Below are 57,671 nucleotides of genomic sequence, written 5' to 3'. Positions count from 1 at the left end.
ATCTAAAATCCCTGAGCACAACTTAATACAGTAATCACAAATATAGACAGAGGGACCTGCTATCAATTTTTCCACATCTTTTTCAGAACGCCCACAAAAAGAGCAGATGGTGAGATTTTTTTTGTTCATAATGACTCTCTAGGAGATGGTGTCCTTATCTTTTGTGTCTTTTGCTGAAGAGACCACTTTATCAATTAAACCATAGGAGATTGCGTCTTCAGCTCCCATAAAGAAATCTCTTTCAGAATCTTCTATGATTTTTTCTACAGGTTGTCCTGTGCACTCAGAAAGAATATTTGCAAGGTGTTTTTTTAATGTTAAGATTTCTGCAGCTTGTAGCTGAATATCAGCAGAAGTCCCTATAATTCCTCCTGAAGGCTGGTGGATCATCATCCGACTGTGAGGTAGAGCATAACGCTTACCTTTAGTCCCCGCAGAAAGTAGTAAAGCTCCCATAGAAGCCGCTTGACCTATGCAATAAGTATTTACATCACAACCTAAGAAACGAATAGTATCATAGATAGCCAATCCAGCTGTGATATACCCTCCTGGGGAGTTAATGAAAACTTTAATATCCTTTTTAGGATCTTCGGACATGAGGAAAAGTAGTTGTGCTATGACAGTATTAGCGAGGGGCTCTGTAATTTCTTGGCCAATCATTACAATGCGATCTTTTAAAAGACGCGAGTAAATATCCATGGCTCGCTCGCCACGACCTGTATCCTCGACCACATAAGGCACCAATGTCATTTGCATTTCCTCTCAAAATAGTTTCTTTCCCGCATATATACTCAGACGCGGAAAAGCAATTCCAACAATACACATATTCATTTTTTATGCTGTTTTGCTTGAAAACAAGCCCACACATTAAAATGTTGAATTCTATGTTTAAGACTTTCTTGGGTCAAGTGTTTTCCTCTAGCTCGATTATGCAGAGGGCGCTGTCGCTGATTCTTTTGCTTTGGATAGAACTTTTTCCATAGCTTTATGGTAAGTTAAGCGATCACGAGCTGCCATCACTAATTCTTGTAAAGCTTCTTTAGAGATATCTCGAGGAGGCTGCATTCCATAACGTTCCTTAGAACATACATCCATCATGTATTGAAGCTCTTCACGACTGATCACAAGCTTTTCATCATTGAAAATCTTATTGGCTAGGAAAAACAGTTTTAAAGTTTTTTTAGCTTCTAATTCTGCTTCTTTTAATAAATCTGATTTTTTATTTTCTAGTTCTTCGTCGGAACAATATTGAATCAATCGAGCGTTGAGTAGTTTTTCTCTGGTTAGCATAGCTAAACGATCTTCTAACATAGATGTTGGAAGGTCGAAATCGATAATACTTGCCAAGGCATTTTCTGCCTCAGTAAAGCGCTGTTGGCGTTGTCTATCTTTTGCTTGATTTTCTAATTGAATGCGTAGCTTTTTCTTTAAATCTTCTAGAGATTCAGCTTGTAACTGACGAGCTTTGACATCATCAAGCTCAGGAGCAACAACTTCAATAACTGCGTTAACAGTAAAGGTTAAAACATCTCCGTTGAGGAATGATTGGATTTCGGGAGATGCTATAATTTCAGTCACACGGTGACCTGCAGAAATGCCTAGAAACTTAGTTTTGAAAGCGTCGGTCATTTCTTCTTCACAAAGTTTGAAGTATTTATTTTCAAAAATTGGTGTAGGGACGCCTTCTCCATTTTGTTTGGATACATGAAGGGATAACGAGATGAAGTCGCCTTCTTGAGAAGTACGAGTTACAGGAGTTTTAGTGGCGAAGAAATAAGAAATATTAAGTAATCCTTTTTCCATTTCTTCATCAGTAATATCTTTTACATCTGGTTCTTCTGATAAGGATAGTTTATCCCAAGGAATGTCAGAAATCGTTGGGAAAGCCTCGTAGGTAAAATTTACTTGACCACCTTCATTTATATCAGCTTTTGTTACCGAAGTAGATTTGATAGCTTGCGGGGAAAGAGGCCTTCGGTCTCCCACAGAGGCTAAAGCCTGATAGGCTGATTGAATGAGTAGTTGATTTAATTCTCTAGTGACCTGGCTGGGGTAGCGAGAAACGATAATTCCGTCTGGAGCTTTGCCTTTGCGGAACCCTGGCAAAATGACGTCTTTCTTTATCTTTTTTATGGCCTGTTTATGAAGCTTATCTAAGAGTTGAGGTGTAGTTTTTACTTCAGCAGAAACAACGCACCCAGGCTGTTCTTCTAAATTAACAGAAAATTGTTCGTTAGAAAAATTTCGCGACACAAGACTACCCTTTGAAGCTTTTCTGGAAGGAAAAGCGGGTGATGAGGCTTGAACTCACGACCTTCACGTTGGCAACGTGGCGCTCTACCACTGAGCTACACCCGCAAGAAAAGCAACATTCTAGATATTTGATGAGTTTTTATCAATGACTAGTCAATTACAAGAGTAATAGTTAGTGCAAAAAAGCAGGTGAAAATACAAGAGAAAAGGACTGATAAAATTTTTCATTGATTTAGCATGGGTAAACAGGTACAAGTAAGCTGATTCAATCAGAACTCTATAATTTAGAGGAGAAATGCTCAATTTTCGCAAATTACGAAGGGATTTTACAGCTAACATTTTGCAAGATGGCAAGGAACTTTTTGACCAAGGAGCTGTGATTAATGCGAAAATCCTGTCTATGAATGGAGAATCAGTCTGCATAGGAGCGCAGGTTCGAGGGCTATATGACAACGTATATGAATGTGAAATAGAAGTTGATCGATCGAAATCTGATACCATAGATTCTAACTGTGACTGCTCTTATAACTATGATTGTCAGCATATAGTAGCGCTGCTGTTTTATTTAGAAAGGTATTTCAATGAAATGGTAGTGGCTTATTCTCAAGAAGCTAACTTAGAGACGAATCAAGAGATAAACGAAGATGTTAAAAAAGAACTTCAGGAAACTTTTGTCGCTGCTGCAAATAGAGAAGAAGAACGAAAAGACCGTGCTCATCAAAAAGAAATCTTAAGTGAGTACATTCATGCGGCTAATGTATTAAGCGCAAATCCATTTTTCCTTCCTCAGGAATATATCGAGAAGAATTCTGCAGAGCTTGCCGTTTTATTTGTTGCTTCCAATGATGAAGTATTCCGTCCGAATCAGCATGTAGAATTTCAATTAGTTTTACGTCTTCCTGGTCGTTCTAAACCATTTTACATTTCAAATATTAAAACATTTCTTGAAGGAGTGTTGTATCAAGAGCCTATTATCCTGAATGGACGTCACTTCTTTTTCACAATGCAATCTTTTAATGCTTCCGATCGCAAGCTTATAGATTTGCTGATTCGTTATGTTCGTTATGCTAACCAACCGCCTGAAGAGAAATTGTTGAAATCAGCGTACCTTACGTTAACCTCTTTAGGTGTCATTTTAGCAAAGATGTATGAACATCAAATGGCGGATCGTGGAGGATGTCAATCTGGAGAGAAAGAAAGTTTCTCAGGAATATTCTGTGGGAATCTTGAGGAGCCTTTATATTGGTCTGTTACTCCAGCTAAGATGAAGTTTGATTTAGACTTTTTCGATACTCCATACAAAGCATTACTAATGACTCCATTGATCCTTGTGGATGATGAAACGCTTCAGCCAGAGCAAGCGATTCTTTTAGAATCTAATGTTCCTGGTATTATTCATAACAATGTATATCACCATTTTGCTCCTCAAATTCGACGTGCGCACTTACGTTCTTTCTCAAAGTTGCGTGATGTTACTATACCAGAAGCTTTATTTGGTTCTTTCCGAGAAAATGCTCTTCCTGTGTTTAAGGAATATGCAGAGGTTTCTAATGTCGAAGTTCTGAATTCATTTGTCACTCTTCCTTATGTTGAGGATGTTCGAGGTGAATGCAATATTAGTTACTTGGATGGAGAGCTAGAGGCAAAGTTGTATTTCATTTACGATGATCTAAGGGTTCCTGCTGTTCCTTTTTCTTTGCAATTTGACGAGATCCGCGCGTTTATTCGTGAAGATGGTATCCTAGCAAGGAATCTTGTTGAAGAGCGTAAGATAATAGATGAGGTCTTTTCTGGTTTTATCTATGACGAGCGAGACGGGGCTTTTCATGTAAAAAGTGAAAAGAAAATTGTTGAGTTTATGACAGAAACTATTCCTAATAACCAACACAGGATAACATTTAATTGTCCTGAGACCCTTTCTGATCAGTTTATTTATGATGAAACTGTCTTTGATCTTGCTTTCAGAGAAGGTTCCGAAGTCAATACTTATGAAGCAGAGCTGAAAGTAAACGGCTACTTGAAAGGAATCAGCTTAGACCTACTTTGGGATTGCATAAGCGCTAAAAAACGTTTCTTAGAGCTGCCAAAGAAAGGGCGTCATGTCAAGACGCGAAGAGGTAGAGCTTCAGGTTCTACAACACTTCCTTGTATTTTGGTTTTAGACCTAGAGAAGATCTCTCCAGTTATTCAGATCTTTAATGAAATCGGTTTTAAAGTTCTGGATGATTTTGTAGAAAAGTGCCCTTTATGGAGTTTAACAGGGATTTCTCCAGGGCTTTTCAAAGGTCTTCCGGTTAACTTCAAAATGACGAAAAAGTTAGCAGAAATACAAAAACAAATTCGTGGAGAAGTTGATTTTAAATTCCAAGAGATTCCTGCGCAGATACAGGCAACATTGCGTAGTTATCAAACTGAAGGGATTCATTGGTTAGAACGTCTTAGAAAGATGCATCTCAATGGTATTCTTGCCGATGACATGGGACTTGGGAAGACTTTGCAAGCAATTATTGCGATTACGCAAAGTAAGTTAGAGAAGGGCAAGGGGTGTTCGTTAATTGTCTGCCCAACATCTTTGGTATACAATTGGAAAGAAGAGTTCCGAAAATTCAATCCGGAATTTAAGACTGTGATTATTGATGGTGTCCCTTCATATAGACGTAGACAACTTGCTGCTTTGTCAGATTATGACGTTGCCATTACCTCGTATAACCTATTACAAAAGGATATCGATGTATACAAGGATTTTGTCTTTGATTATGTAGTTTTAGATGAAGCCCATCATATTAAGAACCGTACAACGCGTAATGCGAAATCTGTAAAAATGATTCGTTCGGGGCATAGATTAATTCTAACAGGTACCCCGATTGAAAATTCTTTGGAAGAGTTATGGAGTTTATTCGATTTCTTAATGCCCGGTTTATTAAGCAGTTACGATCGCTTTGTTGGTAAGTACATCCGTACCGGCAACTATATGGGGAATAAGACCGACAATATGGTGGCTTTGAAGAAAAAGGTAGCGCCATTTATTCTTCGTCGTATGAAAGAAGATGTATTGGAAGATTTGCCTCCTGTTTCGGAAATTCTGTATCACTGTCATCTTACAGATTCGCAGAAAGAACTGTATCATTCTTACGCAGCTTCAGCTAAGAAAGAGCTTTCTCGTTTGGTGAAACAAGAAGGTTTTGATCGTATTCATATTCACGTTCTTGCTACACTTACTCGTTTAAAACAGATCTGTTGTCACCCTGCGATTTTTGCAAAAGACGTTCCTGAGCCAGGAGATTCTGCAAAGTATGACTTGCTGATGGATCTTCTTTCTTCTCTTGTGGAGACAGGACATAAAACGGTCCTCTTTAGTCAGTATACCAAGATGTTGAGTATCATCAAAAAGGACTTAGAGGCTCGTGGAGTTCGTTTTGTTTATTTGGATGGTTCCACCAAGAACAGATTGGAAATAGTTAATCAGTTTAACGAGGATCCTGGATTATTAGTCTTCTTGATTTCGTTAAAAGCAGGGGGAACAGGGTTGAACCTGGTTGGTGCAGATACAGTAATTCACTATGATATGTGGTGGAATCCTGCTGTAGAAAATCAAGCGACAGATCGTGTACATCGTATAGGGCAGAATCGTTCGGTGTCTTCGTATAAGTTAGTTACGTTAAATACAATCGAAGAAAAAATTCTAACGCTGCAAAATAGGAAAAAGAGCCTTGTAAAGAAAGTGATCAACTCTGATGATGAAGTCGTTTCCAAGTTGACTTGGGAAGAAGTACTGGAATTGCTACAGATATAATGCTATGAGCCCACATCGAAGCTTATTTAAAATTAAAAATCTGTCTAATCGCTTGTACAACAAGACTCTAGGTCGTTTTGATAAAGTTTTCAACTTTTTTTCTGGTAATGTTGGCATCGATTTAGGAACAGCGAACACTTTAGTTTATGTTCGTGGCCGCGGTATTGTGCTCAGTGAGCCTTCTGTAGTCGCTGTAGATGCTCAAACTCACACGGTTCTTGCTGTTGGTCATAAAGCTAAGGCTATGTTGGGGAAAACCCCACGTAAGATAATGGCTGTTCGTCCGATGAAGGACGGTGTGATTGCAGATTTTGAAATAGCGGAAGGAATGTTAAAAGCGTTAATCAAGCGTGTTACTCCTTCTCGTAGCATGTTTCGTCCAAGAATTTTAATCGCTGTTCCTTCTGGGATTACCGGAGTGGAAAAACGAGCTGTTGAAGACTCGGCTTTACATGCTGGAGCTCAGGAAGTGATTTTGATAGAAGAGCCGATGGCTGCAGCTATTGGTGTCGATCTTCCTGTTCATGAGCCTGCTGCGAGTATGATTATTGATATCGGTGGTGGGACTACCGAGATAGCTATTATCTCTTTAGGAGGGATAGTAGAATCACGTTCTTTACGTATTGCTGGGGATGAGTTTGATGAGTGTATTATCAATTACATGCGTCGTACTTATAATCTTATGATAGGCCCCCGTACAGCTGAAGAAATTAAGATTACTATTGGTTCTGCGTATCCTTTAGGAGATCATGAGCTTGAAATGGAAGTTCGTGGTCGTGATCAGGTTGCGGGGTTGCCTATTACAAAAAGGATTAATTCTGTAGAAATTCGTGAATGTTTAGCAGAGCCTATCCAACAAATTATTGAATGCGTCCGTTTAACTTTAGAGAAATGTCCTCCAGAGCTGTCTGCTGATTTAGTTGAACGTGGAATGGTATTAGCGGGTGGCGGGGCTTTAATCAAAGGTCTCGACAAGGCTTTAAGTAAAAACACAGGACTTTCGGTAATTACAGCACCTCATCCTTTACTTGCTGTTTGTTTAGGCACAGGGAAGGCTTTAGAACACCTAGATCAATTCAAGAAACGCAAAGGGAATATGGTATGACCAGTCTATGGAGCAATGAAATTCAGCATGAAGGTTTAAAACAGTGGATCCAAGAAGTTGCTGAATTAGTAACTCCTAAGGATATACGTATATGCAATGGCTCTGATTCTGAATATGCCGAAATCTATGGCATAATGCAAAAATCGGGAGTGGCTATTCCTTTAAATCCAGATCTACATCCCAACTGTTTTTTAGTACGTTCTTCTCCTGAAGACGTTGCTCGTGTTGAACAGTTTACTTTTATTTGCACTAAAGAACAAAAAGATGCTGGCCCAACGAATAACTGGCGTGATCCTGATAAGATGCGTGAGGAGTTACAAGGTCTTTTTAGAGGCTGTATGCGTGGAAGAACTTTGTATGTAGTTCCTTTTTGCATGGGGCCGTTAAATTCTCCCTTTTCTCTTATCGGTGTAGAAATTACAGATTCTCCCTATGTTGTGTGTTCTATGAAGATCATGACGCGTATGGGAGAGGAAGTATTAAAATCTTTAGGAACATCTGGGGTTTTTCATAAGTGTTTGCATAGTGTGGGGGTTCCTTTAGCTCCCGGGGAAAAAGACTTAGCCTGGCCTTGTAATCCTGAGCATATGCGTATAGTCCACTTCCAAGATGATAGTAGTGTAATGTCATTTGGTAGTGGTTATGGGGGAAATGCTTTACTTGGGAAGAAATGCGTTGCTTTGCGTTTAGCTTCATATATAGCTCGTTCGCAAGGTTGGCTTGCTGAGCATATGTTAATTATAGGTGTCACTAACCCTGAAGGGCAGAAGAAGTATTTTGCAGCTTCTTTCCCAAGTGCGTGTGGTAAGACCAATTTGGCAATGCTAAAGCCTAAGATACCTGGGTGGAAGGTCGAGTGTGTTGGTGATGACATTGCTTGGATACGTCCCGGCCCTGATGGAAGGCTATATGCTGTAAATCCTGAATTTGGTTTTTTTGGTGTTGCTCCGGGAACATCGGCAACCACAAATCCTAATGCATTAGCCACGTGCGGTTCGAATTCAATATTTACTAATGTTGCTTTGACTCCTAATGGAGATATTTGGTGGGAGGGACTTACGAGTCAGCCTCCTGAAGGCCTTATAGATTGGCGTGGGAATCCTTGGAAACCTGGAGGAGCACCTGCTGCGCATCCGAATTCTAGATTTACCACTCCGTTGAAACAGTGCCCTGTTTTAGATCCTCAATGGAACAGCCCAGAAGGTGTACCGATAGAGGCGATTATTTTCGGCGGTCGTCGTTCTGAAACTATACCTTTGGTTTATGAGGCTTTGAGTTGGCAACATGGGGTCACCATTGGTGCGAGTATGTCTTCAGCAACTACTGCGGCTGTTGTTGGTGAGCAGGGGAAGTTGCGTCATGATCCTTTTGCTATGCTACCTTTCTGTGGTTACAACATGGCATATTATTTTGATCATTGGTTATCTTTTGCTTCTAATGCAAGTTTAAAATTACCAAGGATCTATGGTGTGAACTGGTTTCGTAAAGATAGGAATGGTAATTTTATCTGGCCTGGGTTCAGTGACAATCTTCGTGTTTTGGAATGGATTTTCCGCAGAACAAATGGAGAGGAGGCGATCGCCAAGAAAACACCTATTGGTTACTTACCAGAAGAGTCTTCATTAAACTTAGAAGGGTTGCACTTGTCTACGCAAGCTCTACAGGATCTATTGTCAGTGGATATTCCTGGATGGCTTAAAGAGGTGGCCAACGTGCGTGAGTATTGTAAGATTTTTGGCTCTGACCTTCCTCAAACAATCACAGATGAGTTATTCAGAATAGAAAGTGAATTAAAATAATTAAATAATCAAAGTTACTTGTTATTTATGTTTTAGTTCACAAGATAATTATTTTTTATTTTTGAAATAATTTTTTTATTTTAAAATTTAGAAAATAATTAATCTCTTCTGGATAAATAATAGTGACGGTACAACCTTCTTATATTACTTTTAATCGTAATGTGACTGCGGCACTACTTGGGGATCAGGTAGATGTGACAACGCCGTTTTCTAGTGCCGTATTTCTTTTTCAGCAATTAGATCAAAAAGCTAAGGGATTGAAACACGCGCTTGGTTTGCTCCAAGAGACAGAATCTAAATTCCTTGTGCCACAAATGTCTTCGGAGTTTGTAGAGGACATTGCTTTTGATAACTTCTCTGATGGGAAAATCTCTCTTGCTAAAGTTGCTTATGATTCCACTAAAGTGGATAGCATTCTTGAAAATCCAAATCTTGCTGCTGCAAAAGTTTATATAGAAGGGCTTGAAAAGAATTTTGAAGATTGGGTTCGACCTATAGATGAAGGGGGCTTGTTTGATTCTACAGAAGCTGAGAAAACTATAGTTAGAGAATATCAAGTAAAGCTCAGTACTTTAAAACAGGCATTTACTGGGGGGACTCCCTCAGATGAGCAGTATAATTCATTATATGCTCTGTCTAAAGAGTTTGTGGCCGCGATAGAGAAATTAGAGGGTAAAGAAGCTCCGCCAAAAAGTAAGGTAATTCATTTTTGGCAGAATATGATGGTGATTTATAACGCCATGGTTTCTTTAGCCTATCCTGTTTCTGAAGAACTGAACGTAAAGCTTGCTATGTGTTCGTTAAATATCGATGAAGCAAACCAAGTCATCGAGCTTATGCGTCAGTTTTCAAGTTCTCTCAAAGACTTACTCAATCCTGTTTGGGATGTTCCCTCAACAGCATCGAATTTAAGTGGTTCAGGTTATAACGCTATGCAAGGCGGTATGACGCGTACCTACATAATCCTTGGTGGGGTGTATCGTATGCTTATGGATAAGTATGCGAGTACTGCTACAAATCCCATGCCTCAGGAGGTTAAAAGTGGGCTAACTACTTTTATAAAGTCCATGACGAATCTGAAAATCAATGATCAAGTTAAATTAGTGAACTTCTTAAGTTTACAATATTCTTATTTAGCTTGTGCGGCCCAGTACGGGGTGAAGTCTTCTTCCCAAACACCGGATTATCAAAGTGCTCTGACACAAGAAAAAAATTATTGGCAAGAGCGTAATGTCAATGGTTTTGATATAGGAGGAGCGCCTATGTCTACCTTTGTTTCTAATCCACAGAATGCTTACGAAGGGGTAAAATTGTTTAGTAATGGTAGTACTAATCTTAACCCGGAGTTTTTCCAGAATAGTATTGAGCTGATGACTAAATCTACATCAGTGATGACGCGTTCAGATTATCAGAATGTTATTAATGCTATGAATAACGGAATTCTAGAAATTCAAGCGCAGATTAATAAATGGACGAAGGAATCTGCGGAGCTAATGACCCAGAAAGCTTCCATGGACCCTACGAAGTTGAATTACTTTAAAAGTATGTCTGAGGGGAAAGACATTTTCGTCAAAACTTCTCCCATACAAATGGTGTATTCTTCTTTACTTTTGGATAAGTATTTACCGAATCAGCAGCAAGTACTGGAGACTTTAGGGGTGCAGATGACATTCTCTAATAAAGCTGCTAAGTATATGAATCAAATAATTCATCATGTTACGAATTTCCAAACTGCGGATGTCTATTATTCTCTTGCGATATATTTACGTCAGATGAACCTTCAAGCGCTTACTGATGCCAAAGGTAAAGCAGAGAGTGTCTTGAGTAAGGAAAAGATTCGTTGTCAAAGTGATATTGCCCGTTGTCAGAGAGCAAAAAGTGAACTCACACAGATTTTAGAAAGTATTAATGGGGATAGAGAGTTAACAGCTTCTCAAGCACAAGAGCTCCGTCAGACTATTTCTGGATATCAATTTCAATTCGATGCCTTGATTCGTAATCTAGGAAATTTGTCTATTTTCCTAAATAATATGCAATTTCAATCTGTAGATAAGCCCAACGATATAGATAAAGCTTTTAAGATCCTGGTAAATAGCAAGGAGTCTGAGGATTGGCCTCGTTTTCTGGCATCCTTTGAAAGTTTTGTTATTGAAGGTGGTGAAAATGGCGTTGTCCCTGGTGGGGAACAGCAGATTTTGCAGAGTTTAGAAGCTGCCCAGTTGAATTTTACAACTTTTAACCAAAACCAACAGTTAGCTCTGCAGTTAGAATCTTCCGCAATTCAACAAGAGTGGACTATGGTTAGTGCTGCTCTAGCATTAATGAATCAGATATTTGCGAAGTTAACACGTAGATTGAAATAGGAGCAGTTATGAGAAACTCCCCGATACAAAGTTATCAACAGCCCCATCAGATTTTTGAAGGCCCAAAATTTGCAGAGCGTCGTGTATCACCTGCAGAAGTTGCTGCTGATTATACAAAAATGAATGAGGTAGCTTCGCATCTAAAAATCATGCAAGATTTACTCAAGGAAGCGAGTGAATTGGGATTGCGTAGGGAATTTGTCTCATCTTTAAATCGTGATTTTTTAGATACGGGTTTTGAGATTGCGGTGATGCAGACAGTATTGACAGAAAAAGAGAATAAGGAGCTACGTAAGCAAGCAAATAAGATTTTCCAAGAGCATTTAGAAAGGACATCGCCACAGGCTTTGACGACAGCTCCTGAGCTTGCTCCTGTTGATGGTTCTATAGTCAATAAGATGCCTTTTCAATCTGCATTTGCTTATATTCTTTTAGATAAATATATTCCTGCTCAAGAGACAGCTTTATATGCTTTAGGAAGGGAGCTGAACCTTTCAGGATATGCTCAGAACCTGTTTAGTCCGCTTTTAGAAGTTATTAAGACTTTCAACTCTGCTCCTATTATTTATAATTTAGGATCGTACATCTCTCAGACATCAGGAACCGCAAATTTTAAATTTGGCTATCAGATGATAGTAGATCGCTATGAAGAGGAGCGTCTGCAGTTAAGAAATGATATTAAAAGCGCTGAGAAAGCTCAGGCTCTATTGAAGCAAATTTCTAAAAACATTCAGGGGAATGACACGCTTACTGATGATCAGAAAAAACAACTTCAGAATATTGTTAGCGGGTATGACAGTGAGTTAGTGATTATGTTAACACAGATGAAAAATCTGATGTTGAATCTGAACTCGCTTATTTTCATGCCTGGGAATAATGAGTATGAAGCTTCTTACAAGATTATGGGGTCAGATTTTTCTATAATTACATTGCAAGATTTAGAACATAAGGTTGTTGATGGTGAGATAGACGTCGCTACAGGAACAGCCAAAGGAGGCTTACTTACTTTCTTTAATACTTGCCTTGCTGACGTACAAAATTATGGAGACCTTGCGCAAACACACCAACTGATGTTGGAACTTCAGATGCGGGCTATGCAGCAAGAGTGGAGTTTAGTTGCAGCATCATTGAAACTGATGCATAACGTGTATCGTACGTTAATTAGTTCTTATTAGAATTGGAGACCTGCGGTTATATTTATGGCGCGTTGGCAACCCCAACGACCTTCAACATTATAGAAAAAGTTGTCAGATGCGCAGCAGGTAGCCCCGCAGCAAAAGTTTACTCGGTGGAAGTTATTGATTTTGCGAACTTTAAATTTCAAGTTGGTGAATTGGCTTTCCAAACGTTTGAAACTATCAGCAGGGGCTTGCCTTGAAGCATTCCCTACAGAAGCGGAAATATAAGGAAGAATGTAATCGTTTATATAGGTGGCAATGCCGATGTTTGCCGACCATTCTTTATAGCTTATTTTCCCTGTAGAATCTTCGAAGTACACTTCAGGGTTTGCTTGACTATTCACAACAATGTAGTTGACTGGACATGCTGCATGACGATAATCCGCACCAATACCTATGAAAGAAATCCCATCTTTCCAAAGGATCTTTTTCAAACTTAGATCCCAAACGAAACCATAATTACTTTGAACTTCTACTAAACCGTCGGTAACTTGTGATTCGGAGGCTAGAGGAGAAGAGGTATAGTCTCGGTAAGCGTTAAGGGGAAGACGGTAGTATTGTTTTAAGCCGCCGATTTTTACATCAAAACTAATATCTAAAAGCGGGATAGCCGCTGGTGAGGTATCTTGGAAAGCTACCGAGGCAAAGACACAGCTAGAGCTAACTTTAGAATCATTTAAATCAAAATCGAAGTCTTTTGTTGTTGAGGTAACTGTAGGCGAGGGACCTGTATTCATTGTGCTAACTGAGGTCACGACAGGAACATTGCTTATTCGCGCACTTTCTGAAAAAACATAATCACCAGCAAATCCTATTTTTAAGCTTCCGGTCAGTGCTGCAAAGAGGTTGTAGCTATTGCAGATTTCAAAAGCACACATTCCCTTTTGTTCAGGATTAATATTAGGAATTACAGGACTTGCAGGATTCCCCGATGGCATAGCATTAAGGGTAGAGGAGGAGAACATTCCTGATAAAGCTAGGAGAGAGAGGGATGCTAAACATAGGTGCTTTTTCAGCTTGCTATTCATTTAGTAGATGGCCTTATTTACTATGCGTTATAAATTCATCTTTAACAAATGGTAAAAAAATGTACAAATGAAAACTCAGTAGGATGAGGCTTCTATCTAAGGGGATGAGAAGATAGAGCATGTCTCCCTGTTTAAAGATATTCTTCCTTAGTATTTCTTTGTAATAGTGCAGCAATACCTTCTTTGATATCAAGATTTTCGTATAAAACGCGGTAGATGCCTGTAGTTATCGGCATATCGATTTTATGATGTTTAGCAATTTGATACGCTGAAAGGGCTGTATAAGCACCTTCCACAACCATGCCGATTTCTGCTTTTGCTTGTTTAAGGGTTAATCCCTGAGCTATTAGCTTCCCAAACCTGGTATTTCTACTTAGTGAAGAAAAACAGGTTGTACAAAGATCTCCAAGGCCTGCTAAGCCATTGAGAGTATCGGGGCGGCAGTCCATGATAGTGGCAAATTTGCGTATTTCATGAAGACCTCGAGTTACTAATCCCGATTTAGCATTATCTCCAAATTGGAACCCATCAGAAATTCCACAGGCAATAGCTATGATATTTTTTAGAGCACCACCGAGAGCTACGCCTTTAAGATCACTATTGGGATACACACGAAACTTCGGGGTGAGAAAAGCATTATGTATTTTTTTCAAAGTGTCAGGGTCATATGCACTGATCACAACTGAACAAGGACAGCCTTTAAGGACTTCTCTTGCTATAGAAGGCCCACTGAGATAGCCGAGATATCGGGAAGCCTTGCTACCGAAAATCTCGACAACGATTTCACTGAGGAGGAGTCCGGTATGCTGCTCAATACCTTTAGAGGTAATGACAAAAGGAACATTGAGGTCGATAATTGTTTTTAGCTGTTCAGATACTGGGCGTATTCCTGCTGAAGAGACCGCCTCCACAATCATAGAAGCGCCGTCTACCGCCTCCACCATATCTGTAGTGAATGACAAATTCGGATGAATTGGAATGTCAGGAGCTTGGGGATGCCGATGCTCAGTTTGTAGTTGCGCAACTAATTCAGGATTGCGAGCCCATCCTACTACACGATAACCCTTATTCGCTAATAAGGAAGCAAGGCAAAATCCCCAAATGCCCATACCTAAGCAGGCAATTTTCTCTTTCATGAGGCCTCAAAAAATGGTTCCTCGAAAAACGCTTTATTTTCCCAGTGTAGGGAAGTAGAGGTTAAAGGATAATAGAAATCGGCTTCTAATTCAAATGTTGTGTTTGGGGAAAGTTTTTTTCCAGTAACTTTATGGAAGATTTGACGTTCTCTAGCGGAAAGAGCTTCTCGGACAGTAGCAGGACTGTGGTTGCCTTCAAGATTTTTTAGTGGTGCGAAACATTCTTGACGGGGGTATACAAGAGTTTGGCAACGTTCGCTATAGCAAAAGAGGTCGAAGATAAATTCTTCGAATTTCCAAGAGTTTTTCTCTGAGGAATATAGACCTAACTGTTTTGCATGTTTATGAGCTTTATAAAGGGGAAGTTCGCGCAGGGCCGCATGGGCAATGAAATCCATAGATAAGCAATAGAGACCGATATTGGCTAAGCAATACTTTAGCGTGCCATCCGAGTTTGTAGCAAATCTTTCATTTTGGGGTATTTCAGAATATTCAATGACTGAGGTTTTACCAGAATCATTAGATTGTACTAAGATTCCCACATCTTCAATAGCAGTTTGTCGTAAAGCAGCTTTAATAGTGACTTCGTTATTTTCCATACCATGGAATCCACAAAGTTCTACATCAAAAGGTAGAGCTAAAGGATTGTCGATAGGGATAACGCTAACCATTTCAATTCCTGCTTTCTTCCATTTTTCCCATAACCCTGAGGTATAGAGAAGAGTTGCTAGGCAACCATTTCCATTGGGCCCTAAGGATAGAGTGTCAGTATCTTCAAGGAACAAATCTCCCGATAAGGATAATAAAGGCCAAAGGGGTTGGCAGAAAAAGTCTACTTGGTTGGGATCAAGATGGAAATAATCATTAGATTCGAAATAGGAACGAGTCTGACGATTATTTAGAGGTGATGTCATAAAAGCTAAAGGCAAAGGTTGATTTGCCAATTTACTTGCTGCACAGACTTTTTCAGCAACAAGCTGGAATAATGGCTTCTTTTTGATAGGAGATACAGGGAACAAGCCTTTAGGCCCGTCACATTTCAATCTAGATCCCTGGCCTCCAGCAAGAACAACACAAGCGACTTTCTTTTCCTTTAGGAGCTTTGTCCCTACTTGAGTTCTTTCAGGATCTTCTCCTGAAGAAGCGAAAGATGTTAAGGGATGAAAATCTTTTAGGATGGGTCTTGGGGAAGTGATAAGTTGTTGTTGTTTATGGAAAAGGTCTATGTCTATAGACGAAATTTGGTGATAGAGACGCTGTTGTTGTTTTTGAGAAAGGGACGACCACGAATCTAATAAATGCTCCTGATTAATAGACTTGAGTTTTTCTGTTAGTGAAGACATTTCCACGACAGACGGGAAGGTTACAGAGTCGGTCATTACAGTTAGCCTTACGTTCCTATCTCTTGATATTTAGAATACTTATTATTCTTGATCTTTTCGATGATTTTTCTACGGTTAATTAATTCTAGTAATTTACTTTGATGCTCTTGTAGGCGATTACAGGAGATATCGTGTTGTTTATAAATAGAGACTTGTAATGTTTGCAAGTGTTCTAAAAGTGAATTGTAATGTTCGATATTATTTCGGTATAAAAACCGCTCCTTCCTGATTTTAGAAACTAGCATCATGCGTTCTTTTATATTAACAAGCTCTTGAGATAGATTATGCTTTTCATTTTTAAAGTGTCGTACTTTTAATAAAGAATGATAAATTTCTATCTTGGATAGGGTAGATAAGGATTCTAATTTCTTATTCAAGATTTACCAAAGCCTCCAACTCTTTCAAAGTATTTTCCAACTGACAGTAACTGGACAAAGGCTGGGAAAGGAAGTTTTTTATGCTAGGAAGGATTTTTACAGCATCATCGAGATCTTTATCGTGTCCGGGACTGTAGGCTCCTAAATGGATAATATCTAAAGCTTCTTGATATGTTTTTAGTAAGCTACGGAGCTTTTCCGCAGCTGCATAGTGATGAGGAAGGGCAAGTTTTTTCGCTGATCTTGATAGGCTAAGAAGAATATCAATAGGAGGAGAGGCTAGGGCTTTTCCCTGATGGGTAAGGAAGAAATGCCCATCTAAGAGAGATTTAAGATAATCAGTAAAAATATCCGGGTGGTTTGGGTAGTATAAAATAGCATAAAGAGCTGTTATAGAACCGCGTTCGTTATTCCCAGCACGTTCTGTAAATTCAGAAACATGATGGAAAACAGAGGCGGCATAATGGTGTGCTGCTAGCGTTTCTCCTGTTGCCAATGCAACTTCTTGAAGTGCGGCGATCCATCGTGATAGAGAGTCCATAATAAATAACACATCATGTCCTTGATCTCGGAAATATTCCGCTATAGTCATGGCAGCACGTCCTGAAATTACTTTTGCAGGTGCCGTTTCATGTGCGGGAGAGGCAACAATGATTGTCCGATGATGTTTTAATCCTGAAGTATGTTGTTCTATATACTCACGGACTTCGCGCCCTCTTTCGCCAATAAGGGCAATGACATTAATAGTAGATTTTGATCCTGATGCTATGGCGGATAATAATGAAGATTTTCCACTTCCAGGTTCTGAAAATACTCCGATGCGCTGTCCTTTCCCCAAGGTTAAAAATGCGTCGATTGCCTTAATTCCTGTAGGGAAAATTTCTTGAATAGGTTGTCGTGACATGGGAGATGGAGGTGGGGAAATCAACGGTTTTATATGTGTTTTTGGGAGACTTTCTTTGTTGTCCAAAGGATTCCCAAATCCATCAATAACACGGCCAAGAAGATGATCCGAGAGGTGTAGTGATGGTGGGCGACGTAGAGGAAGCACTTCCGAACCTAAAGCAACATGATGCATAGGAGATAGGGACATCAACAATGTTGTTTGGTTATGAAAACCGATAACTTCAGCAAGGATATCGGGATGTTTGGGCGTGCAGATTCGGCAGAGTTCTCCGAGACATGCAGAAAGTCCCTGAACTTCTAAAAGATTTCCAGAAACCCTAGACAGAAGTCCACACGCACGGTAGGGCTGCCAATAGTGAAGTTGGGATTTTTCGTAGTTTAAATGTGTCATACTGTTAAAACAGAAAGCAAATGATCTAGTTCTTCTCCAATTTCTTGTCTTAGAATTCCTGAGGGAACCTCCATTTTATAGCTGGATTTTTTGCAAGAGATGTCGGGGAGAAACTCCGCATGTTTAATCATGGGGATTTCATGCGTTGCTATCCAATCATTTAGTTTCTTATGGTCTTCAGGATGAAGGAAAATCTTTACCGGTGATAAAGATCGCAAGGAGGTATGTTGTTGTAGAGCTGAGGAAATCAACAGGGCAAGCTCTTCAACATTATCTAATTTTTTATAGAGGAATTTTTCGCAGGTAAGGATAGCGAGTTCTAAAAGGTCAGGTTTTAGTTGTTGAGGGATTCTCTCTATTTCAGAGAGCATACGGATCGATAGTTTTCGGAATATCTGAATTAGAGATAATAGTTCTTGAAATGCCTTATCATATCCCGAGGCTTCTCCTTCTGAAAAACCTTGGGAGAATCCTGCGTCCCAGTCTGTAGTTTTTTCTGGGGAATCTTCAGTATCTGAAAGCGAACCAGGGGATTGAGACATCGTCACAAGATATACCTAATTCTTAATGTTTATAATTTCAGTACTTGGTGTTTTATATCTTCAGGCAAATGTTTGAAGATCTCGTCGGCTTTTTTAGGATCCAAATACGAGAGAATTAACCTGATTTTTTCAGGAGACTCTTTTTGTAGTATCTCTACCAGCTTTATAATATTTATGCCTTGTTTTATTTTTTTCGATTCCGAGGGAATACGTTCATAAGCATAGAAAGCAAGATAGAAGCTTGCCAAAGCAATGATCCCTAAACTAGCAAGTAAAATCATTCCTCCAACGAGGAGCTTATATGAAAGGCGATCCTTCTTTATGGTTTGTGAGAAAGGGAATTTCTCAATAACAATAGGTTGGGTAGGTCCACAGATTTTCTTGAGGTGTTCTTCCGCATGAAGCAAAAATGTTTCTCTTTTTTCTTTTGGAAACTTTGCTAGGTATTTCTCATTAATTGTTAACTGGATTCCAGGAGTGTTGTTCGCCAGGCAAGCTAGAGCAAAGTGTTCTTTAGGAAAAATTTTCCCTAAATATTGCTCGCATGCAAATAGCAACAGAGAATTTGTAGAGAACTCCCCTGGAGAGTACGTGTTTCCTAGATTATCCGATAAGGTAATGTGATCTTTAGTTAATCCAGGCAGGCTACTGGATAAGTAGTCAGTAATGGATTGTAATAGAGATAATGAAAACATTTCATTTTTATGAGAGGAGAGAATCACCGATACTTGAGGCACAACATGTGGATCGTCTTCCCCAGGAAGAGATAAAGCAACAGTAGCATGAGCTACTGGTTGAAACATAGTGAGGTCTTTTTCTAGCTGTTCTTTTTTTGCTAAGGACTCTAACAATTTTGGATTTGCTACTTGGCTAAGCTTAAGCCACCCCGAAGTTTTTTTTTCAGGTGCTGGGCGAAAATCAGGAGAGTTAAAAGAGTTATTCCCAAAAAAGATCGCACACCCTAAAGCTGAAAAAACAAGTAAAAAGCCTAAGGGAGAGATGCCTAATGAAGCAACTTTCTTTTTCAGAAATTGGAAAAACACAACAATCCTCAGGGAAAAATAATGAAATCATTATAGAGTTATTAACATTTCATTATTCTTTATCAAAAGATACGAATTATTGACAATTCACGAACTTTAAAAGTTAATTAGTTTCGTCGGAGTATTGAGACATAGAAAAATCTAAAGAGGCCTCATTTACTTTAATTTGCAATTCAGAATAAACGTAGGCACGTAAAAGTTGGCCTATAGAATTCAATGTAGATCCTATAGCAGAAAAACATCCAGAACAATTTCCTGCATAGGCAATTGTTACGACATTGTCTTCAAGTTTTTCAATGAGTACACTACCACCATCAAGAGCTACGTAGGGAGAGATTTTGTCTTCGGTGATTGTACGTAGAGCATGTAGTCGCGATTCTATGGACAGGGCTTCCCATGCTTCTTTAGTATAAGGATTAGCGTCTTCAATCTCTGAAGGTAAGAAAGATTCTTTGAGAGGAAGAGAACCATCCTCAAGAGGAATTTCCATGCATTGTTCTGCAGCGATATCTACAGCATCGATGATGCAGTGGTAAAGAGAAGAACTGTTTTCTGGGAGGGCAGGTTTGTTAGGATGAGAGCGTAGTTCGGTTTCGATAGAGTTAACAGTAAGGTTATAAGCTTGTGCATAAGTTTTGCCAATAACTAAATTACAAGTAGTTTCGGCAAGGACAAGTAAAAAGGGGTGGCCAAAGTATTGAAATTTAGCGTCAATAATTTTTCCATTTACCTTATCTATTAACCAATAGAATATTACGTAATTCCCTGTGAGACGATGACCTTGACTGCCGATAATCAGATGGGCTCCTTTACTTTCCGCATCTTCAGCTGAAAATGTTCCCCCACAGTAAAACTTATGAAACTTCTTCATAACTTTTGGAGATACATTTGCCCAATAGGCGACAGGTTGAAATGGAATTGTCATATGGAGCTCGCAATTGCAGATTTTAGGTGGGCAATACCCTCTTGGATAACGTGTCCTAAGATAGTAAACTGTTCATCTTTCGTTCTCTCTGTAAAAGAAAAATGTAGGGCACTATGACAGAGGAAAGGGGATACACCACAATTTTGTAAGATTTGAGATATAGGTTGAAAGCGTTCGTAACCAAGCCCTGGATAGATTCCTTGTTGGTGCAGGAAGAAAGCTAAACTCTCTGCAGGGACATCTCCTAGAGCGGCAAGCATTACGTTTGGAAGTTTATTTTCTAACTCTGGGAAAAGAAATTGCACGTCAGGACAAGCTGCTTGAAGTTCTTTTGTCAGTTTGCTTCTTAGATTTATCGATCGTAAGATGAGTGAGGACAAAGAAGACACGCGTTCTTGACAAGCAGTTTTCATAGCTGCTACAGTGCCTAAACACAAAGTTCCTGGAGAGTTAGAAGGTAACCATAAATCGAAAAACTTACTCAGGGATTTTTTAATGAACATTCCTCCGATGTTTCCAATGCCTCCTAAAGCTAGAGAAGAAAATGTTAGGATATCGGAATTAAGCATTTCTGGAGTTACGGGTGCACGTCCTAAAATATCAGAGAGATCTAAGTGCAAGACAACACCCCGATCCTGACATAAGGGTTGTAATGTCTCTATAGGTTCGATCAACCCTGTTATGCCATTAGCTGCAGATAATGAAAATAATAATGTGCGCGGTGTTAATGCTTCTGTAAGTTGTTCTGGAGAGAGTCTTCCCGAAGAGTTGATCGTTACCCAATCATAAGTAGTTCCCAAACCCTGGCGGCGGCAAATCGCGTCGACATGATATTGCTGTTCATGAGAAGAGATCAGAAGGTGATTCCTTCCCTGGAAGAAAGTCAGATTTTCTAATAATGCCGCTACAATAATCATAACAGCATGGGGAAAATGTGGAAGGAAATGAAACGTATGAGTTTCTTTAGAACAACCAACAAGCTTGCGGACAGACTCTTCAGTTTCATTAAGGAGCTTTATTGCTGAAGAGGGTATCAAAGAAAAGGGATCAGCATAGGTTTCAAAGCTCTCCCTTACTGAAACAGAAGGAGGAATCGCTTGTTGGTTGTTTAACCAAATGGTTCTGGGTGTCGTTCGAATGTGTGACCGGTCCATAAATACACTATGGGTTTTCCTGTGGGCAACTCTAAAGAGAGTACCTCTTCTTCACTTAATTTTTCTATATCCATAATTAGTGAACGTAAGGAATTTCCATGTGCAGACACAAATACATTTTTTGAATTCCGCAACAAGGGAAAAATAGTTTTCTGAAAATAGGGGATGGTCCGTTGCCCAGTATCATAAAGACTTTCGCCTTTAGGAGGGGCAGTCTTATAACTACGTCTCCACAATTTTACCTGTTCCTCCCCAAATTGCTCAGCGGTTTCTTTTTTATTTTTTCCTTGGAGTTCCCCGTACATTCTTTCATTTAGTGCGCTAGAACGGTAAAGTGGGATCATGTAGTTTGCTTCATCACTATAGATCTTACTCATGTGCTTTTGTTGAGGATCATCATGAACAATGTAAGGGATTTTTTTAGAATTGTGATGTGTCATAGCAAGCAATGCTGTCATTAAACTTCTCACAAGAGAGGAGGTAAAGATGTAATCTATGGGAAGGTTTTTGATTGTCTCGCCTGCAAACATTGCTTCGTCAATACCTTTTTGACTTAGGGGAATATCCACCCATCCTGTAAAAAGGTTTTTTTCATTCCAGACGGATTTCCCGTGTCGTAATAAGATAAGAAAGGCCATGACTTCCTGAGTAATGAGATTAAGAAAACTAGCATAGGAACAAAAAAACTTTTGTCTAGAAGAAAGATTTTTTCCAGACAACATTTTTTTATAATAAAGATTGGTAGACCTCTATTGCTATTCTTGGGCACAATATATGTCTCGAATGGAGAATATTATGGGAAAGGTTCGTCTTAATAAGTTTTTAGCTTCTTCAGGTGTTGCATCGCGGAGAAAGTGCGATGAGATCATCTTTTCAGGACACGTAACTGTAAATGGTCGGGTAGCACCAGGCCCTTTTTTATTAGTGGATGAAGAGACGGATACTGTGAAGGTCGATGGTCGTCGAGTAGGCATGACCAAGAAGGTATATTTTATGGTACATAAGCCCCTGGGATATTTGTGTTCTTCAGAGAGAAAGTTCCCAGGTGATAAGTTAGTTATCGATTTATTTGCCCACCTCCCCTATCGAGTATTTACTGTTGGTAGGTTAGATAAGGAGACTACGGGGTTGATTTTAGTAACGAATGATGGAGAATTTTCTAATAAGATAATTCACCCTTCTTTTGGCATTACAAAAGAGTATTTGCTTAAAGTAAGTCGTGATGTTACTGCAAAAAATCTTGAGGATCTTATGGAAGGTACGGTTATAGATGGCAAGAGAGTCAGGCCTGTTTCTGTAGAGAAAATTCGTCGAGGGACCCTCAAGATTATCGTAAACGAAGGGAAAAAACACGAAATCCGTTTATTTGCTGAGGCTGCGGGGTTGCCTATTTTAGAGCTTTCTCGTATTCGTATCGGGAGTTTCGTTCTCGGAGGTCTGCGTTACGGGGAATATCGCGAGCTTACCGATGCTGAGATTCTTACCTACATGTAGAGCGCAGTTGCTTTTTTATCGTGGGTCAGCGATATATAACCTATGATAGGATTAGTCTTTGTAATTATTTTTAGCGTGCTCTTGGGAGCTTTTCTTGGAGCCTATTGTCAGTTATACTATCTTGTGAAGAATATTGTGATTTCTTGGGAGTGTTTGCTTTCTCACGCCATTGCCAAGCGTCAAGCTCTCCTCTCACTAGCTTCTTTAGGTAATATCAAAATATCGCGATTATCTCAGGAAACAGAGTTTTTATTGAATCATCAACGGGTTTCCTGGAGAGCTTTTTTAAAATACGGCTATGATATTCTTTTTGCTTTTCAAGAGATGGAAGAAACATTGCCTCAGCTTGTTCATGAGATTTTAGAAACTATAGGTGATAATCACCAACAAGAAACGGTAGTCCAATTTATAGAAGATTTCTGGGCTAGAGATAACTTATTTGCCTTTGAGACAGCTGCTTATGAACAAGCTGTTGAGAAATACTTGAAACACAGATCTAACCCTTCATTATGGGTGGCTTCGAGAGTATTTCGTTTTTTAGATTTGCCCACGATTCATTTCTCTCGCTAGGATTTTTGGGAATCTTTGCAAGATACACTTCTGAACATGTTCGACAAGCTTATTACGGATCTCTTTAAGGTCTATAGTATGTTTTAGAAGTATAGAGAGAGAGGTGGCTGGTTGCTCTATAGAGGCTAGGTCTTCCTTGGAACTATTACCATTGATCCCTATCCCTAAAACAATGCCCAAGTAACCTTGGGACGGTAGAGTTTCGCTAAGAACACCACAGAGCTTTTCACCATTTACCAAAACATCATTAGGCCATTTTATGGTTCCGTTTGTGATGCCTAAATCCTGAATTAATTCAAGCACCGCTTCTGTCCCTAAACGGAATAATAAGCTAACATCAATATCTAGTTCAGTAATGAAAAAGCACAATGATAGTGCGAGGTCTTTATTAGAAGATACCCAGGACTTATTAAATTTCCCCTTTCCATCGGTTTGTTTTTGGGTGGAAACAACAGTAAGAGCAAAAGGATTCCACACATGCATTAATTGTTTTGCTGTTGCATTTGTAGATGGAGTTTCTGCAATTTCATAATAAATAACTTTCATTGGAAGTATCCCACTCTTAAGCTATAAAGAGCATTATGAGAAACACTAGGTATTTCAGCTATGTCAATTCTTGGGTGTTTGTTGTCATTATTTTATTAATGATGATAAGTGTGGTAGTGATTTCTTCTATGGATCCATCTACGATACTTGAGACCTCGTCAAAAGGATTGCTAACAAATAAAAGTATCATGCAGATACGCCATTTTGCTTTAGGATGGGTAGCCTTTTCCTTATGCATGTACCTTGATTACCATAAACTGAGAAATTGGGCATGGTGCCTCTATATTCTTATGCTTTTGAGCCTGATAGGTTTATTTTTTGTTCCTGCGGTACAAAATGTCCACAGATGGTACAAAATCCCTTTGATTGGTTTAAGTGTTCAACCTTCTGAATATGCTAAGCTGATTGTTGTAATCATGCTTAGCTACACATTAGATATACGTAAATCTGTCATTTCTTCGAAGACGACAGCTTTACTAGCTTGTATGATTGTGGGAATCCCTTTTGTCCTGATTTTGAAGGAGCCAGATTTAGGAACAGCTTTAGTTTTATGCCCCGTTGCTTTGGCAATTTTTTATCTAGGAAATATCCATCCCTTATTTGTAAAAATTTGCACTATCATTGCTGGCACGGGTATGCTTTGTTCCTTGTTGATTTTCTCAGGGATGATTTCTCATGAAAAGGTAAAACCTTATGCACTAAAGGTTATCAAGGAATACCAATATGAAAGATTAAGCCCTTCGAACCACCATCAACGTGCATCTTTAATTTCTATTGGACTAGGAGGTGTTAAGGGACGCGGATGGAAATCTGGAGAATTTGCTGGGAGGGGATGGTTGCCTTATGGATATACAGATTCAGTGTTTTCTGCTTTAGGAGAGGAGTTCGGTTTGATAGGCCTTTTCTTTGCCCTATGGATGTTTTATTGTTTGATTTGTTTCGGTTGCCGAACGGTTGCTGTTGCTGTTGATGGTTTTGGTAGATTATTAGCAGCGGGGATTACTGTACATATTTCTATGCACGTTTTAATTAATATTAGCATGATGTGTGGGTTAATGCCCATTACTGGAGTACCTCTCGTTTTAGTTTCCTATGGAGGATCTTCAGTAATTTCGACTATGGCTTCATTGGGTATTTTACAGAGTATCTATAGCCGTAGATTCTCAAAATACTAAGAACTATTTCAGCAAGCGCAAAGCATTGAGCCCTACAACAATGGTGCTCCCCTCATGGAGGATCACTGCTAACCATAAGGGAATGATCCCCAAAGATGCTGGCCAAGAAACAAGAAGAATAATAGCAAGGGCTAACCCCAAGTTTTGGGTAACGATCCTTCGTGTTTGCTTGGCTTTCCTTATAATCCATGGTAGTAGGGAGATCGCATCATGAAGGAGAACTATATCAGCAGCTTCTATGGCGGTCGCACTTCCTGCTTCTCCCATAGCGACACCTACTGTTGCTTGTGCAAGAGCAGGAGCGTCGTTGATCCCATCCCCAACCATGAGAATATGACGTTGCTTCGCAAGTTCACGTACTTTTTCTAATTTGTCATCGGGAGATAAATTTGCAAATACTTCTGAGATTCCCAAAAGCTTTGCAGTATTTTCTGCACTAATTTGATGGTCCCCTGTCAACATGCTAATAGCATACCCTTCGTCTCGAAGCTCCTTGACAATTTTTCCGGCATCAGGACGTGGGGTATCTTTAAAATAAAAGAGAGCATAACAACCTTGCAAATAAGCAAGAGAGCATATTTCTCCGCGTTGTCGTGCGGTGTATATACGCTCTTCTAATTCTTGAACGTAATCTTGGGGAATTTTTTGTAAGGCAGTATCCACCCTCCCTACGAATGCTTCCTTGCCTTCAAAAAGTCCCCGCACACCTTGTCCTGGAATCATGCAGTATTCTTCTGCAGGACGTGAGGAAACATTATTTTTTATGAGGTAAGAAACAATCGCTTGAGCTATAGGATGCATGGAAGATTGTTCTAAAGCTAAAATAGAAGGGAAGAAATCAGGATGTTCATTGCCGAAAGTATCACAACCAATACAGGTAAGTTCTCCCGTTGTGAGTGTCCCTGTTTTATCCATAACAATAGAATTACAGGAAGCTAAACGGTCTAAAACGACACCACCTTTAAGAAGAACACCATGTTTTGCACAAGCATTTACAGCGCTGAGATAGGCAATAGGAATAGCTATAATTAATGCGCAGGGAGATGCTGCTATGAGAAAAGCTAAAGCACGATAAAACGCACTATTAGGCCCTAAAAAAGGAATCGAGGTAAATAAAGGGACTAAAACAGCTATAGAGGTAGAGATAGAAAAAATTGTCAACGCATAAACCGAAGAATACTTGTCTAGACGTTGTTGTAAACGTGGTTTCGATTTCTGCGCTTGAATAACTAAATTGATAATATGAGAGATTGTTGAGTCCGCGCCTGTTTTCAAGACCTTAAGATCAAAACTTCCCTCGAGATTATGAGCTCCTGCAGGAACTATAGAGCCGACCTGACAAGATTTAGGGATTTTTTCCCCAGTAAGATGCATAAGATTGATCGAGGAAGATCCGTGAATAATTTCTCCATCTAAAGGAACGATCTCGCCACTTTTTACTCGAATGGTATTACCAACTTCCACAAGACTTACCGGAAGTTTCTCTAAATTTCCGTCTTCCCGAACTACCCAAGCTATTGTAGGAGCTAGGTGTTTCAAAGATGCTAATGTTCCCTTTGCTTTCCCGGATACCATTTGCCCTAAAGCTTCAGAAATAGCAAATAAAACAAGAAGTAAAGATCCCTCTAAAGCTCCACCAATGAAAATAGATCCGAAAGCTGCTGATGTCATTAAGATGTCAATATTTACAGTCTTATTACGAATATCGTCTAAAGATTTTATCAAAGCTGGAGTCCCAGCAAGAAAGAATGTAAAAACGACAAACAAATTGGAAATATCTATAACATGAAACCAATAGAACACTAATGCGCATAAATACATCCCTAAGGAAACACACGCCGATTTTAAAGATAAATTACGACTTAGTAATCGGCTCTTTTGAGATAACATCGGACTATTGTCCTCGGTCATCCCCGACTCAAAAAAATTATTTAGATTTTCTGGTGAAAATGGAGAAGAGAATAGTTGTGAAAACATTATGATACCTAGGATCTATAAAAATTTTACACAAGTGCAAACGATACTTATCGAGGTAATAAAAATACCTAAAACCCATACAACTTCTGTAATCATATGATTACCTAATATTTTTGCTTTAGTGGCAGAGAGTGCTGTGATGAGGATGCCAGATAGTACAGCGGCTACTGTATAACTAGAACAGAGAATTAATGGTAGGAAGAGAATTATGCCTATAAGGCCTCCTAGCATACGTGTCCCTCCCTGTTTTAAAGGATGAGGGAAATTCTCCATAGAAATATGAAGCTCTTCGCGAATCATCGTATCGAGAAGAAGAGTAGAGTCCGAGCAAACATAATCTACCATTTCTTCAAGGAGAGGCGACTTAAATCCTTGATTTTTAAAGATAACACTTAGCTCTAGGCGTTCTTGTTCGGGATAGTTTTCGATTTCTTCTTTTTCTTGTAACATAAACCGATGAGAAAGCTCCATGTAAGACCAGGCTTTTTTTGCTTTCAAACAACCGCGATAAAAAATCCATCCTAGTCCTAACGAAAATAGAATCTCGGCTTGTGTCAATTGAGAAATAGGAAGAATGAAAGCCAGCGTTCTAATGAAAAATAAAAAGATTCCTGTGGATAGAGCGTCACTTGCCAGGTGATAGAAAAAACCTTTTATTGTTCTATGAGGTTCGCCAAGGCAGACTCTATGCTGATCTCTAACCATTTTGATGTGTTCTTCGGGGGTCGCATTTTTGAAGTGAGCATAATCGGTATTCATTTACTTTATCCATCCGGTATACGGTTTACATTGCCTTAAGTTTTTTCATGTTTGCAATACAGATTCTACTCTTGTGGCAATAATACTTCTTGATTCCCTAAGTAGGGGCGTAAAACTTCAGGAATAATCACAGAACCATCTTCTTGCTGGTTATTTTCTAAAATAGCCACGAATAAACGTGGTGTTGCTAAACCGGAGCCATTGAGGGTGTGGACAAAATGCATTTTTCCGTGGTTATCTTTATAACGCGTTTCTGAACGACGGGATTGAAAATCAGTACATTGTGAAATAGAAGAAACTTCATAGTAAGATTGTTGCCCAGGTAGCCAAACCTCAGCATCTATAGTTTTTGATGCTGTGAAAGACATGTCTCCTGTGGAAAGTAAAGATAGCCGATAGGGGAGTTTTAATTCTGTAAGAATATCTTCAACAACAGAGAGCATTTTGTCATACGCTTGATCTGCTTGATCTGGGGTAGTAAAGGCAAACATCTCCACTTTATGGAATTGGTGTACACGAACGAGTCCTCGTTCGTGAGCTCCTGCAGCACCCGCCTCTCTACGAAAGCATGGTGTAAATGCCGCATAGTATATGGGGAGATCCTTCTCACTGAAAATTTCTTGAGAATGGAAGCCATTAAGAACAACCTCAGCTGTAGGAATAAGATATAGAGATTGATCTCCATCTTCTACCCGGTAATACTGACCGTCGAATTTAGGAATTTGTCCTGAGCCAAAAAGGATTTCATGTTTTACGAGAAGAGGAGGTAACCATAACTGAAACCCGTGTTCTCTTTGCTTATTTAATAAATAGGTTAATAAGGCCCATTCTAAACAGACTCCTTGGTTTTTATATGCAGGCCAGCCTGACCCCGAAGTTTTCGCAGGAAGTTTAAAATCTAGAATTTGTAATTTTTGGTTGAGCTCTAAGTGATGTTTAGGAGTAAAGGAGAATGTAGGTAATGAACCTACTTGTTTAATTACTTGATTCCCCGTTTTGTCGGGGCATACAGGGACATCTTCGTCAGGATAGTTAGGAAGACGTACGAGTAAGTCTTGTAAAGTCGAGTCCTTTTGCTCAAGTAAGGGTTCAAGCTTGGCTAGGTCTTGAGAAATTCTTTCCACGCTATTAATTATAGAAGACGCATCCTCTCCTTGGGCTTTGGCTTTATGGATCTGATTTGATAAAAGTTTTCGTTGAAATTGTAACGCTTCTGTTTCTTTTTTAAGGTAGCGGACTTCTTTATCTAAATCAAGAATAGGCTGAAGAGAAATAAGAGGATCTTTCTTACGAAGACGGGCTTCACATTCTTCAGGTGCCTTGCGTATTAATTTTATATCCAACATCCTTATATCTCTTTAATTACCTTTTTCTCACAAAGACAAAGTATATGGAAGATTTTTCTGAGCAACAACTGTTTTTTATGCGAAGAGCTATAGAATTAGGAGAAAAGGGAGCATTTTCTTCACAACCGAATCCATGGGTGGGTTGTGTGATCGTAAAAAATGGTCGGATAATAGGAGAGGGGTATCATGAGAAAGCAGGTCAACCTCATGCGGAAGAAAAAGCAATAAGTTCTGCTTCAGAATCAATTGAGAGTAGCGAAGTTTATGTAACTCTTGAACCGTGCTGCCATTATGGGAACACTCCTCCTTGCGTGAACTTATTAATCAAATATAAAGTTGCTGCAGTTTATATTGCCTTATTAGATCCTGATTCTCGTGTCTCAGGTAGGGGAATAGCTAGTTTAAGAAAAGCGGGTATTTGTGTTTATGAAGGTTTAGGAAAAGAAGAAGCAGAGCGTTCTTTAAAGCCTTATATATACCAGCGTACGCATGGGAAACCATGGGTAGTAATTAAAAGTGCTGCGACTTTAGATGGTCAAGTTGCAGATAGATACGGACAATCACAATGGATTACCTGCCCTGAAGCTCGCGCTGATGTTGGAAGACTCCGAGCCTGTTCTCAAGCTATTATTGTAGGTTCTAAAACTGTTTTAAAAGATAACCCCTTGTTAACAGCTAGAAAACCTTCCGGTGAACTCTATCCTTGTCAACCTTTGCGAGTGGTTGTGGATAGTAAAGGAGCGATCCCCCCAGAGGCAAATATCTTTCATAGCACAGGGAAATCCCTCTATGTAACTACCACACAATCTTCAAAAGATCATAGAAAAAAAATAGAAGACTTGGGTGTGGATCTCCTAGTTACAGAATCTAAAGATTCTAAAGTAAATTTACATGAATTAATGACATATTTATCTACTAAACATGCCTTGCAAGTTCTTGTTGAAGGCGGGGCAGTTTTACATACTTCGTTTTTGAAAGAACGTTTAGCAAATGCTCTTATCCTTTACTTAGGACCTAAAATTTTAGGAGATCAACGAAAGCCTGTTTTTGGGGACCTAGGTTTACTCCTGCATTCTTCTCAAAAAATTGTGCCTATGTTTTCTGAAATTCTAGGAAATTCTTTAAAAACTTCTTGGGAAGTCATCGTATAGAGAAAACGGGGGAAGGGATTGCAGTGAATAGGGATTTCTATTAGCATTCCTGGAGAGTAGGTGACTGTAATTTGGAGGAAGGTTGGTGATAAAATTCGATGATGATGCTCGTGCCTCGTGTTTTGTCCCTATAGAAAAGGCTATTGCAGATATCGCTGAGGGTAAATTTGTTATTGTTGTTGATGAGACTTCAAGAGAGAATGAGGGAGATCTTATCATAGCAGGCGAGAAAATGACCGTCGAAAAAATGACTTTTCTTCTTAAATATACAACGGGAATTATCTGCGCTTCTTTAGATCCTGAGAGAATAAAACAATTAGACCTCCCCCCTATGGTTAAAGATAACCGTTGTCGTTATCGTACAGCATTTACAGTTTCAGTGGATGCTGCTAAAGGCGTAACTACAGGCGTGTCTGCAGCAGATAGAACAAGAGTAGTTGAACTCCTATCGGACCCTAATAGTGTTCCTGAGGATTTTGTTCGTCCGGGGCATTTCTTCCCTTTAATGGCTACACCGGGAGGCGTATTAAAACGAGCTGGTCATACAGAGGCTGCTTTAGATCTCATGCGTTTAGCCAATATGCGGCCTTGTGGGATCCTTTCAGAGCTTGTTAATGAAGACCACACTATGATGCGTCTTCCGCAAATTATAGAATTTGCTATACAGCACAAGCTCTCGATAATATCTACGTCTGATTTGGTAGCCTATCGAATGTTATCCGAAAGGCTCGTTGTCCCTATTTCTTCAGCTCGTCTTCCTACAGAATATGGGGATTTTAATATTCATGTTTATGAGTCTGTTCTTGATGGCATCCAACATATCGCTTTGGTGAAAGGTGATGTGAAAGGGAAGGAGAATGTACTTGTTCGGGTACATTCTGAATGCCTTACTGGTGATATCATGGGATCCATACGTTGTGATTGTGGACACCAGTTGCGCTCTGCTATGGAATATATTGGATTAGAGGGTGAAGGTGTTATTGTTTATCTACGAGGACAAGAGGGACGTGGTATTGGATTAGGTCATAAAGTTCGAGCCTACGCTCTACAAGATCGTGGGTATGATACTGTCGATGCCAACTTAGAAATTGGCTTCCCTATAGATTCTAGAGAATATGGAATCGGGGCTCAGATTTTAGTTGATCTAGGATTGACAAAGATCAAATTGATTACCCATAATCCCCACAAATATTTCGGCCTCCAGGGATATGGGTTAGAAATTGTTGATAGAATAGCTCTTCCAATCAATCTCTCTGAAGAAAATGAATGTTACCTCCGCACAAAAAAAGAGCGTATGGGACATTGGATAGACTTTCCTTCTTATAAAGAAGAAGTGAACACAAGATAATTCTAGGATTATATGAAAACATTTAAAGGGATAGCCTCGGCAAAAGATATGCGCGTGGCTATCGTTGGCGCCTGTTTTAATGGGCCTATAGCTGACGCTTTGGTTTCTGGAGCAGCACAGACTTTTCTTGAGCTCGGTGGGACAGAGGATATGCTCACCGTAGTACGCGTTCCAGGGTCTTTTGAGATCCCCTGTACGTTGAAGAAACTCCTTACTTCAGGCATAGAGTATCACGCTATAGTCGCTTGTGGAGTTCTTATTAAGGGAGAAACTACTCATTACGATCACATAGCAGATCAAGTATCGGCCAGAATTAGTGAGCTATCTGTAGAATACAAACTACCAATTACCTTTTCTATTATCACAGCCCCTTGTGTAGATTCTGCATGGCAACGGGCGGGAATCAAGGGATCACACTTAGGAGTGTCTGGGATGAAGACAGCTCTAGAGATGGCTGATCTTTTTAAGAAGTTGTAATTACATAGCGTTACACTTTAAAGTGTAACGCTAACTGAACCATTCAAATGCACGCGTACGGCAATATTTTCTGAGAAAATATCTAGACCTCCACAAGAAATTGTAGTTTCTGAGAAATCTAAAACAGTCGTCTGATCAAGCAGTTGCTTTTTCAACATATCCTTCTGAACACGTAAACTTTTCACTACTAAAGATAGCGCTGTCGAGTAAACCTGACGCAAGCGACTTTCAGGGCTTGATGTTGCTGTTCCATGGTTTGCTTGTAGTAAACCGGTAATTAGATTTGGGAGACCGCGTATTTCTAGAGGAATATGTTCCCCTTGTACTGTGTAAAAGCTATTTACTAAGCTTTCTGATTCATCGATAGGAAGGTTTTTATAACTCCAGGTAAGAGCACTAGTTTCTGCAGGAGAAAGTCCCATAAGTATTGCTAAACGCACTAAAGTCATATCACTACGAGAAGATCCTTCAAAGCCTAAACGATTTGCCCTGTAAGTGAAATAACGGGAAAAAGCTTCTTCTACAGTCGCATGCTGCTGCAACATAGATAATAAAGGAGCAAAGTTATAGTAAAATTCTTGAGAGCAATTGTGCTCACCACAGATATCCAGAGAATATAGATATAAATCTAAAATCACTAAAGGACGTTTTACCCTACCTACAGATAAAAGCTGAGAACTAGGGGCAGTTGTAAGGTTGAACAGGGAGTCGTAATCAGTTAAGCGACGTAATGCAACAAGTACCTCTTTTTGTTCTGGAGATAGACGTGAATACGACGGACTTAGTTCTGGAAATGCTTGTAATACATGCAAAGCTTTTGCATAAAAAGCATCAACTCGGGTCTCTGTAAAGTAAGGTTTAAAGTTTGCTGCAGCCTTCGCAGAACATCCCAAATGTTTTAAAACAATGGCTGTCTCTAAAATTTTTAGAGTATTATCAAAGTGTTTCGGAGAATTTAAGAAATGAATCAGTTGCCTATGAGCAGTTTGGAATTGCTTAAAGGTAATGCTGTTTTCTGCAGGTTGTAATTGACAAAGCTGAGCATAGGATTGACGTGAACCTTGTATTAACAGGTGTAGGTAAATCAAACTACGTATAGCAACATCAAAAGCTGGGATCTTCTTATCAAATAAAGATAAAGAATAGGTCGTTTTACATGTTGTTGCTATGCTTGCCGCAGCCGATGGCTCTGTTAGCCAAAGTAATTCTGGGTATTGGCGTAGCTTGTGCTCAATCCATGAATCGGATCCTATTTTTCCTCTGCCAGAAGATAAGTTTGTCTGGAGCGTCGCTGATGAAGTCGGAGCTCCAACAGACATGTAAGGAAAACTTAAAAGACAAGCTACTAAACAAGCGCAGCTTCGAATTATAAGGATTTTTAACATAAGATCCCCTGGCGTCTAATTGTTTTGTTAATTTCCCTTAATAAAGGGCACTAACTAAATGCCACATGTTGATAACAAAATGGCCAATAACAAATCAACCCGAGAAACTCAAGAATCAATTCCCTGGAGGAGCGGAGAATAAATATTCTTATGATGTTAAAAATCTTAATATTAAAAAATAAATAATTAAAAGCCCGCTATTTTAATGTATTTATGATATAATACTATAAAATTTAATTTTAAATTTAACTAAAGCAATGAAAAAATACATCTATAAGTACAGTTTTGGCGGTTTGATATTGCTCTTGAGTTTGAGTAGTTGCTGCTTGAACCCTTATGGATCCAAGCAGTGCTTAAAAAACTCGAGGGACATAAATAACGAATCTGTTATACTCACGAAAAGTGAAAAAAAGCCTTCTCGTCGTTCGCGAAGATTATTTGCTCGACGTAGTCAATCTAAGAAGGACACCCAGAAAGTGCAAGCTAACTTTAAGAAATATGAAGATCAGTTATCGGATCAAGACAAAAGAGATATCTCTTTCGTTGTTTCTGCTACTGCTGAAAAATCTTCTATATCGTTGGCTATGTCTCAGAGTGAGATTAAGAGTGCTTTAAACCGCCTCAGAGAACTTCACCCTTTAGCTTTATTAAAGCTTTTAGCTGAAAACCCTTCATTAATTGAAGGTATGAAGAAAATGCAGGGTCGCGATTGGATTTGGAATATGTTTATGACCGAATTAAGTGGTGTATTTTCTCAAGCTGCTTCTCAGGGTGTTATTACTGAAGAAGATATCTCTGCTTTTGCCTCCACCTTAGGATTAGATTCCGGGACCGTTGCCTCAATAGTGCAGGGGGAAAGGTGGCCTGAGCTTGTGGATATCGTGATATCTCAACCTTCTTAAGCTCTCTACAACGAAGCTTCCTTTCCCCTAAGCCAGGAGAGGAAGCTACGAGCTAATTTGCTGTGATCTTCCATTAAAAGAACACTATTAGCAATAAAGAGAGAGACAAATGTTACATTTCCTAGAACAATTAAATAATTTCTGCATTTCCTTTTGTGTGTTCCCCTCGATTCTATTTCTTGGTGGATTATTAACATGGAAATTACGAGGCTTGCAATTTACTGGGTTAAAGCTAGGCTTTAATCTAATGTTGAAAAATAAACAGGAAAAGCCGTCTACTGAAAACGGTACAGTATCTCGTTACGAGGCTGTAGCTGGTATTCTTGCTGGGAATTTTGGTACTGGAAATATCGCCGGCATGGCTGTTGCTATTTCTTGTGGAGGGCCTGGAGCTTTAGTCTGGATCTGGGTAGCCGCTCTTTTAGGTGCTATTGTTCAATACTCAGGGTCCTTTTTAGGAGTTAAATATCGTAAATTGTGTAGACAATCTGGCGAGTTTATCGGTGGACCTACGGGGTGCCTCGCTTATGGCTTGGGAAGTAAATTCCTAGCCGGCCTTTTTTGTATATTCACAATTATTACAGCATTCTCGGCAGGAAATTTTGCACAAATTAATTGCATAGTCCCTCTTTGTGTTGAGAGTATGCCTTTGAAATTTCTTGTAGGAATTCTTCTTGCATTAACAATTGTCCCTGTACTCGTAGGGGGAAATAGCCGTATTTTAAAATTCTCAGCTCGAGTGATTCCTTTTATAGCAGGTTTTTACGCAATCTCCTGTCTGATTATTCTTATACAGCATGGCTCCATGATCATCCCCGCGCTAAAACTTATCGTTTCGTCTGCTTTCGGAATAAAAGCAACAGTTTCAGGCTTGGGAGGCTATACAGTCACTCAAGTTATCTCAACCGGAATGAGTCGAGCGATTATGGCTACGGATTGTGGTAGCGGCATGGTGTCAATTCTCCAATCCGATTCTCAGAGTAAGAATCCGGTGATTGATGGTCTGGTTACGCTTTTACCCCCCGTCATTGTTATGATAGTTTGCTCTATCACTACACTTGTTCTTATTGTTTCTGGTGCCTATGTCTCAGGACAAGAGGGAACGCTTATGGTGTTAAATGCCTTTAAATCAAGCTTAGGCTCTATTGGAGGGCTGGTTGTCATTCTTGCCATGGCTTTGTTTGGCTATACGACGGTCCTGACTTGGTTTGCTTGCGCAGAAAAAAGTTTAGAATATATGATCCCGGGGAAACGAGCCAATTCCTGGTTAAAGATCCTGTTTGTTGCAGTTATACCTCTCGGAGGCATAGTAGATATGCGATTGATCTGGAGCCTTTCTGATACAGGGTTTTCGGGTATGGTGATTCTAAATTCTATAGCCCTGGTAGCTTTATTTAAGGATGTATTGTCCACAAATCGAGAAGTTGCCTTACTTAGACTGGGAGAAGATGCTCAACCCACTGTTTTGCAAAATCTAGATATCTAACTGGAGACGAATTATGCAATTACTCTCACCGGCATTTGATTACGGGAAAGCAATTCCAAAAAAATATACATGTCAAGGCGCTGGGATTTCACCGCCCCTAATATTTAAAGACGTTCCTAAAGAAGCAAAAAGTATTGCGTTGATTATGGAAGATCCCGATGTGCCCAAAAATTTACGGGAAGATGGTCTGTGGATTCATTGGATAGTATATAACCTCTCCCCAGTGATAACCGAACTAGCAGAAGGCGCAAATATTTACGCTGTTCAAGGATTAAATACTTCAGGAAAAGCTTGCTACGAAGGACCCTGCCCACCAGATAGACAGCATAGGTATTATCTCTACAGCTATGCTCTAGACGTTATTTTGCCTGTAGAGGAAAATGTAACCAGAGATCAGCTTCTTGAAGTCATGGAAAGTCATGTTATAGATACCGCGGAGCTCATGGGAACATACGAAAAGAGTTAAATACCTAATCTTCTTCGGGAATAAACTCTTCACGTTTTTTCCTATGCTTCCAATATAGCGGGCCATAGTGGTAACATAACTCTTCGCCCGCTTCAATTGTTTGAATCGTTCTAATAATCACATGAAATAGTCCATCCTGGAATACTCCAATGGCCTCTACGTTAGGCTTGTCACTATGATTAATAAAGCGAGTGAAATTTCCTTGATGTCCACTATCGATAGTAAAATAACGCCATAACCACAAGGATAAGGGGTAACGAAAACAGTAATCGTTTTCATCCAACCAAATGGCCTGACGGCGACGTAATATCCCTGTATACTCTCCAATATATGACCAAGCGGGGATCCTTTCTCGAGCAAAGACTCCGTAACCAATATAGGAATTGATCCAACAAATTACTATGGGGGGCATAGGAGGCGTCGTTAAGTCTTGCTTGTGAAGTTGTCCTAGCCATTTTGCTAAGGGGGATATAAATTGTTTTTTCTTAGCCTTATGACAGAGCTGACGGACTTTCTGTTCTACTTTCCAATCCGCAAAAGTAAGAAAGGGAAGAAATTTGAAATTAAGTAACTGCGAAGCTCTATCGATACTATAGCGAGTGCTCTTGTCCCAGTTATGATCTAGAGAAATGTATAGAGTCTGGTGTGAAGTATGTTCTAATTTCATACGGTTATTAAAGAACTAAAGTAAATAGGATCAGTCACTTCATGACTTTCTACAATGACAGGATCAATAGAAGCAATATTTTCTATAGCAGAAGATACCGTAGATAGCGCTAGTTCAGATGTATTAGATTCGCTAGAGAGGTGAGCAAGGTAGATTTTCTTTATTTTGGGAGTGAGAACTTTTTGTAATAATTCTGCACACTCATGATTTGATAGGTGGCCAAGCTTACTAAGAACACGTTTTTTATAAATGTCGGGGCGAGAAGATTTTCGCACAAGTTCAGGATCATGGTTGGCTTCTATAAGTAGATAATCACAGTCGTAAAGTTCATGAATAATCCATGAAGTTCCCCAACCCAAGTCTGTACAAAAACCTAATTTTTCATCATGGTAATGAAAGATAAATCCTACAGGATCCACAGCATCATGAGGAACATTAAATGTTTGGATTTTTAAATCATGGAAAGAAAATGTTGTCCCTGTAGAAAAAATCTTAAAAGTTGGATGAACATCTAATAATTGACAAAGGTGACGTGCTGTTTCAAGATTGCAAATAATTGGAGTATTATAAGTCTTTATAAAACTTTTAATTCCAGAAATATGATCAGAATGCTCGTGAGATACAAAAATAGCCTGAATATCTTCAGGATGCACGTTCATCGATAGAAGTCCATGTGTGACAAGTTGCTTGCTAATACCTAAATCTATTAGAATTTTAGAGGACTCCGTTCCTAAATAGGCACAGTTCCCCTTCGAACCTGAGGCTAAAGGGAAAAAACCTTCCATAAACTTATCCTTCTTGAGGAGGTATTTGTATTAAGATCTGACGAGGTTTGGCACCTTCCGAAGGACCTATAATTCGCGCGTCTTCAAGCTGGTCTATTAAACTTGCCGCTCTAGCATAACCAATTTTAAGTTTTCTTTGTAAGAAAGTCGTAGAGGCATTTCCTGTTTGAAGAATTAGCGTTTTTGCTTGATTATATAAAGGATCTCTATCTGTTAAATCATCCCCAGCGCAGTCTTCATAAGTATCAAATGAAGGAATGACGTATTTTGTAGGGAAGCGAGAACATAGGTCTTTGATAACCTTGTTGATATCTTCATCGCAAATGTAAGCTCCTTGAGCACGCACAGCTCCAAAAGAAGCGGGAGAAACTACTAACATATCCCCATTCCCCATCAGATTTTCAGCACCAGGTTCATCTATAATGATTTGACTATTTACCTTATTAGCGACTTTAAATGCTATGCGTGAAGGGAAGTTTGCTTTAATTAACCCAGTAATAACATCGCGAGAAGGCCTTTGTGTAGCTAGGATTAAATGAATCCCAACGGCTCTTGCCATCTGGGCTAAGCGAATAATAGGTGTTTCTATATCTTGAGAAGAAGAAAGTAAAAGATCAGATAGCTCGTCTATGATCCCTACAAGGAAAGGCATTTTTTCTGGTATTTCTTTATCAAAAGAAGCCTCGATCTCGATATTGCGTTGACGAGCATTAAAAGCTTGAATATTACGAAGGCCTAAGAATCTTAGAATTTCGTAACGAAGTTCCATTTCTTTAACAAGCCAAACTAAAGCACTATGCGCATCTCGTGATTCTGTGATTACAGGAGTTAACATATGAGGAAGCTGTGAATATCCAGTAAGCTCTACTTTTTTGGGATCGACAATCACAAGTTTGATATCGGAAGGTAATTTTGTCATGATAAGAGACATAACGATTGTATTGATACAAACAGATTTCCCAGACCCGGTTGTTCCTGCAATAATAAGGTGTGGCATTGTGGCTAAGTCTGCCCAGAAATTATCACCATTGGCTTTTTTCCCAAGTAAAAGAGGAACCTGTAATTTATGATTTTGTTTTTGGTAATCTTCCAATAAATCACGGAAGTTTACTGGCTGGGGATAAGGATTAGGAATTTCAATGCCAACAGCAGCCTTCCCAGGAATCGGAGCAATAATACGAATACTCGAGGCTTGTAAGTTCAAAGCAATGTCATTTTCTAACGCCTTAATTTTTTGAACTTTTACACCGGTATGAGGTTGTACTTCAAATGCAGCTAATGTAGGCCCAAAACAAATATTGCCAATATCAGCTTCTATTCCAAAACTTTCTAAAGTCTGCTGTAAGAGCACGCCCTTTTTTTGTAATTCGTCACGCAAGGATTCGGGTTTAGAATTATCACTCTTACTTAATAGATGATACTGAGGCAACTCAGAATTGCCCTCGCCAAATGTAGATAGGTTTAAAGGAAGGGATTTTTCTGCTCTATTAATCGATGGAGATAGGGTTTGAGGTAGTACATTAATTTTTAATTTTTTCTGAACTGTATTTTGTGGTTTGGGGAACGGAAATAAAATGCGTTTTTCAGGATGTGGAGCTAAAAAAAGAGCCGCCTTTTCTGAAGCTTGAGGGGTTATTTGTGCATCATCTAATAAATCCCGTTTCTCTATAGGTAAGGAGAGAATGGGGGTCGGGGGTTTCTTTGCACTGTTCCTTGCTATAGGGGAAGAAGGAACTTTAATTGATGGCTTAGGAAGATAATTTTGTTTGTTAGTTAGTCTTTTTAAAACACTTTTGCAAATATTCCAGCAAGCTTGAAGCTTGTTTTTGAGAAATTTTTGCAGGATTTTTTTTTTAATTAAAACTATGCCGCCACAAAGGTAAAAAATAGAGAAAAACAGTATGAATGAAAAGATTAGGCACGTCCCGACAGAACCTATCAAATGTTTTAGGCAGAAGGATTGTCCTGTATACAGAATGTAAAAAGGAATACCTCCCAAATAGGAAACAGGAGGATTGATTCCTAAAAAGAACTTAGGAAGACGTGTATCTAAAACATGTGGCAACGTCTGAATAGGAGACAACATTGATAACAAAACAGAAGAACATACAGGAAGCGCAGCAAATGCTAATGCTTTACGATGTAAGATTTTAGAAGGTGTTTTTCTCATATTCAGGAAAGACAACCATAAAAAATATGGAGGGATAAGAAAAGATGTAGCTCCAAAGCAATATAAAAGAAAAGAACTTAAGGACCAGCCCAACAATCCTATCCAGTTTTGTGTACAAGGCTGGGTATTATGAAAACTCCATAGACTCAGACCTGAAAAACAAGCCAAAAATAGATAAGCACTTGCCCTAACTGCGAAAGGTATAAAGGGGAATAGGACTGATTTAGATTTCTGACGCTCTCTTACCATGATAGACACAAGGTGTTTAGTAGAGTGAGAATTTATTCTAATACTTGGTTATAGCAAGAATAGCAAAAGAAACAAAGAAGATAAAGAAGGGCGAACGACGGGGTTTGAACCCGCGACCTTCGGAACCACAATCCGACGCTCTAACCAACTGAGCTACGTTCGCCATAAGCTATGAAACTAAAGAGAAATATTATCTCGATGATAATATTTATCCAAGACAAAAAGCCTGTGACTGCAAACATAATTCAATCGTTAAAGTTCATTGTGCTTATCAATACGGTTTTTCTCATAAGTTTCATAGTCGCATAGATCAAAGAAACTTCCCTAATGATTAGAAATAACAGCGCTTTGCCTTTTTAACTGTTTGCGAACACCTCATACACGTTTCTCAAATTTAAATTTCACTCTGGACATCTCAATAATTCCATTAAGGAAGGATATTCCAACTGTTTTAGCCCGATATTTAGGTACGTCTAAGAAACGAGCGCTTTTAATTAAGGGATGAAAATTTGAAGATTTAATAAATTCGAGTCAAAAAAATTTTATAATTAAAATACGTCTAAACAAGATTCCGGATGGTATTAGTGATAAATAGAATTTCAATAGGCTTGTGTAAACACATCAACAGGTGACATTCGAACATAAAAAACAGAAAAAAACGAAAAAAACAAAATGTATTTTTCTGGCTCTGAGCATATTGTGAAGCACAAATTCAATTAGGAAAAATTTCGATAAGAAAAAAAAGAACACCAAAATGTATTGCATAAATAAATGCCATTTATATAAGATATTGATTTCTTCTTCACCGCGATAAGCGAAAAGAGGAAAGAGTCCACACTTCGATGTGGGCGTGCAAAATGAGAGATCGACATCGTCGAGCTTCTCTTCTTAACAATGCAAATGAGATAGAATGCAAGCCAGTAAAAATGCTTGTTCGGATTTTAAAAATCCGTTAATTTTTAAATTTATTTTTTTCTGAGAATTTGATCTTGGTTCAGATTGAACGCTGGCGGCGTGGATGAGGCATGCAAGTCGAACGGAATAATGACTTCGGTTATTATTTAGTGGCGGAAGGGTTAGTAATACATAGATAATCTGTCCTCAACTTGGGAATAACGGTTGGAAACGACCGCTAATACCGAATGTGGTATGTTTAGGATTCTAAAACATATTAAAGAAGGGGATCTTCGGACCTTTCGGTTGAGGGAGAGTCTATGGGATATCAGCTTGTTGGTGGGGTAATGGCCTACCAAGGCTTTGACGTCTAGGCGGATTGAGAGATTGACCGCCAACACTGGGACTGAGACACTGCCCAGACTTCTACGGAAGGCTGCAGTCGAGAATCTTTCGCAATGGACGAAAGTCTGACGAAGCGACGCCGCGTGTGTGATGAAGGCTCTAGGGTTGTAAAGCACTTTCGCTTGGGAATAAGAGAGATTGGCTAATATCCAATTGATTTGAGCGTACCAGGTAAAGAAGCACCGGCTAACTCCGTGCCAGCAGCTGCGGTAATACGGAGGGTGCTAGCGTTAATCGGATTTATTGGGCGTAAAGGGCGTGTAGGCGGAAAGGAAAGTTAGATGTTAAATCTTGGGGCTCAACCCCAAGCCAGCATCTAATACTATCTTTCTAGAGGGTAGATGGAGAAAAGGGAATTCCACGTGTAGCGGTGAAATGCGTAGATATGTGGAAGAACACCAGTGGCGAAGGCGCTTTTCTAATTTACACCTGACGCTAAGGCGCGAAAGCAAGGGGAGCAAACAGGATTAGATACCCTGGTAGTCCTTGCCGTAAACGATGCATACTTGATGTGGATAGTCTCAACCCTATCCGTGTCGTAGCTAACGCGTTAAGTATGCCGCCTGAGGAGTACACTCGCAAGGGTGAAACTCAAAAGAATTGACGGGGGCCCGCACAAGCAGTGGAGCATGTGGTTTAATTCGATGCAACGCGAAGAACCTTACCTGGGCTTGACATGTATTTGACCGCGGCAGAAATGTCGTTTTCCGCAAGGACAGATACACAGGTGCTGCATGGCTGTCGTCAGCTCGTGCCGTGAGGTGTTGGGTTAAGTCCCGCAACGAGCGCAACCCTTATCGTTAGTTGCCAACACTTAGGGTGGGAACTCTAACGAGACTGCCTGGGTTAACCAGGAGGAAGGCGAGGATGACGTCAAGTCAGCATGGCCCTTATGCCCAGGGCTACACACGTGCTACAATGGCCAGTACAGAAGGTAGCAATATCGCAAGATGGAGCAAATCCTCAAAGCTGGCCCCAGTTCGGATTGTAGTCTGCAACTCGACTACATGAAGTCGGAATTGCTAGTAATGGCGTGTCAGCTATAACGCCGTGAATACGTTCCCGGGCCTTGTACACACCGCCCGTCACATCATGGGAGTTGGTTTTGCCTTAAGTCGTTGACTCAACCTGCAAAGGAGAGAGGCGCCCAAGGTGAGGCTGATGACTGGGATGAAGTCGTAACAAGGTAGCCCTACCGGAAGGTGGGGCTGGATCACCTCCTTTTAAGGATAAGGATAACTGTCTTAGGACGGTTTGACTAGGTTGGGCAAGCATTTTTAATCTTGTATTCTATTTCTTTTGCATTGTTAAGCGTTGTTTCCAAAACATTTAGTTTACGATCAAGTATGTTATGTAAATAATATGGTAACAAGTAAATTCACATATAATAATAGACGTTTAAGAATATCTGTCTTTGGGTGAAGTTAACTTGCATGGATCAATAATTTACAGACCAAGTTATTAAGAGCTATTGGTGGATGCCTTGGCATTGACAGGCGATGAAGGATGCGTTTACCTGCAGTAATCTTCGGCGAGCTGGTATAAAGCTATGACCCGGAGGTCTCCGAATGGGGCAACCCGATAGATTAATCATCTATCATTATACGCTGAATACATAGGCGTATAAGGCGACACCTGCTGAACTGAAACATCTTAGTAAGCAGAGGAAAATAAATCAAAGAGATTCCCTGAGTAGCGGCGAGCGAAAGGGGAAAAGACCAAACCACATTTTTAATGTGGGGTTGTAGGGTCGATAACATGGGATCTTAAGTTTTAGTTGAATACTTCTGGAAAGTAGAACGATACAGGGTGATAGTCCCGTAAACGAAAAAACAAGAGACTCTATTCGATACCTGAGTAGGGCTAGACACGTGAAACCTAGTCTGAATCTGGGGAGACCACTCTCCAAGTCTAAATACTAGTCAATGACCTATAGTGAACCAGTACTGTGAAGGAAAGGTGAAAAGAACCCTTGTTAAGGGAGTGAAATAGAACCTGAAACCAGTAGCTTATAAGCGGTCGAAGACCTATAACTTCTTAGGAAGTCATGGTTGACGGCGTGCCTTTTGCATGATGAGCCAGGGAGTTAAGTTAAACGGCGAGGTTAAGGGATTTACATTCCGGAGCCGAAGCGAAAGCGAGTTTTAAAAGAGCGTTTAGTCGTTTGATTTAGACACGAAACCAAGTGAGCTATTTATGACCAGGTTGAAGCATGGGTAAGACCTTGTGGAGGACCGAACCAGTACATGTTGAAAAATGTTTGGATGAGTTGTGAATAGGGGTGAAAGGCCAATCAAACTTGGAGATATCTTGTTCTCTCCGAAATAACTTTAGGGTTAGCCTCGGATATTAAGCTTTTGGGGGTAGAGCACTGAATTCTAGCGGGGGCCTACCGGCTTACCAACGGAAATCAAACTCCGAATACCAAAAGCGAGTCCGGGAGATAGACAGCGGGGGCTAAGCTTCGTTGTCGAGAGGGGAACAGCCCAGACCGCCGATTAAGGTCCCAAATTTTATGCTAAGTGAGTAAGGAAGTGATGATTCTAAGACAGTTGGAATGTTGGCTTAGAGGCAGCAATCATTTAAAGAGTGCGTAACAGCTCACCAATCGAGAATCATTGCGCCAATAATAATCGGGGCTCAAGCATAAAACCGAAATCGCGGGTGTATATTTTATATGCGCGGTAGGAGAGCGTAGTATTCAGCAGTGAAGGTATACCGTAAGGAGTGCTGGAGCGGATACTAGTGAAGATCCATGGCATAAGTAACGATAAAGGAAGTGAAAATCTTCCTCGCCGTAAGCACAAGGTTTCCAGGGTCAAGCTCGTCTTCCCTGGGTTAGTCGGCCCCTAAGTCGAGGCACAAATGCGTAGACGATGGAGCAACAGGTTAAATATTCCTGTACCACCTAAAACTTTAGCAATGGAATGACGGAGTACGTTAAGCACGCGGACGATTGGAAATGTCCGTATCACAATGAGACTGGTTAGTAGGCAAATCCGCTAACATAAGGTTAGGTTGTGGTTAAGGGAAATCTTCGGAGGAACTGATAGTGTGGCGCAAGGCTTTCAAGAAATAATTTCTAGCTGTTGATGGTGACCGTACCTAAACCGACACAGGTGTGCGAGATGAGTATTCTAAGGCGCGCGAGATAACTTTCGTTAAGGAACTCGGCAAATTATCCCCGTAACTTCGGAAGAAGGGGAGCCTCTTAGGGTGATTGCCTTTACGGCATGAGCTCCGGGGGGCCGCAGAGAAATGGCCCAGGCGACTGTTTAACAAAAACACAGCACTATGCAAACCTCTAAGGGGAAGTATATGGTGTGACGCCTGCCCAATGCCAAAAGGTTAAAGGGATATGTCAGCCGCAAGGCAAAGCATTGAACCCAAGCCCTGGTGAATGGCCGCCGTAACTATAACGGTGCTAAGGTAGCGAAATTCCTTGTCGGGTAAGTTCCGACCTGCACGAATGGTGTAACGATCTGGGCACTGTCTCAACGAAAGACTCGGTGAAATTGTAGTAGCAGTGAAGATGCTGTTTACCCGCAAAAGGACGAAAAGACCCCGTGAACCTTTACTGTACTTTGGTATTGATTCTTGATTTGTTATGTGTAGCATAGCCAGGAGACTGAGAACACTCTTCGTCAGGAGAGTGGGAGTCATCGTTGAAATACTGGTCTTAACAAGTTGGGAATCTAACATAATTCCATGAATCTGGAATATGGACATTGCCAGACGGGCAGTTTTACTGGGGCGGTATCCTCCTAAAAAGTAACGGAGGAGCCCAAAGCTTATTTCATCGTGGTTGGCAATCACGAGTAGAGCGTAAAGGTATAAAATAGGTTGACTGCAAGACCTACAAGTCAAGCAGAGACGAAAGTCGGGCTTAGTGATCCGGCGGTGGAAAGTGGAATCGCCGTCGCTTAACGGATAAAAGGTACTCCGGGGATAACAGGCTGATCGCCACCAAGAGTTCATATCGACGTGGCGGTTTGGCACCTCGATGTCGGCTCATCGCATCCTGGGGCTGGAGAAGGTCCCAAGGGTTTGGCTGTTCGCCAATTAAAGCGGTACGCGAGCTGGGTTCAAAACGTCGTGAGACAGTTTGGTCTCTATCCTTTGTGGGCGCAGGATACTTGAAAGGAGCTGTTCCTAGTACGAGAGGACCGGAATGGACGAACCAATGGTGTGTCGGTTGTTTTGCCAAAAGCATAGCCGAGTAGCTACGTTCGGAAAGGATAAGCATTGAAAGCATCTAAATGCCAAGCCTCCCTTAAGATAAGGTATCCCTATGAGACTCCATATAGACTATGTGGTTGATAGGTTGGGTGTGTACGCACAGTAATGTGTTTAGCTAACCAATACTAATAAGTCCATTGACTTGGTTTTTATCATATAAAAAGCTCAGTAGGCTTTTTTGTTGAAATAAATCGATCGATGTAAGTTGATACTAAAGACTCTCTTAAGCGTCTATTAGTATACGTGAATGTTACGTTACAAGAATTTGCTTGGTGATAATGGAAAAAGGGACACACCTGATACCATTCCGAACTCAGAAGTTAAGCCTTTTATCGCCGATGGTACTATACACAAGAGTATGGGAGAGTAGGTCGTCGCCAAGCTTTTAGTTATTTTGACTCGTAAACTGAGTTTTTATGAGGAGAGTAGAAATATTCTCCTTTTTTTTTGTTTAAATGTTTTGATTGAAACATAACTTTCCCTTATTTAACTTGTTTCTAGTGAAATAATGAGTTTCACTTTTCTGAAGTTGTTTAATAACTTGTATGTCAAAAGTGTCTAAGTACAAAAGCTCTTCTTGGAAGAGCCTAGCTATCCAGGCAAATGTATTGAGATACCCCTTTACAAGGTATTTTTAGTTTCTCATAGAGAACTAGTTCCTAAAGATTATTATTCTCTCTTTTATTTAACGGGCCTAAAATAAACTATATTCTCTACTTTGTTTTAGGGAGATTTGTAAGATCTTGTTTATTTCATTTGACTGATTGTTTGTTGGATTTCAAAGGTTTTTTCCTCCTGAATGAACTAAACGTCCGAAAACATGCTACTAATGCTATCTCTGCATCTATACATACTGTTTATGATGATTGCTCTGCATCAAGACCAGATCATTCTGAAGAAAATCAAGAATTCAATGAGTCTCAGACAGGTATCTTGGAAATCTCACAACCTACTATAGATGTCACCTTAACTAATAACTTATCTTTTGTTGGATCTTTAGAGGGCACTCCTTCAGTATCAGAAGATGTTCACGAAGATAGTGTGTTGCCTCCAGAAAGTTTTTTAGATCGACTTGGAGAAGCTGTTATGAATATCCTTAGAATTTCAGAAGCAGTATCTATTTTTTGGATTTTTCCTTTTAAGCCTTCAGTAGTGTTTTTTGGTATTGATGGAGTGTGTATCTGCTTTTTAATGCTCACTAGCCCTCGCTCTAGAAGAGAAAGATATCGTAATGTGCGTATTTTACTTCTGTGCTACCACACTTTTTCTCCTGCGTGCACAGCAGCTTTATATCGTGTCATTACTTTCTTTGGTTGGACATTACTGGGTAGAGATGTGTTAGAGTATGCTCTTCCTGAACTTCGAGATGCATTATGCAGACGATGCTTAAGATGGTTTGGAAGTATTACGGAAGATCATCGGCACTTATTTAGTAGAGTAACAAGGATAGGGCGTGCGAATATTAATAGTTGCTATAGGAGGGATGGCCACTTTTGGGCTTAGAAATTAGTGAATCTTGTCGGTATAATGCAACAGGAAATACAACGATAGCCATTATTCCAAATGATCAGACGAATTTTTGTGGAGAATTTACTAATGGCCGAGCGTATGCGATTAGCCATGCTACCCATACGGTGTTTAGCTTTCTCGCTATGATAAATATATATTGCGTCATTAGTTCGAATAATGCTGAGAACTCGTGATCGATAAAATATTGAGCATATCTATAGCGAGAAAATATATACTTAGTAATTAGCTGCCAAAATCATCGAGAATTATCGAAGATCTTTCAACTCCATAATTTTCGAGTAATTTCAGGATACTACTGTTGTGTAGTGGTGGACCACATACATAATATAGATAATCTTCAGGATTGCTAAGTTTGCTAAGTTGACCAAGCTCAAAAGCTTGGAATAAGAAATTCGTTTTCTCAGGATCATTCTTATCCCAACCTGCTGCAATATCTTCAGGAAGAGGCTCCGATAACACTAGGTGGTAATGGAAGTTAGGAAAATCCTTATCTAATTTTTCATATTCTTCTTGATAGATATTTTCTTTTAGAGACCGAGCTCCGTACCACAGAGTGATATCTCTTGTAGAATGTTTATCCAACAAAAGATCTAAAATATGACTTCTACCGAATGAAGATCCCGCACCACCTATTAAAAAAATTAAAGGGCGGTTGTTTTCTTTCATGAAGGATTCGCCATAAGGACCAGATACAGTAATCTTGTCCCCGGGTTGTAGAGAGAAGATATAGGATGAGCATACTCCCCAAGGGATACCTGGATTAGGCGCATTGTTAATAAAAGGAGGTGTCGCAATACGGACATTGAATTTAATAATAGGCAGTTCTGCAGGATATGATGCTAGAGAATATGCTTTATTAGCAGAATCTGGCTCTAAAAGGCTGTTATCTATAATCCGGCCAAATAAATTAAAACGTTCCCAATCACTATGATATTCGGGAGCCATAGTTTGCTTCCATTCGGAAGTATTAGTTTTATATGCGGGAACACGAATTTGTAGATAGCCCCCAGGTTTAAAGGGAATAGGATGAGCAGGATCAATAGAAACAACAAGCTCTTTTATAAAGGTTGCTACGTTATCGTTAGAAACTACCGTACCTTCCCAAGAAGAAGCATGTAAATAACGTTCTTCGATTTCCAAACACATGTCGTGTTGGACCTTGGTTTGACAGGAAAGACGCCAGCCTTGTTCTAACTGTTGTTTGGAAAAAGTTGCGCGGTCTGTTTCTAGTGGTTGGTCGGCGTCTTTAACAATTTTTACCTTACATTGTTTACAAGTGGCCTTGCCTCCACATGGCGAAGGGATCGGAATACCTGAATCTAACAGAGAAGATAATAAGGTACGACCGCTATCTACAGTTTTTGTAAGAGCGTCGTCATCATTAATTTTTAGCTTACAAGGATGAATTTTAACTAGAAACTTACGAGCAATAAGAATGATTCCAGAAAGTATCAAACCTATAACACAAAATACTAAACTAGCGATGCTGATAAAATATAGGCCTGAAAGCCAAGTCATGATCCTAAAAATCCTCGACTTCGTGAATAGCTTATGGTGTCAAGTTATAACTTGGCTTATAAAAAATCAATGTAGATTTCTATAATATCCTAGCCAGTAAATGTCTATATCTTAAAGCTTATGCTTTAGTCCCATCTGGCTTCAAAATTTCAGAAATAGCTGCTTTCAGTATCTCGATTTTTCCAGAGGTAACACTCAGAATTACGGTGTGTTCTCGGATTTCATCAATAGTTCCTAAAATCCCCATAGCAGTAACCTTGTCGCCTTTTGCAAGTTCATTTTTGCGTTTTTCCATAGATTTTCTGCGTTTTTGTTCTGGGCGCCATAAAATGAAGTAAAAGAACAAAATTGCAATGCCAAGCATTACAGCGGGTTGAGCAAAAGTACTTTTTACTTGAGAGCCGTCTTCATCTGCTAAGAGAGATGATGAGCTCAAAAGAAATAAAAAACACGTGAATAAACGAGAGAACATTAAACCACCTTTACTTCGGTTATTTCAAGGAAAGGTTAACACAACAGGAAGCGTGCATTCAATGCTTTTCCTAGAGGTCGCCTTCTCTTTCTAACAAAATGATATTTTCTAAATGCGGAGAATGAGGAAATTGATCTAAAGGCTGTACTTTTTTAATGCGGTAACCTGCAGAAATTAAGCTACAACACTCCACAAACTGTATTTTTGGGTTGCATGAGATATAAATAATTTTTTTTGGGGAGATTCTTATTAAGTATTTCAGCACCTTGTTTTGTATGCCACAGCGTGGGGGATCAATGATAGCGACGTCACAAGAAGGATGATCTTGATGCCGTTTACAGAAAGTTTTTACATCTTCTAGATGTACTTCAATGAGACGTTCTTTTTTATTTATTAAGATATTTTCTTTTGCGGAATCTATAGCTTCAGGAACGATTTCTACTCCTATAACTTTTTTTACATATTTAGAAAGCATAATACCTATAGTTCCCGCACCGCAATAGAGGTCTAAAAGTGTTTCGGATCCTTGTGGATCTATAAACTCTTTGGTAATTTCTATGATTTTTGCTGCCTGGAGAGTTTGTGGTTGAAAGAAGCTTCTAGGGCGCACATGAAATACAGCGGAATTTCCATCTTTAGGTAAGCTTAATTTTTGTTTAATAAATGCTTCTCCGTAAAGTAGGTTAGAGCGGAAGTAGGTAGGAACGTTTTTCGCACTCACGCGTTCTTCCCATACAATAGAAACAATGGGAAGATCAGAATGTATAAGCATATTTTTCCATTCTTCAATAATCTTTTTATCGACGGCATATTCTTCTCTTGCAGATGTTGTGAGAATGACCATGAGCGTTTGTTCAGGGCTGCCAATGCGTACAGTTAAGGTACAAAGAGAGCCTTTATTGAAGGGGGGATAGTAAGCTGTAATCTCAGGATGATTTTCCCACCATGTGCGTGTGAGCTCTAGAATATCCATTGCATGTTCGTGAATCATAAGACATTCTGTAATGGGAATGCCTTGTTTCGGTTTTGTAGGAGTAATGAATCCTAGGCTTTTCTTTCCCTCTTTAGTTTGGAAAAAAGAAAATTCCATTTTATTTCTTCCCCGCAAAAGAGGATGGCATGGAATTACAGGTAGAATATCTGAGGCAGGGAAAATAGGAGCAAAGAGCTCATGTAAGATACGTTCTTTAGCTTTTAAAGAATCGGAGTAGGCAGAGTGAGGTGAGGAACACCCGCCGCAAATGCCTAGGTGTTTACAATTGGTGACTGTAAGCATGGTCTATTTGTAAAGGCTCTAATTTTCGAATCGAATTTTATGTGAAAAATTCACGTGCCTGCGGGATAGAATTACTATGCGTCCACTCAGCAGTTAAAAATTACTGCAGGATTTTATCATAACGAAGTGTTTCTAGGGATAATCTTTTAGGATTAAGAGAAAAGGAAAATGAGGGCAAGTTATAAAATATAATTACCCTCTAAAAACCAAGACAAGGAAAAAACTATTTTCTTAGGGAGCGAGATTTAGAGTTTTTTTTAGCTTTTACTTTAGCTGGAGTCTTTTTTGTAGGGGCTTTAGCTTTAGGGGTAGCTTTAGCTTTTGCTTTTGGCTTAGCTTTTGCCTTAGGCTTAGATGCTGATTTTTTAGTGACAGCAGCCTTTTTCGCTTTTGTTGCAGGCTTGCGAGTCATCAAGCCAGACTTTTCAGCTTTGATTGATTCTTTTCTATATACTTTAGCAACTTTTTCTAGCTTGATAGAGTCCGTACGTACTCGTTGAGCTGCTGCTTTATTTCCTCTTTCGGCCTTGTCTAAGTCACGTTGGATACTTTCCAACAGATCTCTCATTTTTTTTGCCGTATCTTTTAGCGCCATGAAAAGCGTCCTCTAGTTGTTGTTTTAAACTATTTTTACTTGTTTTAATTTGTAATTAGTTTGTTTGTTCAAATTCATGCAACAATTTTTTTAGAGAAAAGAAAAACAGAGAATCACTACTAGTTTTTAATTTTTCATACTTCTTTGTTTGTCAGTATGTTAGTTGGCATAGGCTTAATATCTTTTTTTTTAAAGAAGAGCTTGTACATTTTCATGTGCGAGTTTTCTTTTTTTGTTTTGTAGGTAGTTTAGAGGTTCTGTAGCTATTTAATTTATAAAAGACCCCAAACAGAACATTCTTTTTTAGTAATAGAGTCTTCTACTATACTTTTGGTTCACCTATAGTTTGTTTTTTTTTGAACTATTGTGATTTTTTCTAATTCCTGCCAGTACTATGGTAGAGAGATATCTATCATGAAAGTATATCACCATCTGTTACTACGCATTTTCCAGTTTTTTTTAATTTTGAGTGTGGGGAGTGTTTGGGCTGCTCCAACTCAGCAATTGTCTTTTGGTCATTACTGTGCAGATGTGTATACAGCATTGAAGTCTGGAAGTGTTTGTGATGAAATTTTTTCGGCATTTGTAGAGCGTATTATTTTTGAAAAAACAGCGTTGTCTCCTAGAGATTGGGAAACTATAGCGTCGTTAACGCGTCAGTATATACAGATCAGAATCAAACAAGAAGATAGATCTACCAGTAAAGATATTATCAGAAAGTTATTGTCCGTAGTGACAATGCCTTCTCACATTAGGTCTGAAATACGTCTTGCTTGGCAGAAATTAAATCCTGATGGAGTTTCTTTAAGGGATTTGATAACGCAATTTCATAGTATAGAGAGGGGAAGAGACACATTAGAAGACAATCTCTTACTCGAACTTTATAGTATGACTTTACATAGTAGTTATGAGGATCGCAAGCAAGAGATTCTTGTAATGCAAGAACGAGGAAATTACGACGAAGCTTTAGCATTATGTGAGAAGCTTTCTCAAGCTATTGCAACGGGAACCTGTAGTCCTCATCCCGATGTTATTGATATAGAAAAAAATTTCTTAAAAAAGATTGTTTTAGGATTGAAAATTAAGAAATCACGAGAAGTTGGAGATTCTTGTGAATCTTTACTATTGCCTTATTGTCAATCTGAAAAAGACTATGCTCAATCTATTGACAACTTAGTATTGAGAATATCGCGAGGCGAAGTACAACGTGCTCACGAGGTTGATGTGTTCCTCCTTGCGCATGCCTTGTATACTCTTCCTTGGAATCAGAAAAAAGGCATTCGTGAGTTAGAGGTTCTGATAGATCAAGGAAATTATTTACAATCGACATTACTTTATTATGGTTACTTTTCATTATTAGAGATCTATCATCAGGAGAAGAACCTATCTGCCATGCGACGCTTACTGCTTGCTGGAGAATCTGTATTTGTCCCTGAACATAAGTATTTCCCAGAATATAGTTTTTTCTTAGGTTGCTATAGTTATGAGAAACAAGATTTCACGAAATCTCGAGAGATTTTTGTGTCAATTTTAGATCATGCTTCTAGATTAGGAGTAACATTATCTCGGGTGTATGAGTATCTAGGATGTATTTCTTGTTATGAACAAAAGTATAGTGATGCTGAAGATTTCTTTCTTCTAGCTTATAAAAGTTGGAGTCGTAAAGAGGCCGGTTTAGGATTATTTCTTTCCTACGCTCTTCAGAAAAAGATAGATTTGTGCGAAGAGTTGAATTCTAAATCTCATGTCTCATTTCTACATCGTAAAATTTTAAAATCTATAGACGCGTTATTTCTAAAGAAAGATCCTAGTTTTGTGTCTCCTGTTGTGAAGTTATGTGAATCATTAGGTAGTAGTGAAGTAGCTCTTGAGGACCTCTATCACTATTTTATCTATGATATGATCAATCGTTATAGGAGGCGTAATGCTAGTCCTATACTTGCCCTTATTGATCACCAAATAGATATAACGGAACAACTGTATCTACAAAAAACTTTAGAGCAATCACAGAATCCTGAATATAGTCGGGTGTTAACTTTATGGTTAGCTTTTCGGCGTGGAGAATTATTTAAAGAGGCAACTTATACAACACGGTTATCTTTCTCGTCCTCATTCGAGGATATCGCAAAATGTTGTTTTTCTGCCCTATATTATCGTGATCCTCAAGCTAGTTCTGCTCTCACAAATATCTTTTCACAAGCGCGTTCCGCATTGCAGTCAACGGTTAGGTTAGTTTGGGCGTTAACACGGATTCAGTCTAATCAAGAGCTTTTGGACCTTTATTGTTATCGTCTTGATCTGCGTTTATATGGAGATCGCTTATATCTTCTTGCCTATGATATAGACGACTATCTTTCAGGGAAAGAGAACGCGTTATTACACTTATCGTGCTTTCAAGAACTGTTCCCCCATTCCTCATTATTATCTTTGGTATACTATTTCCAAGGTCATGCAGAAACGGAAATGATAAGAAAAATCGGCTGGTTTATAAAAGCTTTGGATGAATTTTCAGAGATCACTTTATGTGGAGAAAATGCGAAGGCTTGGGTATACGTATACTATACTTTGAAATTAGACCTTGCTGATGCTTATCTTTCCTTGGGGGATGCTGCTCGCGCCGTTAAGGTTTTTGAAGAAGTAAAAGGGGATTGGGAAACGCCTAATCATCCTCAGGTAGTCCTTATTGAAGAAATTAATAATCGTGTAGCCATGGAAATGCGTTGGGTATCAGGACTAGCATGTGCTTATGAAAAGCTTAATGAAAAAGATAAGCTAACCCAGCATCTCCTAGATCATGTTGAAAAAAGATTACTCGAAATGTCTTCAAGACGAGAATATTTCAGAGAGATGATCACCACCACACTTTCTCTTTGTGAGCGTTTCCTGCCCTTAGATAGCAGCAACAGTTTGATAGGCTGAGGCTACACATCTGTTTAATCCTGGACCCGAGAAGTTCTGCCCGACAATTTTTAGATTATGAGGAATTACGGGGAGTATCTGATTTTTCATTTCTAAAAACCCTACGCCGTGTTGAGGTAGACCTTCTTCTGGGGAAAATAATGAAAATACATCGGGTTTTGTAGAAATCCCTAAATACTCAGAAATCGCTGCTAAGGAAAAAGCGAAAGCTTCTTCTTGATGCCAACGGTTTTCTAATAGTAATGATAGAACTGTTTTCCCAGGCATCTGGTCAGGGAAGACTCGCGAATTATAGACAATACCTAATAAGGGTGGTTCGTCAGAGAATAGCATACCATAACCTTTAGGGATGGAAGGCATATCCCTATTCCATCCCAGTGTTGCACACGAGAGATCCCAATGAAGTGTTTTATTCGCAAGCTGTTGCATTCCTGGAATATGAATAAGAGAAGGAAGTAGAGACGTGGCCCCTGTATATATTGCTAGATCTCCTGAGAATGTTTCTTGTGTAGTTGATACTATAACCTTTGATGGGGAACACTCTATCTTTGTAACAGGAGAAGAAAGCTTCCAGGTTACGGGTAGTTTTTTTACTAAAGTATCAATGAGGATTCCTAGATTGGGACGTAGCGAAGCCAGATAAGGGGCTCCATTTGTTGTTTTCTTCGAAGGTTCTTTTAAGTAGCTGCGTAAAATTGATCCTGTTTTTGCTTCGCGTTGAGAAAGGGAAGGGAAGGCCATATGAGCAGAAAGTAGATTACTATGTCCTGCGCGAATTGCGGTAACAACAGGATTTAATACATTGTGAATAAGATTTATTGTGCTATGGCGACTTAGGAAATCATATACAGAGCTATCTTTTGTATATCGGGAGGCAAAGAGGTCTTTGATGATAGCGAAAGGCAAACCTTCTTTTATTAATGTCCATGGGGAGACTTTTCGTGTTTTCCCTTTGTAACGTATAAAACGTTTTTTCGCAGTTTTATCACTAACAATGAGAGCCTCTTCCAGTTTTAAATCACGAATTAATCCAAGGGTATACTGTCCCTCACCACTTACTAGAAAACCTTTAGGTCCGAGATCCAAGGAAAAATTCTTTTGGTAATCTGAGTGGATAAGCCCGCCAGGTCGATCTGCCTTATCTATAATTACAAGTTCGCTATTGGGGAATTTCCTATGTAACCACCACGCTGTGGATAATCCTGAAATTCCTGCGCCTATGACGATGGCTTTTTTCATATGGATCTTGAAAACCTAGGATTTGAAGAAACAGTTTTTAAGAAATATGCATCAAACGCTGTAGCGATTACACGTACAAACAGCTCTCCTAATGGTGTTACGGTAAGAAAAGATGAACTATTTTGAATTAATCCTGTAGTCACCATGCTATTTATCCGTTCTTGACTTTCGGAAAAATACTCATCAAAACAATAACCGAAAAGCTTGGTGAATTCTTCTTTTGATACCACAAAAGTACACATAAGCTTATGAATTACCCATTTTCTTATTTTATCATCTTCTGAAAGAATTTTACTTTTAATTGTAGCTAGAGAGCCTGAAAGAATTTTCTTATGGTAAGATTCTAGAGTTTTGGCATTTTGTAAATATATACCACGGATAAAGCTTGTTGATGTCATTCCCAACCCTATAAGATCTTCTTCAGGAGGTAAAGAGTAGCCTTGAAAATTCCGAATCAAAGTTTTGTTTTTAAAAGCTATGCTTAATGGGTCTTCAGGTAGAGAAAAATGATCTAATCCAATAGCTTGGTAACCTGCTTGTGTTAACGTATATCGAGCATAAGAATATATGGCGAATTTTTCCTCCATAGAGGGCATAGCACTTTCTTTCATAGCTTTTTGATGAGGTTTTATCCATGGAACAGAAGCAAATGAAAATAACGCTAAGCGGTCAGGGCGCATATGCAAAATATCAGCAATCGTTTGAGTAAATGTTAACTTAGTTTGTTTTGGAAGACCGTAAATTAGATCTATATTTATGCTTTCAAAACCTAACTCGCGGAATTTTTCATAAGCATAAAGTGACTCTTCATGACTTTGACGACGCCGTACAGCTTCTTGAACAGCAGCTTGGGTATCTTGGACTCCTAAACTCACACGATTAAATCCTAGAGACTGGATAAATTCTGCTTTTTTATCATCGTTCCTTAAAGAACGCGGATCAAATTCAATAGCAATTTCTTCGGCTTCGGAAAGATCAAATAAACGATGGATATGGAAAAAAAGTGTTTCAAATAGTTTTCTGGATAACCTGCTTGGAGTTCCTCCTCCGAAATGGATCCGTGAAGTTTTCCGTCTTCCTCCTAAGAGCGTATGAACATACTCCATTTCCTTGACGAGCGTAGCAATATAGTTTTCTACAATGTCTTCGCGACGGTTGATTACTACAGAACATCCACAATACAGACACATAGACTGGCAAAAGGGAATATGAAAGTACAGGGATAAAGGGCTATTATCTTTTTGAAGATACTTAAAAGCAAGGTAGGCAGGATCCGTATCAGATTCTTCCCATTCAAGAGCTGTTGGGTAGCTTGTGTATCTTGGTGCAGGTTGGTGAAGACCTTCTAAGAAGTTGAAATTGACGTTAAACATAATACCGCAGCTTGCACGTTTTCTAAAGGAGTTTCAGGAAGAATACCATGCCCTGAATTGAAAATGTAATTAGGTTGATGTTTTAAAACAGAGAGGTACTTTTCAAGGTGGTTTAGAAACTGATCTTGAGGAAGTAGGAATAGTGCGGGATCAATATTTCCTTGTAAAGATCCTGGATCTGTAACTGATGTATAGATCTTACTAAGATTTACATGGTAGTCAGGATGTAGAGTGTCCGCTCCCGTAGAATAGAGATCTATAAAGTTTTCATCAAAACAGCGACAAAATAAACTTATAGGAGAGGAAACGTAGTTTTTTAACTGGGTGATGAGTTGGGTATTTGGTAGTGTTACATAACGAGAAAATAAGGCTGAGGGTAAACGTAGGCTAGAAGACTCAAATAGCTGAATAGCTGAAGCTCCTGCTCGGATTTGTTCTTTAAGATAGATGACAGTACCTTCCGCTAATTGCTTAAGCAGCGCGTCGAACCTCTTGGGGTGCTGATACAAGAAAGCCATGGTCCTTGGAAAATCTTTAGAAACTCCGCCATCTAAAAGGTAACACGCCATTGTAAAGGGAGATGCTGCAAACGCAATGAGAGGAACTGATAAATGTTTGACGAGATTCTTGATAGCTTCAAGAAGGTATGAAAACGTATCTTGAGGATCTTTTGTAAAAATGAGTTCTTCTTCAGGGGAAAAAGAGATTTGCGGTCCTGGAGCAAAATCATAAGAGATATTGAAGCCATCTAATAGCGAAAGAATATCAGCAAAGAGAATAGCAGCATCTACTTTTAGTAAGCTTGGCCCTAAAAGGGTTGCTTCTGTAATAGCATCTGTATTGTGAAAAAAAGCTTTCAATGTTTGAGAACCTTTGAGTTCTC

The 57,671-nt window shown here is 39.4% G+C and carries 43 protein-coding genes, 2 tRNA genes, 3 rRNA genes and 1 pseudogene (2 of these 49 only partly in view); 19 read left to right on the top strand and 30 right to left on the bottom strand.

All coding sequences use genetic code 11. The features are described from left to right. The 4 genes from clpX to E1N70_RS01490 form a co-directional block, all read right to left on the bottom strand. Window positions 1–129, bottom strand: partial view of an ATP-dependent Clp protease ATP-binding subunit ClpX gene (gene clpX, locus E1N70_RS01505; RefSeq protein ID WP_131743811.1) — the 5' portion only. Its footprint begins 1,137 nt before the window's first position; the window shows 129 of its 1,266 coding nt (coding positions 1–129); it begins with the start codon at window positions 127–129; its stop codon lies off the left edge, out of view. Between the two features lie 9 nt (window positions 130–138). Next, the gene (locus E1N70_RS01500) at window positions 139–750 is read right to left on the bottom strand and encodes an ATP-dependent Clp protease proteolytic subunit (protein WP_006343578.1); all 612 of its coding nucleotides are present in this window, start codon (window positions 748–750) and stop codon (window positions 139–141) included. A 177-nt stretch (window positions 751–927) separates the two neighbouring features. After that, window positions 928–2,253, bottom strand: coding sequence for a trigger factor (tig, locus tag E1N70_RS01495; protein WP_131743810.1), 1,326 nt, complete (start codon window positions 2,251–2,253; stop codon window positions 928–930). Window positions 2,254–2,286: 33 nt separating this feature from the next. Next, window positions 2,287–2,358 (bottom strand) — tRNA-Gly (locus E1N70_RS01490). A 190-nt stretch (window positions 2,359–2,548) separates the two neighbouring features. Here E1N70_RS01490 and E1N70_RS01485 point away from each other — a divergent pair. The 5 genes from E1N70_RS01485 to E1N70_RS01465 all read left to right on the top strand — a co-directional run bounded on the left by E1N70_RS01485 (window position 2,549) and on the right by E1N70_RS01465 (window position 12,488). Further along, window positions 2,549–6,046 (top strand): DEAD/DEAH box helicase, encoded by a 3,498-nt coding sequence (locus E1N70_RS01485; protein WP_131743809.1) that lies wholly within the window; start codon window positions 2,549–2,551, stop codon window positions 6,044–6,046. A gap of 4 nt (window positions 6,047–6,050) precedes the next feature. Then, window positions 6,051–7,151, top strand: coding sequence for a rod shape-determining protein (locus tag E1N70_RS01480; RefSeq protein WP_006343575.1), 1,101 nt, complete (start codon window positions 6,051–6,053; stop codon window positions 7,149–7,151). Continuing rightward, window positions 7,148–8,950 (top strand): phosphoenolpyruvate carboxykinase (GTP), encoded by a 1,803-nt coding sequence (locus tag E1N70_RS01475; protein ID WP_131743808.1) that lies wholly within the window; start codon window positions 7,148–7,150, stop codon window positions 8,948–8,950. The genes E1N70_RS01480 and E1N70_RS01475 overlap by 4 nt, the downstream gene beginning before the upstream one ends. Window positions 8,951–9,072: 122 nt before the next feature. Continuing rightward, window positions 9,073–11,313 carry a CT620/CT621 family type III secretion system effector gene (locus E1N70_RS01470; protein WP_131743807.1) on the top strand — a complete coding sequence of 747 codons (2,241 nt, stop codon included), beginning with the start codon at window positions 9,073–9,075 and terminating at the stop codon, window positions 11,311–11,313. Window positions 11,314–11,321: 8 nt separating this feature from the next. Continuing rightward, complete coding sequence (locus tag E1N70_RS01465; RefSeq protein WP_131743806.1) at window positions 11,322–12,488, top strand: CT620/CT621 family type III secretion system effector; 1,167 nt, start codon at window positions 11,322–11,324, stop codon at window positions 12,486–12,488. Here E1N70_RS01465 and E1N70_RS01460 read toward each other — a convergent pair. From E1N70_RS01460 to E1N70_RS01415, 10 genes are all read right to left on the bottom strand, one after another. Then, a complete protein-coding gene (locus E1N70_RS01460) occupies window positions 12,485–13,519 on the bottom strand; it encodes a hypothetical protein (RefSeq protein WP_131743805.1) in 1,035 nt (344 codons plus the stop codon). The genes E1N70_RS01465 and E1N70_RS01460 overlap by 4 nt on opposite strands. A gap of 131 nt (window positions 13,520–13,650) precedes the next feature. Further along, window positions 13,651–14,655 (bottom strand): NAD(P)H-dependent glycerol-3-phosphate dehydrogenase, encoded by a 1,005-nt coding sequence (locus E1N70_RS01455; protein ID WP_131743804.1) that lies wholly within the window; start codon window positions 14,653–14,655, stop codon window positions 13,651–13,653. Next, window positions 14,652–16,034 carry a UTP--glucose-1-phosphate uridylyltransferase gene (locus tag E1N70_RS01450; RefSeq protein ID WP_131743803.1) on the bottom strand — a complete coding sequence of 461 codons (1,383 nt, stop codon included), beginning with the start codon at window positions 16,032–16,034 and terminating at the stop codon, window positions 14,652–14,654. The genes E1N70_RS01455 and E1N70_RS01450 overlap by 4 nt, the downstream gene beginning before the upstream one ends. An 11-nt stretch (window positions 16,035–16,045) precedes the next feature. Further along, entirely contained in the window at window positions 16,046–16,414 is a 369-nt protein-coding gene (locus E1N70_RS01445) for a hypothetical protein (RefSeq protein WP_131743802.1), read from the bottom strand. Beyond that, the gene (locus tag E1N70_RS01440) at window positions 16,407–17,711 is read right to left on the bottom strand and encodes a FliI/YscN family ATPase (RefSeq protein WP_131743801.1); all 1,305 of its coding nucleotides are present in this window, start codon (window positions 17,709–17,711) and stop codon (window positions 16,407–16,409) included. Before E1N70_RS01440 ends, E1N70_RS01445 begins: the two co-directional genes overlap by 8 nt. Beyond that, the gene (locus tag E1N70_RS01435) at window positions 17,708–18,253 is read right to left on the bottom strand and encodes a FliH/SctL family protein (RefSeq protein ID WP_208638291.1); all 546 of its coding nucleotides are present in this window, start codon (window positions 18,251–18,253) and stop codon (window positions 17,708–17,710) included. The genes E1N70_RS01440 and E1N70_RS01435 overlap by 4 nt, the downstream gene beginning before the upstream one ends. Window positions 18,254–18,282: 29 nt before the next feature. Further along, window positions 18,283–19,296, bottom strand: a complete 1,014-nt coding sequence (locus tag E1N70_RS01430) for a type III secretion system protein (protein WP_131743799.1) — start codon at window positions 19,294–19,296, stop codon at window positions 18,283–18,285. Between the two features lie 103 nt (window positions 19,297–19,399). Further along, on the bottom strand, window positions 19,400–20,221 hold the full coding sequence (locus E1N70_RS01425) for a NifU family protein (protein WP_131743798.1): 822 nt from the start codon (window positions 20,219–20,221) through the stop codon (window positions 19,400–19,402). After that, window positions 20,218–21,375, bottom strand: a complete 1,158-nt coding sequence (locus E1N70_RS01420; RefSeq protein WP_131743797.1) for an aminotransferase class V-fold PLP-dependent enzyme — start codon at window positions 21,373–21,375, stop codon at window positions 20,218–20,220. The genes E1N70_RS01425 and E1N70_RS01420 overlap by 4 nt, the downstream gene beginning before the upstream one ends. Further along, the gene (locus E1N70_RS01415; protein WP_131744151.1) at window positions 21,330–22,013 is read right to left on the bottom strand and encodes a 2,3-bisphosphoglycerate-dependent phosphoglycerate mutase; all 684 of its coding nucleotides are present in this window, start codon (window positions 22,011–22,013) and stop codon (window positions 21,330–21,332) included. Before E1N70_RS01415 ends, E1N70_RS01420 begins: the two co-directional genes overlap by 46 nt. 157 nt (window positions 22,014–22,170) lie before the next feature. On the opposite strand from E1N70_RS01415, the gene E1N70_RS01410 reads away from it, so the two are divergent. Both E1N70_RS01410 and E1N70_RS01405 read left to right on the top strand, forming a co-directional pair. Beyond that, complete coding sequence (locus E1N70_RS01410) at window positions 22,171–22,869, top strand: pseudouridine synthase (RefSeq protein WP_131743796.1); 699 nt, start codon at window positions 22,171–22,173, stop codon at window positions 22,867–22,869. A gap of 42 nt (window positions 22,870–22,911) precedes the next feature. Then, window positions 22,912–23,439 (top strand): hypothetical protein, encoded by a 528-nt coding sequence (locus E1N70_RS01405; RefSeq protein ID WP_131743795.1) that lies wholly within the window; start codon window positions 22,912–22,914, stop codon window positions 23,437–23,439. Here the strand turns inward: E1N70_RS01405 and E1N70_RS01400 are convergent. Continuing rightward, on the bottom strand, window positions 23,407–23,985 hold the full coding sequence (locus E1N70_RS01400; RefSeq protein WP_131743794.1) for a biotin--[acetyl-CoA-carboxylase] ligase: 579 nt from the start codon (window positions 23,983–23,985) through the stop codon (window positions 23,407–23,409). The two genes, E1N70_RS01405 and E1N70_RS01400, sit on opposite strands and share 33 nt — an antisense overlap. 35 nt (window positions 23,986–24,020) lie before the next feature. On the opposite strand from E1N70_RS01400, the gene E1N70_RS01395 reads away from it, so the two are divergent. Beyond that, window positions 24,021–25,160 (top strand): FtsW/RodA/SpoVE family cell cycle protein, encoded by a 1,140-nt coding sequence (locus E1N70_RS01395; protein WP_131743793.1) that lies wholly within the window; start codon window positions 24,021–24,023, stop codon window positions 25,158–25,160. Window positions 25,161–25,163: 3 nt separating this feature from the next. On the opposite strand, the gene E1N70_RS01390 is transcribed toward E1N70_RS01395, so the two are convergent. From E1N70_RS01390 to serS, 3 genes are all read right to left on the bottom strand, one after another. After that, window positions 25,164–27,137, bottom strand: coding sequence for a cation-translocating P-type ATPase (locus E1N70_RS01390; protein ID WP_131743792.1), 1,974 nt, complete (start codon window positions 27,135–27,137; stop codon window positions 25,164–25,166). Window positions 27,138–27,152: 15 nt separating this feature from the next. Continuing rightward, a complete protein-coding gene (locus tag E1N70_RS01385) occupies window positions 27,153–27,896 on the bottom strand; it encodes a VIT1/CCC1 transporter family protein (RefSeq protein ID WP_131743791.1) in 744 nt (247 codons plus the stop codon). A gap of 65 nt (window positions 27,897–27,961) precedes the next feature. After that, the gene (gene serS, locus E1N70_RS01380; protein WP_131743790.1) at window positions 27,962–29,242 is read right to left on the bottom strand and encodes a serine--tRNA ligase; all 1,281 of its coding nucleotides are present in this window, start codon (window positions 29,240–29,242) and stop codon (window positions 27,962–27,964) included. A gap of 44 nt (window positions 29,243–29,286) precedes the next feature. Between serS and ribD the strand changes: the two genes are divergently transcribed. From ribD to ribH, 3 genes are all read left to right on the top strand, one after another. Further along, window positions 29,287–30,393: a bifunctional diaminohydroxyphosphoribosylaminopyrimidine deaminase/5-amino-6-(5-phosphoribosylamino)uracil reductase RibD gene (gene ribD, locus E1N70_RS01375; RefSeq protein WP_131743789.1), complete on the top strand. Its 1,107-nt coding sequence runs from the start codon at window positions 29,287–29,289 to the stop codon at window positions 30,391–30,393. Window positions 30,394–30,478: 85 nt separating this feature from the next. Continuing rightward, entirely contained in the window at window positions 30,479–31,741 is a 1,263-nt protein-coding gene (locus E1N70_RS01370; protein WP_208638290.1) for a bifunctional 3,4-dihydroxy-2-butanone-4-phosphate synthase/GTP cyclohydrolase II, read from the top strand. 12 nt (window positions 31,742–31,753) lie between these two features. Next, the gene (gene ribH, locus E1N70_RS01365) at window positions 31,754–32,218 is read left to right on the top strand and encodes a 6,7-dimethyl-8-ribityllumazine synthase (protein WP_131743787.1); all 465 of its coding nucleotides are present in this window, start codon (window positions 31,754–31,756) and stop codon (window positions 32,216–32,218) included. A 17-nt stretch (window positions 32,219–32,235) separates the two neighbouring features. On the opposite strand, the gene E1N70_RS01360 is transcribed toward ribH, so the two are convergent. Further along, window positions 32,236–33,603, bottom strand: coding sequence for a hypothetical protein (locus E1N70_RS01360; RefSeq protein ID WP_131743786.1), 1,368 nt, complete (start codon window positions 33,601–33,603; stop codon window positions 32,236–32,238). Between the two features lie 257 nt (window positions 33,604–33,860). Between E1N70_RS01360 and E1N70_RS01355 the strand changes: the two genes are divergently transcribed. The 3 genes from E1N70_RS01355 to E1N70_RS01345 all read left to right on the top strand — a co-directional run bounded on the left by E1N70_RS01355 (window position 33,861) and on the right by E1N70_RS01345 (window position 36,457). Next, complete coding sequence (locus E1N70_RS01355) at window positions 33,861–34,505, top strand: DUF8085 domain-containing protein (protein WP_131743785.1); 645 nt, start codon at window positions 33,861–33,863, stop codon at window positions 34,503–34,505. A gap of 109 nt (window positions 34,506–34,614) precedes the next feature. Further along, window positions 34,615–35,991, top strand: a complete 1,377-nt coding sequence (locus E1N70_RS01350) for an alanine/glycine:cation symporter family protein (RefSeq protein WP_131743784.1) — start codon at window positions 34,615–34,617, stop codon at window positions 35,989–35,991. Window positions 35,992–36,004: 13 nt separating this feature from the next. Continuing rightward, window positions 36,005–36,457 (top strand): YbhB/YbcL family Raf kinase inhibitor-like protein, encoded by a 453-nt coding sequence (locus E1N70_RS01345; RefSeq protein ID WP_131743783.1) that lies wholly within the window; start codon window positions 36,005–36,007, stop codon window positions 36,455–36,457. 4 nt (window positions 36,458–36,461) lie between these two features. Here the strand turns inward: E1N70_RS01345 and E1N70_RS01340 are convergent, their stop codons facing one another. The 4 genes from E1N70_RS01340 to E1N70_RS01325 form a co-directional block, all read right to left on the bottom strand. After that, a complete protein-coding gene (locus E1N70_RS01340) occupies window positions 36,462–37,124 on the bottom strand; it encodes an SET domain-containing protein (RefSeq protein ID WP_131743782.1) in 663 nt (220 codons plus the stop codon). Then, window positions 37,121–37,909 (bottom strand): MBL fold metallo-hydrolase, encoded by a 789-nt coding sequence (locus tag E1N70_RS01335; protein WP_131743781.1) that lies wholly within the window; start codon window positions 37,907–37,909, stop codon window positions 37,121–37,123. The genes E1N70_RS01340 and E1N70_RS01335 overlap by 4 nt, the downstream gene beginning before the upstream one ends. 4 nt (window positions 37,910–37,913) lie before the next feature. Next, window positions 37,914–40,328: an FtsK/SpoIIIE family DNA translocase gene (locus E1N70_RS01330; RefSeq protein ID WP_131743780.1), complete on the bottom strand. Its 2,415-nt coding sequence runs from the start codon at window positions 40,326–40,328 to the stop codon at window positions 37,914–37,916. An 89-nt stretch (window positions 40,329–40,417) separates the two neighbouring features. Next, window positions 40,418–40,491: transfer RNA gene (locus E1N70_RS01325), tRNA-His, on the bottom strand. Between the two features lie 808 nt (window positions 40,492–41,299). On the opposite strand from E1N70_RS01325, the gene E1N70_RS01320 reads away from it, so the two are divergent. From E1N70_RS01320 to E1N70_RS05235, 4 genes and pseudogenes are all read left to right on the top strand, one after another. Beyond that, window positions 41,300–42,851: ribosomal RNA gene (locus E1N70_RS01320) — 16S ribosomal RNA — on the top strand. Between the two features lie 227 nt (window positions 42,852–43,078). After that, window positions 43,079–46,016 (top strand): 23S ribosomal RNA (locus E1N70_RS01315). Between the two features lie 118 nt (window positions 46,017–46,134). Continuing rightward, a 5S ribosomal RNA gene (gene rrf, locus E1N70_RS01310) occupies window positions 46,135–46,249 on the top strand. The 16S, 23S and 5S rRNA genes sit together here, the layout of an rRNA operon. 511 nt (window positions 46,250–46,760) lie before the next feature. Next, window positions 46,761–47,576, top strand: a pseudogene (locus tag E1N70_RS05235) (DUF687 family protein); the annotation flags it as partial. A gap of 42 nt (window positions 47,577–47,618) precedes the next feature. Here the strand turns inward: E1N70_RS05235 and nqrF are convergent. The 4 genes from nqrF to hctA all read right to left on the bottom strand — a co-directional run bounded on the left by nqrF (window position 47,619) and on the right by hctA (window position 51,257). Continuing rightward, entirely contained in the window at window positions 47,619–48,914 is a 1,296-nt protein-coding gene (nqrF, locus tag E1N70_RS01300) for an NADH:ubiquinone reductase (Na(+)-transporting) subunit F (RefSeq protein ID WP_131743779.1), read from the bottom strand. Between the two features lie 118 nt (window positions 48,915–49,032). Further along, a complete protein-coding gene (gene yajC, locus E1N70_RS01295; RefSeq protein ID WP_131743778.1) occupies window positions 49,033–49,386 on the bottom strand; it encodes a preprotein translocase subunit YajC in 354 nt (117 codons plus the stop codon). A 70-nt stretch (window positions 49,387–49,456) separates the two neighbouring features. Beyond that, window positions 49,457–50,662 (bottom strand): 23S rRNA (uracil(1939)-C(5))-methyltransferase RlmD, encoded by a 1,206-nt coding sequence (rlmD, locus tag E1N70_RS01290; RefSeq protein WP_131743777.1) that lies wholly within the window; start codon window positions 50,660–50,662, stop codon window positions 49,457–49,459. A gap of 223 nt (window positions 50,663–50,885) precedes the next feature. Further along, on the bottom strand, window positions 50,886–51,257 hold the full coding sequence (hctA, locus tag E1N70_RS01285) for a histone H1-like protein HctA (RefSeq protein WP_131743776.1): 372 nt from the start codon (window positions 51,255–51,257) through the stop codon (window positions 50,886–50,888). Between the two features lie 414 nt (window positions 51,258–51,671). Here hctA and E1N70_RS01280 point away from each other — a divergent pair, with 414 nt between their 5' ends. Next, complete coding sequence (locus E1N70_RS01280; protein ID WP_131743775.1) at window positions 51,672–54,176, top strand: DNA-binding protein; 2,505 nt, start codon at window positions 51,672–51,674, stop codon at window positions 54,174–54,176. Here E1N70_RS01280 and E1N70_RS01275 read toward each other — a convergent pair. The 3 genes in view from E1N70_RS01275 to hemE are tightly spaced (each overlapping or abutting the next) and all read right to left on the bottom strand, a layout consistent with a single transcriptional unit that may run on beyond the window. Then, the gene (locus E1N70_RS01275) at window positions 54,147–55,415 is read right to left on the bottom strand and encodes a protoporphyrinogen oxidase (RefSeq protein ID WP_131743774.1); all 1,269 of its coding nucleotides are present in this window, start codon (window positions 55,413–55,415) and stop codon (window positions 54,147–54,149) included. The two genes, E1N70_RS01280 and E1N70_RS01275, sit on opposite strands and share 30 nt — an antisense overlap. Then, on the bottom strand, window positions 55,412–56,788 hold the full coding sequence (gene hemN / locus E1N70_RS01270) for an oxygen-independent coproporphyrinogen III oxidase (RefSeq protein ID WP_131743773.1): 1,377 nt from the start codon (window positions 56,786–56,788) through the stop codon (window positions 55,412–55,414). Before hemN ends, E1N70_RS01275 begins: the two co-directional genes overlap by 4 nt. Further along, window positions 56,761–57,671, bottom strand: the 3' portion of a protein-coding gene (hemE, locus tag E1N70_RS01265) for a uroporphyrinogen decarboxylase (RefSeq protein ID WP_131743772.1). It continues 91 nt past the right edge of the window; the window shows 911 of its 1,002 coding nt (coding positions 92–1,002); its start codon lies off the right edge, out of view; it ends in the stop codon at window positions 56,761–56,763. Before hemE ends, hemN begins: the two co-directional genes overlap by 28 nt.

Source organism: Chlamydia buteonis (assembly GCF_900634605.1).
GTDB lineage: Bacteria > Chlamydiota > Chlamydiia > Chlamydiales > Chlamydiaceae > Chlamydia > Chlamydia buteonis.
Note: the sequence above shows the minus strand (reverse complement) of the source record. Positions and strands in the feature narration are given on the sequence as shown.

Bases quoted from the DNA above. Each gene is read 5' to 3' on its own strand.
- E1N70_RS01500 (WP_006343578.1), bottom strand. From the start codon at position 750: ATGACATTGGTGCCTTATGTGGTCGAGGATACAGGTCGTGGCGAGCGA.
- E1N70_RS01485 (WP_131743809.1), top strand. From the start codon at position 2,549: ATGCTCAATTTTCGCAAATTACGAAGGGATTTTACAGCTAACATTTTG.
- E1N70_RS01480 (WP_006343575.1), top strand. From the start codon at position 6,051: ATGAGCCCACATCGAAGCTTATTTAAAATTAAAAATCTGTCTAATCGC.
- E1N70_RS01475 (WP_131743808.1), top strand. From the start codon at position 7,148: ATGACCAGTCTATGGAGCAATGAAATTCAGCATGAAGGTTTAAAACAG.
- E1N70_RS01465 (WP_131743806.1), top strand. From the start codon at position 11,322: ATGAGAAACTCCCCGATACAAAGTTATCAACAGCCCCATCAGATTTTT.
- E1N70_RS01460 (WP_131743805.1), bottom strand. From the start codon at position 13,519: ATGAATAGCAAGCTGAAAAAGCACCTATGTTTAGCATCCCTCTCTCTC.
- E1N70_RS01455 (WP_131743804.1), bottom strand. From the start codon at position 14,655: ATGAAAGAGAAAATTGCCTGCTTAGGTATGGGCATTTGGGGATTTTGC.
- E1N70_RS01450 (WP_131743803.1), bottom strand. From the start codon at position 16,034: ATGACCGACTCTGTAACCTTCCCGTCTGTCGTGGAAATGTCTTCACTA.
- E1N70_RS01440 (WP_131743801.1), bottom strand. From the start codon at position 17,711: ATGACACATTTAAACTACGAAAAATCCCAACTTCACTATTGGCAGCCC.
- E1N70_RS01435 (WP_208638291.1), bottom strand. From the start codon at position 18,253: ATGTCTCAATCCCCTGGTTCGCTTTCAGATACTGAAGATTCCCCAGAA.
- E1N70_RS01425 (WP_131743798.1), bottom strand. From the start codon at position 20,221: ATGACAATTCCATTTCAACCTGTCGCCTATTGGGCAAATGTATCTCCA.
- E1N70_RS01420 (WP_131743797.1), bottom strand. From the start codon at position 21,375: ATGGACCGGTCACACATTCGAACGACACCCAGAACCATTTGGTTAAAC.
- E1N70_RS01415 (WP_131744151.1), bottom strand. From the start codon at position 22,013: ATGGCCTTTCTTATCTTATTACGACACGGGAAATCCGTCTGGAATGAA.
- E1N70_RS01410 (WP_131743796.1), top strand. From the start codon at position 22,171: ATGGGAAAGGTTCGTCTTAATAAGTTTTTAGCTTCTTCAGGTGTTGCA.
- E1N70_RS01405 (WP_131743795.1), top strand. From the start codon at position 22,912: ATGATAGGATTAGTCTTTGTAATTATTTTTAGCGTGCTCTTGGGAGCT.
- E1N70_RS01400 (WP_131743794.1), bottom strand. From the start codon at position 23,985: ATGAAAGTTATTTATTATGAAATTGCAGAAACTCCATCTACAAATGCA.
- E1N70_RS01395 (WP_131743793.1), top strand. From the start codon at position 24,021: ATGAGAAACACTAGGTATTTCAGCTATGTCAATTCTTGGGTGTTTGTT.
- E1N70_RS01390 (WP_131743792.1), bottom strand. From the start codon at position 27,137: ATGTTTTCACAACTATTCTCTTCTCCATTTTCACCAGAAAATCTAAAT.
- E1N70_RS01385 (WP_131743791.1), bottom strand. From the start codon at position 27,896: ATGAATACCGATTATGCTCACTTCAAAAATGCGACCCCCGAAGAACAC.
- serS (WP_131743790.1), bottom strand. From the start codon at position 29,242: ATGTTGGATATAAAATTAATACGCAAGGCACCTGAAGAATGTGAAGCC.
- ribD (WP_131743789.1), top strand. From the start codon at position 29,287: ATGGAAGATTTTTCTGAGCAACAACTGTTTTTTATGCGAAGAGCTATA.
- ribH (WP_131743787.1), top strand. From the start codon at position 31,754: ATGAAAACATTTAAAGGGATAGCCTCGGCAAAAGATATGCGCGTGGCT.
- E1N70_RS01360 (WP_131743786.1), bottom strand. From the start codon at position 33,603: ATGTTAAAAATCCTTATAATTCGAAGCTGCGCTTGTTTAGTAGCTTGT.
- E1N70_RS01355 (WP_131743785.1), top strand. From the start codon at position 33,861: ATGAAAAAATACATCTATAAGTACAGTTTTGGCGGTTTGATATTGCTC.
- E1N70_RS01350 (WP_131743784.1), top strand. From the start codon at position 34,615: ATGTTACATTTCCTAGAACAATTAAATAATTTCTGCATTTCCTTTTGT.
- E1N70_RS01345 (WP_131743783.1), top strand. From the start codon at position 36,005: ATGCAATTACTCTCACCGGCATTTGATTACGGGAAAGCAATTCCAAAA.
- E1N70_RS01340 (WP_131743782.1), bottom strand. From the start codon at position 37,124: ATGAAATTAGAACATACTTCACACCAGACTCTATACATTTCTCTAGAT.
- E1N70_RS01335 (WP_131743781.1), bottom strand. From the start codon at position 37,909: ATGGAAGGTTTTTTCCCTTTAGCCTCAGGTTCGAAGGGGAACTGTGCC.
- E1N70_RS01330 (WP_131743780.1), bottom strand. From the start codon at position 40,328: ATGGTAAGAGAGCGTCAGAAATCTAAATCAGTCCTATTCCCCTTTATA.
- nqrF (WP_131743779.1), bottom strand. From the start codon at position 48,914: ATGACTTGGCTTTCAGGCCTATATTTTATCAGCATCGCTAGTTTAGTA.
- yajC (WP_131743778.1), bottom strand. From the start codon at position 49,386: ATGTTCTCTCGTTTATTCACGTGTTTTTTATTTCTTTTGAGCTCATCA.
- rlmD (WP_131743777.1), bottom strand. From the start codon at position 50,662: ATGCTTACAGTCACCAATTGTAAACACCTAGGCATTTGCGGCGGGTGT.
- hctA (WP_131743776.1), bottom strand. From the start codon at position 51,257: ATGGCGCTAAAAGATACGGCAAAAAAAATGAGAGATCTGTTGGAAAGT.
- E1N70_RS01280 (WP_131743775.1), top strand. From the start codon at position 51,672: ATGAAAGTATATCACCATCTGTTACTACGCATTTTCCAGTTTTTTTTA.
- E1N70_RS01275 (WP_131743774.1), bottom strand. From the start codon at position 55,415: ATGAAAAAAGCCATCGTCATAGGCGCAGGAATTTCAGGATTATCCACA.
- hemN (WP_131743773.1), bottom strand. From the start codon at position 56,788: ATGTTTAACGTCAATTTCAACTTCTTAGAAGGTCTTCACCAACCTGCA.